At 65.2% G+C, this 55,709-nt stretch carries 53 protein-coding genes (2 of these 53 only partly in view); 26 read left to right on the top strand and 27 right to left on the bottom strand.

The genetic code is table 11. The features are described 5' to 3' along the window. The 3 genes from B0G57_RS08290 to B0G57_RS08280 form a co-directional block, all read left to right on the top strand. Positions 1 to 72: the final stretch of a DUF3311 domain-containing protein gene (locus B0G57_RS08290; RefSeq protein WP_018443002.1), read on the top strand. The gene continues 177 nt to the left of window position 1, outside the view; only the last 72 of its 249 coding nucleotides appear in the window; its start codon lies off the left edge, out of view; the stop codon is at positions 70 to 72. Further along, on the top strand, positions 69 to 1,619 hold the full coding sequence (mctP, locus tag B0G57_RS08285) for a monocarboxylate uptake permease MctP (protein WP_018443001.1): 1,551 nt from the start codon (positions 69 to 71) through the stop codon (positions 1,617 to 1,619). Before B0G57_RS08290 ends, mctP begins: the two co-directional genes overlap by 4 nt. Positions 1,620 to 1,724: 105 nt before the next feature. After that, the gene (locus B0G57_RS08280; RefSeq protein WP_018443000.1) at positions 1,725 to 2,834 is read left to right on the top strand and encodes an FUSC family protein; all 1,110 of its coding nucleotides are present in this window, start codon (positions 1,725 to 1,727) and stop codon (positions 2,832 to 2,834) included. A gap of 60 nt (positions 2,835 to 2,894) precedes the next feature. On the opposite strand, the gene tal is transcribed toward B0G57_RS08280, so the two are convergent. The 3 genes from tal to B0G57_RS08265 all read right to left on the bottom strand — a co-directional run bounded on the left by tal (position 2,895) and on the right by B0G57_RS08265 (position 6,224). Beyond that, the gene (tal, locus tag B0G57_RS08275; RefSeq protein WP_018442999.1) at positions 2,895 to 3,848 is read right to left on the bottom strand and encodes a transaldolase; all 954 of its coding nucleotides are present in this window, start codon (positions 3,846 to 3,848) and stop codon (positions 2,895 to 2,897) included. A gap of 240 nt (positions 3,849 to 4,088) precedes the next feature. Then, positions 4,089 to 5,264 (bottom strand): vWA domain-containing protein, encoded by a 1,176-nt coding sequence (locus tag B0G57_RS08270; RefSeq protein WP_018442998.1) that lies wholly within the window; start codon positions 5,262 to 5,264, stop codon positions 4,089 to 4,091. A gap of 117 nt (positions 5,265 to 5,381) precedes the next feature. Continuing rightward, positions 5,382 to 6,224 carry an AAA family ATPase gene (locus B0G57_RS08265; protein WP_018442997.1) on the bottom strand — a complete coding sequence of 281 codons (843 nt, stop codon included), beginning with the start codon at positions 6,222 to 6,224 and terminating at the stop codon, positions 5,382 to 5,384. A gap of 290 nt (positions 6,225 to 6,514) precedes the next feature. On the opposite strand from B0G57_RS08265, the gene B0G57_RS08260 reads away from it, so the two are divergent. Together B0G57_RS08260 and B0G57_RS08255 are read left to right on the top strand one after the other, a co-directional pair. Continuing rightward, a complete protein-coding gene (locus B0G57_RS08260) occupies positions 6,515 to 6,883 on the top strand; it encodes a c-type cytochrome (protein WP_026230101.1) in 369 nt (122 codons plus the stop codon). 51 nt (positions 6,884 to 6,934) lie between these two features. Then, positions 6,935 to 7,318, top strand: a complete 384-nt coding sequence (locus B0G57_RS08255; RefSeq protein ID WP_018442995.1) for a c-type cytochrome — start codon at positions 6,935 to 6,937, stop codon at positions 7,316 to 7,318. A gap of 120 nt (positions 7,319 to 7,438) precedes the next feature. Here the strand turns inward: B0G57_RS08255 and B0G57_RS08250 are convergent, their stop codons facing one another. Then, positions 7,439 to 7,873: a DUF1841 family protein gene (locus tag B0G57_RS08250; RefSeq protein ID WP_018442994.1), complete on the bottom strand. Its 435-nt coding sequence runs from the start codon at positions 7,871 to 7,873 to the stop codon at positions 7,439 to 7,441. 281 nt (positions 7,874 to 8,154) lie between these two features. Here B0G57_RS08250 and B0G57_RS08245 point away from each other — a divergent pair, with 281 nt between their 5' ends. Continuing rightward, entirely contained in the window at positions 8,155 to 9,087 is a 933-nt protein-coding gene (locus B0G57_RS08245; RefSeq protein ID WP_018442993.1) for a DMT family transporter, read from the top strand. A gap of 29 nt (positions 9,088 to 9,116) precedes the next feature. On the opposite strand, the gene nth is transcribed toward B0G57_RS08245, so the two are convergent. Then, positions 9,117 to 9,761 (bottom strand): endonuclease III, encoded by a 645-nt coding sequence (nth, locus tag B0G57_RS08240; protein WP_018442992.1) that lies wholly within the window; start codon positions 9,759 to 9,761, stop codon positions 9,117 to 9,119. 6 nt (positions 9,762 to 9,767) lie between these two features. Continuing rightward, the gene (gene rsxB, locus B0G57_RS08235; protein ID WP_262984468.1) at positions 9,768 to 10,676 is read right to left on the bottom strand and encodes an electron transport complex subunit RsxB; all 909 of its coding nucleotides are present in this window, start codon (positions 10,674 to 10,676) and stop codon (positions 9,768 to 9,770) included. Between the two features lie 417 nt (positions 10,677 to 11,093). On the opposite strand from rsxB, the gene B0G57_RS08230 reads away from it, so the two are divergent. After that, on the top strand, positions 11,094 to 11,726 hold the full coding sequence (locus tag B0G57_RS08230; protein WP_026230099.1) for a TetR/AcrR family transcriptional regulator: 633 nt from the start codon (positions 11,094 to 11,096) through the stop codon (positions 11,724 to 11,726). Positions 11,727 to 11,811: 85 nt separating this feature from the next. On the opposite strand, the gene B0G57_RS08225 is transcribed toward B0G57_RS08230, so the two are convergent. Beyond that, on the bottom strand, positions 11,812 to 13,089 hold the full coding sequence (locus tag B0G57_RS08225) for a polyhydroxyalkanoate depolymerase (RefSeq protein ID WP_018442989.1): 1,278 nt from the start codon (positions 13,087 to 13,089) through the stop codon (positions 11,812 to 11,814). Positions 13,090 to 13,430: 341 nt separating this feature from the next. Then, a complete protein-coding gene (locus tag B0G57_RS08220) occupies positions 13,431 to 15,236 on the bottom strand; it encodes a glycoside hydrolase family 15 protein (RefSeq protein WP_026230098.1) in 1,806 nt (601 codons plus the stop codon). A 222-nt stretch (positions 15,237 to 15,458) separates the two neighbouring features. Here B0G57_RS08220 and B0G57_RS31640 point away from each other — a divergent pair, with 222 nt between their 5' ends. Continuing rightward, positions 15,459 to 15,704: a hypothetical protein gene (locus B0G57_RS31640; RefSeq protein ID WP_018442987.1), complete on the top strand. Its 246-nt coding sequence runs from the start codon at positions 15,459 to 15,461 to the stop codon at positions 15,702 to 15,704. 14 nt (positions 15,705 to 15,718) lie between these two features. Here B0G57_RS31640 and B0G57_RS08210 read toward each other — a convergent pair whose 3' ends face one another. After that, positions 15,719 to 15,877: a DUF3096 domain-containing protein gene (locus B0G57_RS08210; protein ID WP_018442986.1), complete on the bottom strand. Its 159-nt coding sequence runs from the start codon at positions 15,875 to 15,877 to the stop codon at positions 15,719 to 15,721. Between the two features lie 122 nt (positions 15,878 to 15,999). On the opposite strand from B0G57_RS08210, the gene B0G57_RS08205 reads away from it, so the two are divergent. Beyond that, on the top strand, positions 16,000 to 17,190 hold the full coding sequence (locus tag B0G57_RS08205; protein ID WP_189595336.1) for a lactonase family protein: 1,191 nt from the start codon (positions 16,000 to 16,002) through the stop codon (positions 17,188 to 17,190). Between the two features lie 292 nt (positions 17,191 to 17,482). Here the strand turns inward: B0G57_RS08205 and B0G57_RS08200 are convergent, their stop codons facing one another. Both B0G57_RS08200 and B0G57_RS08195 read right to left on the bottom strand, forming a co-directional pair. Further along, positions 17,483 to 20,716, bottom strand: coding sequence for an FtsK/SpoIIIE family DNA translocase (locus B0G57_RS08200; protein WP_018442984.1), 3,234 nt, complete (start codon positions 20,714 to 20,716; stop codon positions 17,483 to 17,485). Positions 20,717 to 20,818: 102 nt separating this feature from the next. Continuing rightward, the gene (locus B0G57_RS08195) at positions 20,819 to 21,415 is read right to left on the bottom strand and encodes an META domain-containing protein (RefSeq protein ID WP_018442983.1); all 597 of its coding nucleotides are present in this window, start codon (positions 21,413 to 21,415) and stop codon (positions 20,819 to 20,821) included. Positions 21,416 to 21,605: 190 nt separating this feature from the next. On the opposite strand from B0G57_RS08195, the gene purT reads away from it, so the two are divergent. Further along, entirely contained in the window at positions 21,606 to 22,841 is a 1,236-nt protein-coding gene (gene purT / locus B0G57_RS08190) for a formate-dependent phosphoribosylglycinamide formyltransferase (protein ID WP_018442981.1), read from the top strand. 317 nt (positions 22,842 to 23,158) lie between these two features. Next, on the top strand, positions 23,159 to 24,607 hold the full coding sequence (locus B0G57_RS08185) for a DEAD/DEAH box helicase (protein WP_026230097.1): 1,449 nt from the start codon (positions 23,159 to 23,161) through the stop codon (positions 24,605 to 24,607). 24 nt (positions 24,608 to 24,631) lie between these two features. Here B0G57_RS08185 and B0G57_RS08180 read toward each other — a convergent pair whose 3' ends face one another. Then, positions 24,632 to 25,153: an Lrp/AsnC family transcriptional regulator gene (locus tag B0G57_RS08180; protein WP_020566460.1), complete on the bottom strand. Its 522-nt coding sequence runs from the start codon at positions 25,151 to 25,153 to the stop codon at positions 24,632 to 24,634. 190 nt (positions 25,154 to 25,343) lie between these two features. Here B0G57_RS08180 and B0G57_RS08175 point away from each other — a divergent pair, with 190 nt between their 5' ends. Continuing rightward, a complete protein-coding gene (locus B0G57_RS08175) occupies positions 25,344 to 26,360 on the top strand; it encodes a 1-aminocyclopropane-1-carboxylate deaminase (RefSeq protein ID WP_026230096.1) in 1,017 nt (338 codons plus the stop codon). Here the strand turns inward: B0G57_RS08175 and gluQRS are convergent. Beyond that, the gene (gene gluQRS / locus B0G57_RS08170) at positions 26,341 to 27,237 is read right to left on the bottom strand and encodes a tRNA glutamyl-Q(34) synthetase GluQRS (RefSeq protein WP_018442977.1); all 897 of its coding nucleotides are present in this window, start codon (positions 27,235 to 27,237) and stop codon (positions 26,341 to 26,343) included. The genes B0G57_RS08175 and gluQRS overlap by 20 nt on opposite strands. A gap of 100 nt (positions 27,238 to 27,337) precedes the next feature. Further along, positions 27,338 to 28,201, bottom strand: coding sequence for a sulfurtransferase (locus tag B0G57_RS08165; protein ID WP_026230095.1), 864 nt, complete (start codon positions 28,199 to 28,201; stop codon positions 27,338 to 27,340). Between the two features lie 89 nt (positions 28,202 to 28,290). Here B0G57_RS08165 and dnaE point away from each other — a divergent pair, with 89 nt between their 5' ends. From dnaE to B0G57_RS08140, 5 genes are all read left to right on the top strand, one after another. Next, a complete protein-coding gene (gene dnaE / locus B0G57_RS08160) occupies positions 28,291 to 31,836 on the top strand; it encodes a DNA polymerase III subunit alpha (RefSeq protein WP_102607133.1) in 3,546 nt (1,181 codons plus the stop codon). 32 nt (positions 31,837 to 31,868) lie between these two features. Then, a complete protein-coding gene (locus B0G57_RS08155) occupies positions 31,869 to 33,002 on the top strand; it encodes a glycosyltransferase family 9 protein (RefSeq protein WP_018442974.1) in 1,134 nt (377 codons plus the stop codon). 205 nt (positions 33,003 to 33,207) lie between these two features. Next, on the top strand, positions 33,208 to 34,521 hold the full coding sequence (locus tag B0G57_RS08150; RefSeq protein ID WP_018442973.1) for an O-antigen ligase family protein: 1,314 nt from the start codon (positions 33,208 to 33,210) through the stop codon (positions 34,519 to 34,521). Beyond that, complete coding sequence (locus B0G57_RS08145; protein ID WP_018442972.1) at positions 34,506 to 35,429, top strand: glycosyltransferase family 2 protein; 924 nt, start codon at positions 34,506 to 34,508, stop codon at positions 35,427 to 35,429. Before B0G57_RS08150 ends, B0G57_RS08145 begins: the two co-directional genes overlap by 16 nt. 2 nt (positions 35,430 to 35,431) lie before the next feature. After that, positions 35,432 to 36,655 (top strand): glycosyltransferase family 9 protein, encoded by a 1,224-nt coding sequence (locus B0G57_RS08140; protein ID WP_018442971.1) that lies wholly within the window; start codon positions 35,432 to 35,434, stop codon positions 36,653 to 36,655. 77 nt (positions 36,656 to 36,732) lie between these two features. On the opposite strand, the gene B0G57_RS08135 is transcribed toward B0G57_RS08140, so the two are convergent. Beyond that, a complete protein-coding gene (locus tag B0G57_RS08135) occupies positions 36,733 to 37,566 on the bottom strand; it encodes a glycosyltransferase family 2 protein (RefSeq protein ID WP_018442970.1) in 834 nt (277 codons plus the stop codon). Further along, on the bottom strand, positions 37,556 to 38,365 hold the full coding sequence (locus B0G57_RS08130) for a glycosyltransferase family 2 protein (protein WP_020566459.1): 810 nt from the start codon (positions 38,363 to 38,365) through the stop codon (positions 37,556 to 37,558). Before B0G57_RS08130 ends, B0G57_RS08135 begins: the two co-directional genes overlap by 11 nt. Positions 38,366 to 38,672: 307 nt before the next feature. On the opposite strand from B0G57_RS08130, the gene msbA reads away from it, so the two are divergent. Continuing rightward, a complete protein-coding gene (msbA, locus tag B0G57_RS08125; protein ID WP_026230094.1) occupies positions 38,673 to 40,454 on the top strand; it encodes a lipid A export permease/ATP-binding protein MsbA in 1,782 nt (593 codons plus the stop codon). Positions 40,455 to 40,497: 43 nt separating this feature from the next. Here msbA and B0G57_RS08120 read toward each other — a convergent pair whose 3' ends face one another. Both B0G57_RS08120 and B0G57_RS31315 read right to left on the bottom strand, forming a co-directional pair. Further along, positions 40,498 to 40,836, bottom strand: a complete 339-nt coding sequence (locus B0G57_RS08120; RefSeq protein WP_020566458.1) for a hypothetical protein — start codon at positions 40,834 to 40,836, stop codon at positions 40,498 to 40,500. Positions 40,837 to 40,868: 32 nt separating this feature from the next. Further along, positions 40,869 to 41,027, bottom strand: a complete 159-nt coding sequence (locus tag B0G57_RS31315) for a hypothetical protein (protein WP_018442965.1) — start codon at positions 41,025 to 41,027, stop codon at positions 40,869 to 40,871. A gap of 191 nt (positions 41,028 to 41,218) precedes the next feature. On the opposite strand from B0G57_RS31315, the gene B0G57_RS31635 reads away from it, so the two are divergent. Then, complete coding sequence (locus B0G57_RS31635; protein ID WP_018442964.1) at positions 41,219 to 41,527, top strand: hypothetical protein; 309 nt, start codon at positions 41,219 to 41,221, stop codon at positions 41,525 to 41,527. 247 nt (positions 41,528 to 41,774) lie between these two features. Further along, complete coding sequence (locus tag B0G57_RS08110) at positions 41,775 to 42,299, top strand: DUF2335 domain-containing protein (RefSeq protein WP_083925773.1); 525 nt, start codon at positions 41,775 to 41,777, stop codon at positions 42,297 to 42,299. A 110-nt stretch (positions 42,300 to 42,409) separates the two neighbouring features. Here B0G57_RS08110 and rng read toward each other — a convergent pair whose 3' ends face one another. The 9 genes from rng to upp form a co-directional block, all read right to left on the bottom strand. Continuing rightward, on the bottom strand, positions 42,410 to 43,873 hold the full coding sequence (gene rng, locus B0G57_RS08105) for a ribonuclease G (RefSeq protein ID WP_018442961.1): 1,464 nt from the start codon (positions 43,871 to 43,873) through the stop codon (positions 42,410 to 42,412). A 44-nt stretch (positions 43,874 to 43,917) separates the two neighbouring features. Further along, the gene (locus tag B0G57_RS08100; RefSeq protein ID WP_018442960.1) at positions 43,918 to 44,553 is read right to left on the bottom strand and encodes a Maf family protein; all 636 of its coding nucleotides are present in this window, start codon (positions 44,551 to 44,553) and stop codon (positions 43,918 to 43,920) included. Between the two features lie 54 nt (positions 44,554 to 44,607). Continuing rightward, positions 44,608 to 45,078, bottom strand: coding sequence for a 23S rRNA (pseudouridine(1915)-N(3))-methyltransferase RlmH (gene rlmH / locus B0G57_RS08095; protein ID WP_018442959.1), 471 nt, complete (start codon positions 45,076 to 45,078; stop codon positions 44,608 to 44,610). Positions 45,079 to 45,116: 38 nt separating this feature from the next. Continuing rightward, positions 45,117 to 45,611 carry a ribosome silencing factor gene (gene rsfS, locus B0G57_RS08090; RefSeq protein ID WP_018442958.1) on the bottom strand — a complete coding sequence of 165 codons (495 nt, stop codon included), beginning with the start codon at positions 45,609 to 45,611 and terminating at the stop codon, positions 45,117 to 45,119. A gap of 2 nt (positions 45,612 to 45,613) precedes the next feature. Further along, positions 45,614 to 46,297, bottom strand: coding sequence for a nicotinate-nucleotide adenylyltransferase (locus tag B0G57_RS08085; protein ID WP_018442957.1), 684 nt, complete (start codon positions 46,295 to 46,297; stop codon positions 45,614 to 45,616). 118 nt (positions 46,298 to 46,415) lie between these two features. Beyond that, complete coding sequence (hemF, locus tag B0G57_RS08080; RefSeq protein WP_018442956.1) at positions 46,416 to 47,342, bottom strand: oxygen-dependent coproporphyrinogen oxidase; 927 nt, start codon at positions 47,340 to 47,342, stop codon at positions 46,416 to 46,418. 36 nt (positions 47,343 to 47,378) lie between these two features. After that, complete coding sequence (gene purD / locus B0G57_RS08075) at positions 47,379 to 48,653, bottom strand: phosphoribosylamine--glycine ligase (RefSeq protein WP_018442955.1); 1,275 nt, start codon at positions 48,651 to 48,653, stop codon at positions 47,379 to 47,381. A gap of 179 nt (positions 48,654 to 48,832) precedes the next feature. Continuing rightward, positions 48,833 to 49,561 (bottom strand): YebC/PmpR family DNA-binding transcriptional regulator, encoded by a 729-nt coding sequence (locus B0G57_RS08070; RefSeq protein WP_026230091.1) that lies wholly within the window; start codon positions 49,559 to 49,561, stop codon positions 48,833 to 48,835. A 320-nt stretch (positions 49,562 to 49,881) separates the two neighbouring features. Next, positions 49,882 to 50,532, bottom strand: a complete 651-nt coding sequence (gene upp / locus B0G57_RS08065; protein WP_018442952.1) for a uracil phosphoribosyltransferase — start codon at positions 50,530 to 50,532, stop codon at positions 49,882 to 49,884. Between the two features lie 153 nt (positions 50,533 to 50,685). Here upp and B0G57_RS08060 point away from each other — a divergent pair, with 153 nt between their 5' ends. The 6 genes from B0G57_RS08060 to B0G57_RS08035 all read left to right on the top strand — a co-directional run. After that, on the top strand, positions 50,686 to 51,465 hold the full coding sequence (locus tag B0G57_RS08060) for an SDR family oxidoreductase (protein WP_018442951.1): 780 nt from the start codon (positions 50,686 to 50,688) through the stop codon (positions 51,463 to 51,465). A gap of 21 nt (positions 51,466 to 51,486) precedes the next feature. After that, on the top strand, positions 51,487 to 51,876 hold the full coding sequence (locus tag B0G57_RS08055) for a methylglyoxal synthase (RefSeq protein ID WP_018442950.1): 390 nt from the start codon (positions 51,487 to 51,489) through the stop codon (positions 51,874 to 51,876). A 59-nt stretch (positions 51,877 to 51,935) separates the two neighbouring features. Continuing rightward, a complete protein-coding gene (locus tag B0G57_RS08050) occupies positions 51,936 to 52,910 on the top strand; it encodes a quinone oxidoreductase family protein (protein ID WP_026230090.1) in 975 nt (324 codons plus the stop codon). Positions 52,911 to 52,924: 14 nt separating this feature from the next. Further along, entirely contained in the window at positions 52,925 to 53,623 is a 699-nt protein-coding gene (gene kdpE / locus B0G57_RS08045; protein WP_018442948.1) for a two-component system response regulator KdpE, read from the top strand. Between the two features lie 234 nt (positions 53,624 to 53,857). Then, positions 53,858 to 54,490 carry a DUF4126 domain-containing protein gene (locus B0G57_RS08040; RefSeq protein WP_018442947.1) on the top strand — a complete coding sequence of 211 codons (633 nt, stop codon included), beginning with the start codon at positions 53,858 to 53,860 and terminating at the stop codon, positions 54,488 to 54,490. Between the two features lie 50 nt (positions 54,491 to 54,540). Then, a protein-coding gene (locus tag B0G57_RS08035) for an ABC transporter permease (RefSeq protein ID WP_018442946.1) crosses the window boundary here: on the top strand, positions 54,541 to 55,709 show its start. Its footprint extends 1,408 nt past the window's final position; the window shows 1,169 of its 2,577 coding nt (coding positions 1-1,169); its start codon is at positions 54,541 to 54,543; its stop codon lies beyond the right edge, outside the window.

Genomic DNA, 55,709 nt, shown 5'->3' with positions numbered 1-55,709 from the left:
GGCGTGGTGTACTTCAGGACCAAGCCGCGTTCCAGCGGGCCGGCCTCCCAACGCAAAGGAGGCGCGCAATGAATGCAACCGCTACTGGCGTCTTCGTCTTCTTTTTCCTTGCCATCACGGTTCTCGGCTTCGTCGCCGCGCACTGGCGGCGGGGCGACCTCGCCCATCTCGAGGAGTGGGGGCTCGGCGGCCGGCGCTTCGGCACGATCGTTACCTGGTTCCTCGTTGGCGGCGATCTTTATACGGCCTATACGTTCGTTGCCGTGCCGGCGCTCGTCTTCGGCGCCGGCGCGATGGGCTTTTTCGCCGTCCCCTATACGATTCTGATCTATCCGTTCGGCTTCCTCGTGCTGCCGAAGCTCTGGAGCGTGGCGAAGCGCCATGGCTACGTGACGGCCGCCGACTTCGTCAGTGCGCGCCACGGCAGCCGCATGCTTGCGTTGGCCATCGCGGTCACGGGCATCATCGCGACGATGCCCTACATCGCACTGCAGCTCGTCGGCATCGAGGTTGTCATCGGCGCGCTCGGATTCGATACGTCGGGCTTTGCCGGCGACCTTCCGCTCATCATCGCGTTTGCGATTCTCGCCGCCTACACCTATACGTCGGGGCTGCGTGCGCCGGCCATGATCGCCATCGTGAAGGATCTGCTCATCTACATCACGATCATTGCGGCAATCATCGTCGTACCGGTGCAACTGGGCGGCTTCAGCCATATCTTCGCCTCCGTGCCGCCGGCCAAGGTCCTGCTGAAGGCGCCCGACGCGGCGAACATGAACGGGTTCTCCGCTTACGCCACGCTGGCGGTGGGTTCGGCCTTCGCGCTCTTCCTCTATCCCCACTCGGTCACGGCGGTCCTGTCGTCGTCCTCCGGCAACGCCTTGCGCCGCAACATGGCGATGCTGCCCGCGTACTCGCTCGTGCTGGGCCTGCTCGCGCTGTTGGGCTTCATGGCGCTGGCCTCTGGTGTGCAAAACATGCCGGAATTCCAGCCGTACTTCAAGGCGTTCGGCCCGAACTTCGCCGTGCCCGCGCTGTTCCTTCACTTCTTCCCGTCGTGGTTCGTCGGCCTCGCATTCGCGGCGATCGGCATCGGCGCGCTCGTGCCGGCCGCGATCATGTCGATCGCCGCGGCCAATCTTTACACGCGCAACATCCATCGCGAGTTCGTCAATCGCAACATGTCGCATGAGCAGGAGACGCATGTCGCGAAGCTCGTCTCGCTCGTCGTGAAAGTGGGGGCGCTCGTCTTCATCATCGGCCTGCCGCTCAAGTTCGCGATTCAGCTCCAGCTGCTCGGCGGCATCTGGATCATTCAGACGCTGCCCGCGATCGTGCTGGGACTCTATACGCGCAAGCTCGACTACCGGGGGCTCCTCGCCGGTTGGGCCGTCGGCATCGTCTCGGGCACATGGATGGCGGCCACGCTCAAGCTGACGAGCTCGATCTACACGATCCATCTCGGCAGTGTCGCGATTCCGGGCTACGCGGCGCTCTGGTCGCTGATCCTGAACCTCATCGTGGCGGTGATCGTGAGCGTCGTCGTGCGGGTTGCCGGCATGGCGGCCAGCGAGGATCGCACGCGGCCCGAAGACTATCTCGACGTACTCGAGAGCTGAAACATCGCGTCCCCGCGCGCCGCCGTAGCAGCAAGGTGGCGGCGTGCGCCGCGGACTGCCCGCATCGCTCGACGACGGACCGGCTTTCGTCGACAATGAGCGGCCATGGCCGCTCTTCTCAGTCCCCAAATCCTCGTCGCCCGTGCGGCGCGTGCCATCAATTCGCCGTATTACCGCTATCGGTACGCGAAAGTGCTGCACGCGGTGCGCGTCGGCTTGGCGATGCTCGTGTCGATCTTGTTGACGACAGGCATCGACGTGCCGAACGGCATCTGGGCGTCCGTGACGGTCCTCGTCGTCATCGGCGGGCTCCAGCATCAAGGCAATATCCGCAAGCGGGCCGCCGAACGTGCACTGGGGACGGCGCTCGGGGCGGCCGTCGGTCTCGCCATGCTGATCCAGCTGGACCTCGTCGGATCCGCGACGCTCACCTATGTGCTGATGTCGATAGCCGCCGGCATTTGCGGGTATTTCGCGATCGGGCGGCCCGGCTATATCGCGTTGTTGACGGCGATTACCATGCTCATCGTCGCGGGACATGGCGACAATTCGATCGCCACGGGCCTATGGCGCGTGCTGAATGTACTTGTCGGCATCGCGGTTGCGCTCGTTTTTTCGTTTGCCCTGCCGCTTTATGCGACCTACTCGTGGCGCTACCTCCTCGCGCGCAACCTCCGCGAATGCGCCCGGATCTATTCCCGCATCGCAACCGGCGCGGCGATCGACTCGGGCGAGCAGCTGACTGCGTTCGCGGCGCTCGGCGAGCGGCTCGTCAAGCTGCGCTCGCTGATGCCCTCGGTAGCGAAAGAGATCAATACGCCGATCAAGCAGCTCGAGGCCGTGCAGCGGCTCCACCGATCGATGCTGAGCGCGCTCGAGATGCTTTCGACAGCAGCGCTTGCCGAGCCGGAGCGCGCAGCGTCGGCGATCGGCTCAGGCAAGCGCGACCCGCAGGTCTACGCGGTGCGCGCCACGCTGCTCGCGATGGCTCGTGCGCTGCGCTTCGGCTCCGAGTCGCAAGCGAGGTTGCAAACGACGGGCAGTTGGCCTCCCGGTGCCACGGCCATCGTTCTTGGCGACACGGAAGACCTCAAAGGCCAGGAGTGGATTGCCCAGCGTTTCGCCGAGCAGGTCGATCGCCTGCGCGCCTTGCTCGCGGAAAGCGAAACGCAGTGGAACATCGAGCGACGCTCCGCGCTGGGGCGGCTGCATTGACAGCCGCGCACGGCACTCAAGTTTTCTTTGCTGGTGGCGGGCGCTCACCAGCGCGCCGCATCAACGCAGTGCTTCGATGAGTTTTTCGAGCTTGACCGCATCGGCCGCGAATGTGCGAATGCCCTCGGCGAGCTTTTCAGTTGCCATCGCATCGTCGTTCAGCTGATAGCGGAATGCAGGCTCGTCGATGGCGATCCGTTCGACGGTCTCGTTCGCGAGCGCCTCGGCCGAGAGCTTGCGTTCGACCGGCTGGTCGCTCTCATAGAGTTTTTGCAGAAGATCGGGGCTGATCGTCAACAGATCGCAGCCGGCGAGCTCGACGATCTGATTCGTTGTGCGAAAGCTTGCGCCCATCACTTCGGTCTCATAGCCGAACTTCTTGTAATAGGCGTAGATGCGCCGCACCGACTGCACACCAGGATCGTTCGCACCGCCCATTTTCGCTTCGTCCCACTCGCTGCCGGCCTGCTTCTTGTACCAATCGTAGATGCGGCCGACGAACGGGGAGATCAGCTTCGCGCCCGCTTCCGCGCAAGCGGCTGCCTGCACCGGCGAGAACAGCAGGGTCATGTTGCAGTTGACGCCTTCTTTTTGCAGGACTTCAGCGGCGCGCACGCCTTCCCACGTCGATGCGAGCTTGATCAGCACGCGCTCACGATCGATCCCGGCCGCCTCGTAAAGCTTGATGAGCTCATGGGCCTTGTCGATGGAGCCTTTTGCATCGAACGACAGGCGCGCGTCCACTTCCGTCGAGACGCGTCCCGGAATGATCTTCAGAATCTCGCAGCCGAACGCGACGAGCAGCTCGTCGATGATCGCGCGGGCCGGCTTGGCGGCATGGTCGCGCACGGTTTCCTCGAGCAGCGGCTTGTAGGCATCCTTTTGCACCGCCTTCAGAATCAGCGAGGGGTTCGTCGTGGCGTCGCGCGGCTTGTACTGGGCAAGCTGCTGGAAGTCGCCTGTGTCCGCGACGACGATCGTGAATTGCTTCAGTTGGTCAAGAGCATTAGTCATGGCAGATATAGGGCGCTGGCGCCCTGACGAAAAAACGTAACGGGTTGACGGGACGCTCGAATTCGGAGCGATAGCCTTGGAGCAACAGCCGTACGGCGATTCGGGCCGCGTACGGCAGCCAACATCCCCTATTTTATTCCCCGGCGGGCGCGAGGCGCTTTGCGTTCTGCCACGAGCCGCCGTGCGCGCACTCGAATTCGTCGACGAGAGCCAGCTTTGGTCCTTTTTCTGTGGCCCTTTTTATTTGCTTAGCGTGCGCATCGCTGCTTCCAGTCCGGCGAGGGTGAGCGGATACATGCGATCGCCGAGCAGCTGGCGAATGATCGCGATAGATTGCCGATACTCCCAGAGCCCCTGCGGCTCGGGATTGAGCCATACGTGATGCGGGAACTGGTCGGCGAGGCGGCGCAGCCAAACGGCGCCCGCTTCGGGGTTGTTGTACTCGACGGATCCCCCCGGCTGCAGCACTTCGTACGGGCTCATCGTCGCGTCGCCGACATAGATCAGCTTGTAATCAGACGTAAACCGGTGCAGGACGTCCGACGTGGCGATCCGTTCGACATGGCGGCGGCGGTTGTTCTTCCACAGGTGATCGTAGACGCAGTTATGGAAGTAGTAGAACTCGAGATGCTTGAATTCGACCTTTGCCGCGGAGAACAGCTCCTCGGTTCGCTTGATGTGGTCGTCCATCGACCCGCCCACATCGAGCAGCATAAGCACCTTCACCGTGTTGTGGCGTTCAGGCACCATCTTGAGGTCGAGCCAGCCTGCGTTGGCCGCTGTGCTGCGAATCGTATCGGGCAGGTCCAGTTCTTCGGCCGCTCCTTCGCGCGCGAAGCGGCGCAGGCGTCTCAGCGCGACCTTGATGTTGCGGGTGCCGATCTCGACCTGATCGTCGTAATCGCGATAACCGCGCGCTTCCCATACTTTGACCGCGGTGCGGTTGCCGGCCGATTCGCCGCCGATGCGCACGCCTTCAGGGTTGTAGCCGCCATGACCGAATGGCGACGTGCCGCCGGTGCCGATCCATTTGTTGCCCCCCTCGTGGCGCGCCTTCTGTTCATCGAAGAGCTGCTTCAGGCGCTCCATCAGCTTGTCGAGGCCGCCCATCGCCTCGACTTGCGCTTTCTCATCGGCCGTGAACTCGCGTTCGAGGCGCTTCTTGAGCCACTCGGGCGGTATGTCGAAGGCGGTCTCCGTCAGCGCCGCGACGCCATGAAAGTAAGCGGCGAACGCCTGATCGAACTTGTCGAAGTAACGTTCGTCCTTCACGAGCGTCAGGCGAGCGAGGTAGTAGAACTCGTCGAGCGACGGCGCGATCACGCGCTCGCGAAGCGCCTCGATCAGCGTCAGGTACTCTTTCACGGAAACAGGCAGCCGTGCTTCTCGAAGCGTATAGAAAAAGTCGATCAGCATGCCGCCCGTCCTCCTCCTTTGTCCCCCGCACTCGCCGTGCCAATTGCGCTGCTGGTGTTTGCTAGTCCGTGCCCGTGACCTCGAGCGCTCTTCGTCGAGCGCCTCCGTAACCGCGTGCTACCGGTTATGACGATTCATGAAGACAAGGCGCTCGAAGAGACTCATGTCCTGCTCGTTTTTCAGCAACGCGCCCGCGAGCGGCGGAACGATCTGCTTGTGATCCGGCGAGCGCAGCGCTTCGGGCGGGATCTCTTCGGCAAGCAGAAGCTTGAGCCAGTCGAGCAATTCCGACGTCGAGGGCTTCTTTTTCAGGCCCGATACGTTGCGCAACTCGAAGAAGCTCTCGAGCGCCGCGCGCAGCAGGTCCGCCCGGATGCCGGGGTAGTGCACATCGACGATTTGCTGCATCGTCGCGGGATCGGGAAACTTGATGTAGTGGAAGAAGCACCGGCGCAGGAACGCGTCGGGCAGTTCCTTTTCGTTATTCGACGTGATGACGACGAGCGGACGATGTTTCGCGCGCACGATCTCGCGCGTTTCATAGACGTGAAACTCCATGCGGTCGAGCTCGCGCAGCAGATCGTTCGGAAACTCGATGTCGGCCTTGTCGACTTCGTCGATGAGTAGGACGGCCGGCGAGTCCGATTCGAACGCCTGCCAGAGCACGCCTTTCACGATGTAGTTGGCGATGTTCTTCACGCGCTCGTCGCCGAGCTGTGAATCGCGCAGTCGCGAAACGGCGTCGTATTCGTAAAGGCCTTGTTGCGCTTTTGTCGTCGACTTGATGTGCCACTGAAAGAGCGGCATGCCGAGCGAGGCGGCCACCTCCTCGGCGAGCATCGTTTTGCCGGTGCCGGGCTCGCCCTTGATCAGCAGTGGACGCTTGAGCGTCATGGCGGCATTGATGGCGAGCTTGAGATCGTCGGTGGCGACGTAGTGCGACGAGCCTTCGAAACGCATGGGTACGCTCTCTCGGGAAATTCCGGTCAGTATAGGGCAGAAGCCGGTTCGATCTGCGGCATGATGTCGCAGGCCGTCCGCCGGCCGGCCTTGCGGGGGGGCGTCGGCCGGGCGCGCGGGGCCGCGCGGGCCTTGTGGACGTGCGGCTGAGCGTCGCGGTACAATTGCCGCGCTTTTTTGGCCTCTATTGGGGCAATTTCGACAATGAATGGCGGCGTGGCGATGATCCGCGCCGTGGCCCGCCGCGGTCAAGCGGGCGCTCGTTTCCCCTCAGCCAGGTTGAACAGAATATGACTTCTATCGTCGGCAAACATGTCGTGACCGCGACGCTCGCGGTGCTTGCGGGGTTTGCGCTGAGTGCCCACGCTGCCGATGTCGTCGGCAACGCGAAGGCAGGGCGCGACAAGGTCGCGATGTGCATTGGGTGTCACGGCATTTCCGACTACCGCACGGCCTACCCCGAGGTGTACGACGTGCCGAAGCTCGGCGGGCAGAACGAGAAGTACCTCGAGAACGCGTTGCAGGGCTACAAGAAGGGCGACCGCCACTTCCAGACGATGCACGCGATCGCGTCGTCGCTGACGGACCAGGACATCGCCGACATCGCGGCTTACTACGCGGCACAGACGCCTTCGTCGCCGAACAATCCCGAAAAGTGACCCCTGTGCGGGACGCTTTCAGCCTTCCAACTTCGCGGGATAGGAGAATTCATGAACAAGCCTGACCAGGCCCTTCGGACGGTTATCAAGGCTGCGGGGGCAGCCATCGCCATCGGCGCTCTCGTGGCTTCGAATCTGGCCCTCGCCGCCGACGCGTCGAACGGCAAGACGCTCGTCGAGAGCCACAACTGCGCGGCCTGCCACGGCGCGGGCCTCAATAAGCCCGTGAGCCCCGAATACCCGAAGCTCGCCGGGCAGCATGCCTCGTACGTCTATTGGGCGCTGCGTCAGTACCAGATGGGCAACGGCAACCCGAATTTCGGCCGCAATAATCCGATCATGCAGGCGCAGGTGCAGTCGCTCTCGCAAAGCGACATGAAGGACATCGCGGCGTATGTGGATTCGCTGTCAGGGGATCTGGTGCAGAAAAAGTAAGCGGCACGCGCGCTGCGGCGCGCGCGACGCACCTGATCTGATAAACGCCCCGCTCGCGCGGGGCGTTTGCTTTGCACGGGCGCTCTTTTGGCTATGAATCGGCCTGACTGCCGCTCTCTATCAATCCCGCGACGCCCGTCGCTCGATGCGGGCCAGATAGGCGTCGGTGTCCGGCGGCATGTTGCTGCGCTGAGCTTCCCAGATCATCTCGCCGAGGCATTCCATGATGGCGTGCTGCGCCTCGTGTGTGGACCCTAGACGGGCGACGAGCCGCTCGTGCGCCGCCCGGATGCCGGGCGGCTGATCGATCGAAAGCTGCTCGCTGATCGCGAGATGCATCGACAAGTGCAGGAACGGATTCGTCCTTCCCGCTTCCGGCGCGTACTCCGCCGCTGATGCCACTGCCTCGTCGGACAATTCGGCATGGTACTCGGGATGCTCGACGATCCAGTCCGCCGCTATGGCCTCGAGCGGCGTGAGAATCTCGCCCGCGCGTTGCTTGCGCCAGGTCTCGGTAAAAAAGCGTCTGACTTCTTCTCGGCTCGGATTGAACATCTCTGAGGGGGTTTCGCTTCAATTGTGCGCGGCTGCGCGGCGCTCGGCAACGGCGATCGCTTCGCCAGGTCCTCGTGCGCGCCGCGGGCGTTTTCGGTGAATCCTGTATTTTACGCCCCTGCAGAGTCGCACCGGGTAGACCCCTTCGGATGTCCTGGATCATCCATGCCGCTCCCCTCGAACGGCTAGAATCGCTCGATCGCTTTATCCCTCTATCGCATGCGACCCCGATCCGCTCGCGTCGTCGTCGGCCGCGGAGCCGTATCGTCCGATTCCAACCAATGACCGCTCTCTCCGCTTCCTCCCGCACCGAGACACTCTTCGGCGCGTTGCTCGTCGCCGTCTCGGCCAGCGCGTTCGGCGCGATGCCGATCTTCGGTCGGTACGCCTATGCCGGCGGCACCGACGTGCTCGGGCTCCTCACGCTTCGGTTCGGCATCGGCGGCATCATCCTCGGGCTCGTCGCGAAGCAGCGCGGTGTAGTCTGGCCGCGCGGCCGTGCGCTCGCTTTCATTGCCGCGATGGGTGCATTCGGGTACTTCGGCCAATCGCTTTGCTATTTCATCGCGCTGCAGCACGCACAGGCCAGCCTCGTCGCGCTGCTGCTCTACCTCTACCCGGCGTTCGTCACGCTGCTCGCGGCAATGTGGCTCGATGAGCGCCTCACACGCGTGAAGTGTGCGGCGCTCGTCCTTTGTCTCGCGGGCTCCGCGCTCATGGTCGGCGGCGGGCACGGTGAGCCGCTCGGCATCGCGCTCGGGTTCGCGGCGGCCATCGTCTATTCGCTCTACATCGTCATCGGCGCGCGCGTCACGCGCGGCGTCGATCCGCTTGCCACGACGGCCGTCGTCTGCCTCGCGGCCGCGGCGATGTTCAGCATGCTCTCGATCGCGCGCGCGGCCGCCGGCATGCCGCCGCACTGGCCCGGCACGTCCGCCGCATGGGCCGCCGTCATCGGCATCGCGCTCCTCTCGACCGTGGCGGCGATGCTCGCCTTCTTCGGTGGCCTTGCCCGCTTGGGCGCGGCGCGCACATCGATGCTGTCGACGCTCGAGCCCGTCGTCACGGTGACGCTCGCTTCGCTGCTGCTCGGTGAAACGCTGGGGTGGCTGCAGTGGATGGGGGGCGCTTCGGTTCTCGGGGCCGTGCTCTGGCTGGTCCGCTCGGGAGGCGGGGCGCGCGACGAGGCGGTTTCGCTCGAGGCGAATCAGTAGCGCAAGCCGCAGCTTGCGCGGCCCGACGCTCAAAGCTCGGGCGGCGGCGTCTTCGGCTTGTATTCGCAAAGCGGCTCGATCACGCAGTGCCAGCATTCGGGCCGCCGTGCCTTGCAGACATAGCGCCCGTGCAGGATCAGCCAGTGGTGGGCGTCGTGCCGGAACTCGGGCGGCGTGAATTTCTCGAGTGCGGCCTCCACGGCACGCACGTCCTTGCCCGGAGCAAGGCCGGTTCGATTCGCGACGCGAAAAATATGCGTGTCGACGGCGATCGTCGGCTGGCCGAACGCCGTATTGAGCACGACGTTCGCCGTCTTGCGGCCGACGCCGGGCAGATCCTCGAGCGCTTGGCGCTCGGCGGGCACTTCGCCGCCGTGCTGCTCGAGCAGAATCCGGCACGTCGCGATGACGTTCTTCGCCTTCGTGCGGTAAAGGCCGATCGTCTTGATGTACTCGGCGACCCCTTCCTCGCCGAGCGCCAACATCTTTTGCGGCGTGTTTGCGACAGCGTACATCTTGCGCGTCGCCTTATTGACTGAAACGTCGGTTGCCTGTGCCGAGAGCATCACCGCGATCAGCAACTCGAACGGGGTCGTGTATTCGAGCTCGGTTGTCGGATGCGGATTGAGGCTTTGCAGCGCCTCGTAGATGGCACGGCGTTTAGTGGCGTTCATTCGCGGCTAACGGGGTTTGTCGTTCGTTGTCGGACCACGGGTGTCGGATCGCGTATTGTTCTCAGCTGCGTCGTCGCCGTCCGTAGCCGCAGGCTCGCCGCCAAGGCCGAGCCGGCGCCGACGGGCCTCGGCGGCATCGATCTGAGCCTGCACGGCCGGCGAAACACCCGTGACGTTCTTCGGCGCCACACCTCGAGCGGCGAGCTCGGCCTTCTTCTGGCGTGCGCGCTTGAGCGCGGCTTCGATGATGGCCCGCTTTTTCGCCTCGGCATCGTCGACGGTGGCCGGCGGGTCCGCTTCCGGCGCCGCGGGAGCGGGTACCGAGGCTGCCCGGCGCGCCGCCGCGCGCTCTTCGGCCGCTTCGCGTTCGCGAGCGAGACGAGCAAGTCGCCGGTCATGCCGGACGCGCGCGGCCGCCGCCTGAGCGTCGCTCCACGCCTGCCATCCCGTTGCCTCGCCCGTTACCGGAATCATCGCGATGCAATCGACGGGGCAGGGGGCGACGCAGAGGTCGCAGCCCGTGCAAAGCTCGGCGACGGCGGTGTGCATGAGCTTCGGCGCGCCGACGATGGCATCGACCGGGCACGCCTGCATGCAGAGCGTGCAGCCGATGCAAAGCGATTCGTCGATGAAGGCGAGCGGGCGCGGACGCTCCGCCCCGTTGGCGGGATTGAGCGCAATCACGGGCTTGCCGAGCAGCGCGGCGAGCCGCGCAATGCCCTCCGCGCCGCCGGGCGGGCACTGATTGTATCCGGCGGCACCGTTCGCGACGGCTTCGGCGTAGGGACGGCAACCGTCGTAGCCGCACTTCGTGCACTGGGTCTGAGGTAGCAGATCTTCGATGCGATCCGCGAGGGTCTTTCTATCGGTCACGTTCGGAAACGTCATGACGCAGCCCGTGGCGCTTGCCGCCAGCCAAGCAGCGGCGAAGCTCCGGGCGGTCGGCCCCGCTTGGCGGCGAGCCGCCTTGGCGCACTTGTCCGTCCAAGCGGGCGGAAGGTGGGCGACATGCGGGCAAAGTGCGCATTATCGCCGATTTCCCGGGTTGCCATCGGCAAGCCATGTGCCATAATCGAAGCGCTTTTCGCATGACCGCTTAAAAGGCACGGGGGTATCTCCGACGAGTAATGGTAAATGGCGCGTCCAGCGCACGCACCGGCGTACAGGTCCAAGGAGGGGCCGGCGGCGTGACGCGGACGACACGGCTATCGAGAAAACGCCGGGCCGCCCCAGTATTCCGTCCCGCACGGAAGTCCCCTTTGGGGGAAGACCCTTCGGGGGACTTGGCGTTCAGCGCCAGGTCTGGGGGCCCTCAATATGCAAAAGGCCACCATGAATCAGCTGAAAATCAAAAGAGATCCCGAAGGCACCCGGCGGCGCATTCTGCTCGCGGCGGCCGAAGAATTCGCGAATGGTGGCTTGTTCGGGGCCCGCGTCGATCAGATCGCGCGTCGCGCCGAAACGAACGAGCGGATGCTCTACTACTATTTCGGCAGCAAGGAGCAGCTCTTCACGGCGGTGCTGGAGCATGCGTTCGGCGCACTCACGGAGGCGGAACGGGCGCTCGATCTGTCGGGGCTCGCGCCTGTGGAGGCGATCACGCGGCTCGCCCATTTCGTCTGGGACTACTATCGCGACCATCCCGATCTGCTGCGGCTCGTGAACAACGAGAACTTGCACGAAGCGCGCTACATGCAGAAATCGACGCATATCCGCGAGATGATTTCACCGATCGTCGCCACGCTTTCGTCGATTCTCGAGCGTGGCCAACGGGCCGGCCTCTTCCGCACGAACGTGGATCCGTTGCGTTTTTATGTGGCGCTTTCGGGGCTCGGCTATTACATCGTCTCGAACCGCTTCACGTTGCAAGCCACGCTTGGGCGCGACTTCAGCACGCCCGCCGAGCGCGCGGAAATGATCCGCATGAACACGGAGCTGCTGCTCGCCTATCTGATGCGGCGCTGACCCACACCACGCTGGCCCGCGCGGCTTGCATGCTCGCGCCGACCGCCCCAGCAACGGCCGACGCGAGAATGCGTGTTGACACGTCTCAAGCCTCGACAGGCTCGGCAGCGACCGTCGTTTCCTGGTTGTTCTCGAGGATGAAGTCGCGCAGTTGCGGGTAAATGATCGTGCGCCAGCGGCGTCCTGAGAAAATCCCGTAATGGCCGCATTTCTCGGCCGTGAAATGGCGCTTCTTGTCTTCCGGAAGGCCCGTACAGAGCCGATGCGCGGCGCGCGTCTGGCCGGTGCCCGAGATATCGTCGAGCTCGCCCTCGATCGTAAAGAGCGCCGTCTTTTTGATGTCGGCCGGGCGCACGAGCTCGCCTTCGATCTCCCAGGTGCCCTCGGCGAGCCTGAACTCCTGGAACACGATGCGAATGGTGTCGAGGTAGTACTCGGCGGCCATGTCGAGCACCGCGTTGTATTCGTCATAGAAGCGGCGATGCGCTTCGGCGTCTTCCTCGTCGCCGCGCAGCAGACTCTGGTAGAAGTCCCAGTGCGACGCCGCGTGCCGTTCCGGGTTCATCGCGACGAAGCCGGCGTGCTGCAGGAAGCCCGGATAGACGTGACGGCCGATGCCAGGATAGTTCGGCGGAACGGTGTAGATCACGTTGTTCTCGAACCACGAGTACGAGCGTTGCATGGCGAGGTTGTTGACCGACGTGGGACTGCAGCGCGCATCGACCGGGCCGCCCATCATCGTCATCGTGCGCGGCGTGTCTTCGCCGCGGCTCGCCATCAGCGAGATCGCCGCGAGCACGGGCACCGTCGGCTGACAAACGCCGAGCACGTGCAGATCCTTCGCGCCGATGTGGCGGATGAATTCCTGAATGTAGGCGACGTAATCGTCGAGATGGAAGGGGCCGTTTTCGACGGGCACCATCCGCGCATCGATCCAGTCCGTGATGTAGACCTTGTGGTCCTGCAGCAGCGTGCGCACCGTATCGCGCAAAAGCGTCGCGTGATGGCCTGAGAGCGGTGCGACGACGAGCACGACGGGCTCGTCCTTCAGTTGGGCGACGGCCTCGCTGTCATCCGCATAGCGCTTGAACCGCAACAACCGGCAGAACGGTTTTTCGATGATCGTTTGCTCGACGATCGGAATGTTACGGCCGTCTTTGACGATTTGATGAAGGTCGAATTCGGGTTTTTCGTAATCCTTGCCGAGACGGTAGAGCAACTCGTACGCAGCCGAGTAGCGCGACGCGCCGGGCACGTAAGCGAATGGACTCGCGGGATTGGCGAACGACCTCGAGGCGGCTTGCGCCCACGCCGTGAGGGGATTCAAGAGCGCGCGCTGAAACTCGTAAAGCTGGTAAAGCATGATGGAGGGCTCCCACATCTGGGGCGAAGCACTTGAGGCGCCGGCGTCGCGGCATGCTATGCCGAAATCGATTCGCGCGGGTGAAACTGACTTATTCGATGATAAAGGACAAACATGACCGGTTGCAACGCAGCAACTTGCACTGTGCAGGAAATGTTTCCCGCATTTATAGCAGCCAGAAACGTGCCGGCGGGTGTCAATAATCCGTCAGTATGAGCGCAAGCGAAACGAAAGAATGCAGCCATGCCCGGAATGGCGCAACGGCTGCACGATTACAGTGCAAAGCGGCCGCACCCGCCGGCTATAGCAGGTTCTGGCGCGGCATGCGTAGCGGCTTCCGATCACTCTTTCGGGTGCCCCGTCACATGCGTCATTTCCTGTTCATGGCGCATTAGATTGAGCCCGGTATGAATGAGTGCGACATGCGAAAAGGCTTGCGGGAAATTTCCCGTGAAGCGTTTGTCGCGCGGGTCATATTCCTCGGACAGCAGCCCGACGTCGTTGGCGAGGCCGGCCAGCCGCTCGTACATCGCGTGCGCTTCGTCGAGCCGACCCTGCAGCGCGAGATTGTCGACCATCCAGAAGCTGCAGGCCAGGAATGTGCCTTCGCCGGGAGGCAGGCCGTCGTCGACGTCGGCCGTGTGGTAACGCAGCACGAATCCGTCACGCATCAACTCCCGCTCGATCGCGTGCACGGTCGAGGCGACGCGCGGATCGTCCGGCGGTAAAAATCCCATGAGGGGCACGAGCAGCAGGCTCGCGTCGAGGTCGTCGCTGCCGTATGACTGCGTGAATGCGCCTACTTTTTCGTTCCATCCCGAGCGGCAGACGTCGGCGTGTATTTGCGCGCGCAATTCGCGCCAGCGTTCGACGGGTCCGTGCAGCTTGAACGATTCGGCGGAGCGGATCGCGCGGTCGAATGCCACCCAGGCCATCACCTTCGAGAACGTGAACTGGCGGCGTCCGCTGCGTACCTCCCAGAGACCTTCGTCCGGATCGCGCCAGATTTTCTCGAGGTGGTCGAGCATCGCGCATTGCACCGCCCAGACGGTTTCTTCGGTATGGAGGCCGCCGACGCGCGCGAGATGCAGCGCGTTCATGACTTCGCCGTAGACGTCGATCTGAAGCTGGCCGACGGCGTTGTTGCCGATGCGCACCGGCTTCGACCCCTCATAGCCCGGCAACCAGTCGATCTCCATCTCGTGGAGCCGCCGCTCGCCGGCGAGCCCGTACATGATCTGCACCTGTGCGGGAGAGCCGGCCAGTACACGCCCGAGCCATCCGCGCCACGCCCGCGCTTCGTCGTAATACCCGCAGCGCATCAGCGCGAGCAGGGTGATCGTCGCATCGCGCAGCCAGCAATAGCGATAGTCCCAGTTTCGCTTGCCGCCGATAAGCTCGGGCAGCGACGTCGTGGGCGCCGCGACGATGCCGCCCGTCGGGGTGTAGGCGAGCGCTCTGAGGGTGATCAGAGAGCGCAGGATCGGTGCCGCATAGCGGCCCGTGACTTTGCAGCGCGCGGACCATTCGCGCCAATGCGTCTCCGTGCGTGCGAGCGCCGAGAACGGATCGTCGGCGGGTGGCACGTGCTGATGCGAAGACGAGTAGGCGAGCGTGAACGGCACCTGCTCACCCTCCGAGACGACGAAGTCCGCTTCCGTGTGCATGTTGGCGCCGCGCAGCTCGACGTCCGTGCGCAGCACGACAGTATCCGGCCCGACGGTCGCCTTGATCCCCTTGCCGTGCGAAAGCCGCGTGACCCATGGCACTGAGAAGCCGTAGTCGAAGCGCAGCGTCAGCGCCATGTGCATCGGCACGGTGCCGCGCCGTCCGACGACCATGCGCACGAGCTCGGACCAGCCGTTGCCGGGCGGCATGAAATCGATGACCGTCACCGCGCCTTCCGGCAGCTCGTAATCGGTCTCGAGCACCAGCGTGCCGTCGCGGTAGCGACGCGTGATTTTCGACGCGGCGGCCGCCGGCGCGAGGCGCCAGCAGCCGTGCTCCTCTGTGCCGAGCAGTGCGGCGAAGCAGGCCCCTGAATCAAAGCGGGGCCAGCACAGCCAATCGACGGACCCCTCGCGGGAAATCAGCGCGGCCGTGTGGCCGTCCCCGACGAGGGCATAGTCTTCTATTCGAGCAGGCATGTTAACGATTTCAGAACGATTCGACGTTGTCATGATTCGATGTCACTGGCTACAATCGTGCCTCGGGGATCCGGGCCGCGCGCCGCACGAAGTCGAGCACCCAATGCGCTACGACTACAAGAACGGAAAACATTCCGCTGCGCCAACCAACCAGTCTCGCACGCGACGCATCTTTGGCCCTCAACGCTTATGTGACGTTCATTCATCGAGAGGATTGACGCCATGCAGCACCCGTCCAAAGTCGATTGCATCACCATTCTTTCCGCCGCAAGCAAGCTCGACGACAACGCCTTGCTTGCCCTCGATTCCAGACTGCTCGGCCTGACGCGCAACGGTATGGATACTGCTGCCGCGTTTCTCATCGAGCGCGCGTGCTTCAAGCAGCACCGCGACGGTGGTGGACATTATGAGGTCGGCGGACTGTCGCTGCAGGGCAAGCTCCGCCTCGAGCAGCTGAGGCACGGTTGAGCGCATGGCCATCGTCAGAGCCTGAGGTGCTCCGCGCCGGGGCCCACGAGACCCAGAATGCCGATGATGATGAGGTACAGCGCAACGATGTAATTGAGCAGGCGCGGCACGGCCAGAATCAAGATGCCGGCGATCAGTGCGGCAAGCGGTCCGAGGCTGATGGAAATGTTCATGGCGGTTCCTCGCTCGTGGCGAATCGAGAGGGCTTTTCGTGCGTACGACCATTTTGCCGCGGCACAGCGATTTGCGTGCCACCTCGCTGCCACCGGCGCCCAGCCGCAAAAACTGCGCGGCGATGGCTGCTTGGTTGGCCGCTTTAATCTTGCTGAGCGCTTCATTGACATCGGGCACAGCCATGGCTCAAACAACTGGAACGGCCGGCGGCGACTACGATCTGCTGATCGGCACGTACACCGCGCCGGGCAAGAGCGAGGGCATCTATGTCTATCGCTTCGACACTCGCTCGGGCCGCGCAAGCCCGTTGTCTGTGCTGCGAACCGTCAATCCGTCGTATCTCGTGCCGAGCCGCGACAACCGCTATGTCTATGCCGTCAACGAATTGCCCGGCGACAACGGCCCCGCTAGCGTTCGCGGCGGCATTACCGCCATGGCTTTCGATGCCGCAAGCGGTCGTCTGACGCTCCTCGATCACGTGTCGTCCGAGGGGAACGATCCCTGCTATCTAAGCATCTCGCCCGATGGCAAATACCTCTTCGCGGCAAACTACTCGGTCGCGGCCGATCCCGGCGGCAGCTTCGCGGTCTTTCCGCTCGAAGCCGACGGACGTGTCGGCACGGCGGCACTCGTCGTTCATCACGAGGGGAGCGGGCCTGTCAAAGGCAGGCAGGACAGCGCGCACGTCCATTCGACGGTCTTCTCGCCCGATGGCCGCTATCTGTTCGCTCAGGATCTCGGCCTCGACAAGCTGTTCGTCTATCGCTATACGCCGAATGCGGGGCAGGGCGCGATCGTGAGCCCGACCGAGCAGCGCTATGTGCAGATGCCCTATGGGTCCGGACCGCGCCATCTCGTTTTCGACGCGAAAGGGCAATACGCCTATCTGACGAGCGAGCTTGCCGGCACGGTGACGGCTTTGCAGTACTCGAACGGCACGTTGCGCTCGCTGCAGGTGCTGAAGCTTGCGGAGCCCGGCTTCACGGGGAAAGTCGGAGCCGGCGCGATCCATTTGTCGCCCGACGGCCGGTTTCTCTATGCGACCAATCGCGGCGACGCCAACGAGATCGTCATTTTCGCGGTCGATCCCGACGACGGTCTTTTGCGGCTCGTCGGGCGCCAATCGACGCTCGGCCGCACGCCGCGCGAGTTCTCGATCGATCCGACCGGACGGTGGCTCATCGTGGGTAATCAGGATAGCGATACGGCTTACGTTTTCAGCCGCGATCCCGAGACGGGGCGTCTCGGCCCGAATCCGATCCGGCTCGATATCGGTTCGCCTGTCGACTTCAAGTTTGTGCCCGCGTCGTGACGCCGGGGCGGCTCGGGGCGGTAAAGATGCGGGCGCGGATACAAAGAGAGCCCACGCGTCAGAGCAAGCACGTGGGCTCGAATCTACCGCCTCACGGGGGGCGGGGCGGCAGGGGATGACAGCGGTTCGGACAATGTATCCCCAACGAAGCAATGGCTATGCCGGGGCGTGCTGGCGCCGCTCCTCCAGTGCTTGCTCGCCCGAGTAAGGCGCCGATTCGCCGGTGCGGCGCACGAAAGGACTCGCTACTTCTTGCAATCGCCGAGCACGTTTTACCTTGACTATGCTATGGCTATTGATCGGGGCCGGGCGGGGCGAGGACTTCACGGCTGCCGTTGACGCTCATCGACGAAACGAGTCCCGCCGCTTCCATTTGCTCGACGAGTCGCGCGGCGCGGTTATAACCGATACGCAGCTGCCGCTGGACGGCCGAGATCGAGGCGCGGCGCGTGCGCACGACGAACGCCACCGCCTCGTCGTAAAGCGGATCGGCCTCGGCATCGGGTGCGTCGCCGAAGAGATCCTGTGCCGCGCCTTCGGCGGCGGGGCCATCCAGAATCCCTTCCTCATACTGCGGCTCGCCGAATTGCTTCAAGTGCTCGACGATCCGATGCACTTCCTCGTCGGCGACGAACGCACCGTGCACGCGCTGCGGGTAGCCGGTGCCGGGGGGCAGGAACAGCATGTCGCCCTGCCCGAGCAGCGATTCGGCGCCCATCTGATCGAGAATCGTGCGCGAGTCGATCTTCGATGAAACCTGGAACGCGACGCGTGTCGGAATGTTGGCCTTGATGAGCCCCGTGATCACATCGACGGACGGGCGCTGCGTCGCGAGGATCAGATGGATGCCGGCGGCGCGCGCTTTTTGCGCGAGCCGCGCGATGAGCTCTTCGATCTTCTTGCCGGCGACCATCATCAGGTCCGCCAGCTCGTCGATGACGACGACGATGAGCGGTAGCGTCGAAAGCGGCTCCGGTGCATCGGGCGTCAGTGAAAACGGGTTCGTCAGCTTCTTTTCCGCGGCCTCGGCGTCGCGGATTTTCTGGTTGAATCCGGCAAGATTGCGCACGCCGACAGCCGACATCAGGCGATAGCGCTTCTCCATCTCGCCCACGCACCAGTTCAGCGCGTTCGCGGCAAGCTTCATGTCGGTGACGACGGGCGCGAGCAGATGCGGGATGCCCTCGTAGACGGAGAGCTCGAGCATCTTTGGATCGATCATGATGAGGCGCACGTCCTCGGGCGTCGCTTTGAAGAGCAGGGACAGGATCATCGCGTTGATGGCCACGGACTTGCCCGAGCCGGTCGTGCCCGCCACGAGCATGTGCGGCGCTTTGGCGAGATCGGTCACCACAGGCTGCCCGGTGATGTCCTTGCCCATCGCGATCGTGAGGTTCGATGGGGAATGGCGGTAGGCGTCCGCCGCGAGGATCTCCGAAAGCCGGATCGTCTGACGTTTGGCGTTCGGCAACTCGAGCCCCATGCACGTCTTGCCCGGAATCGTTTCGACGACGCGGATCGACGTGAGGCCGAGGCCGCGCGAAAGGTCCTTCATGAGGCCGACGATCTGGCTGCCTCGAACGCCGAGCGCGGGCTCGACCTCGAAGCGGGTGATGACGGGGCCGGCCGACGCGCCGACCACCGTCACGGGCACCTTGAATTCCTGCAGGCGCTGCTCGATCAGCTGGCCCGTTTGCGTCAGTTGCTCGGCCGGGATCGGTTCGGCATCGGACGACGCCTGCACGAGCAGGTCGATCGACGGCAGCTCGACGGCAGCGGCCGCCGGCGCATGAAACGCGAACTCCGCCGCGGCATGGCCGCGGATCGGCGCGGGGGGCGATTCGGGGGATGCGGCCACGCCCGGCGCATCCGCGTCGTTTGCGCCGGCTGGGGGCTGTGGCGGGACAAATGCGGTCGGCTCGGCAGGCGGCGGATCGTCCCACGGGTCCACGGCCTGGAAAGTGGACAGTTGGCGCCCGATCGGTTGCTCCACTGGCGGTTCGACAGGCGGGGGCAGGGCGGCCGGCTCGGACGGTTGCGGCTCCACGGGCGACGGAATGGGCTCTGAGAATCGCGTTTGCTCAGGCCAATCGGGTGGCTCGGGGGAGGGTTCTTGCGCAGGCCAAGCGGCTGAATCGGAGGATGGCACGCGCGTCGGTCGGTCCGTTGGCTCGGAGGGCGGCACTTCCGTCGGCGAATCGGTTGGCTCGGGGGATTGTTCTCCCGCGGACGAAGCGGCCCGTTCTGAGGATTGCACCGGCATCGACCAGCTGGCTGGCTCGGCGGAGCGCACTTCCGTAGCCGGCGCGGTTGGCTCGGGCAGTCGCACTCCCACAGGCGAGGCGGCTGGCGCCGGGGGTTCCGGCTCCGCGGGCGACGACGGCGAGTGTCGGTGCGGCGAGAGGGAGAAAACCGTTTCCAGCTCACCGCTCACGGTCGGCTGCTCGTCAGCCGTGCTGTTGCTGCTCCCCATCGATGGCGCCGACGCACCGCGGCGCGCAAGGCCGATCCCCGCAAGCGCGGTCCACTGAGCTGTGTTTGCTTCGATAGCACGCAATGTTTCTTCGACGCTTTGCGCCGGAAGAGCGCTGCCTGGTCGATCCGGTTCCGGCTGGGGGCGCTCGCTCTCCGCGGCCGGCGAAACGGTTGCCCGGCGCGTCGTTGCGTACGGTCGCGGGGGCGGTGCCGCAGGGGTTCCCGCGAACGACCGGGCGGTCTGGGGGTGCTGCGTGGGGCGGTGGTGCGGCGCGCCAGTCGCACGCGTCGTTTCAGGCGCTGCGGCGGGCGGAGCGGGCCGTGCGGCGCTCGAGCGCGCGGCGGACTGCTGCGGCGACGCCGGCCGGCGAGGTTCCGTTTGGTGGCGCGTACCGATGATCGAATTGTCCGCGCGTTGACCGCCCTGAGTTTTCATCGTTGCGACGCCCGAGGCCCCGCGCGATACCGACGGCGGTTGCCAGACGGTGGGGCGAGCGTAGCGTCCCCCCGATTTCGGCGCCATCGTATTCACCGTATTGACGGCCGATATGCTGCCCGTCGCGACGCGCGCCGTTCCGGTGGTGCTCGGGTGCGCGTCCCCTGCGCGCGCGGCGACTCGCTCGTGCCGGGTGCTCGATCGCGTCGCGACGTTTGCGGCCTGATCGCGCGACGAGGCGAAATCGAGTCCGAGCCCGAGCGCGCGGTCGGCGGCGCCGAGTGCATGACGCCAGCTGAATCCGATCAGCCACGGCAGGCCGGCGATCAAGAGCGGGAGCGCGCCGACCGAAGCGACGAGGCGGCCGGCCGCGCCGAACGCGTGGTCCGCGGCGGCGACGAATGCGTGGCCAAGCACACTGCCGGAGGCAGGCGCGAGCGCGGCCTCGAGCGTGCTGCTCGCCGCAAGCGCGCAAGCGAATCCGAACCAAAGGCGGATCGTCCCAGGACCGCCGAGGCCGCTGCCGCCAGGCAGGAGCGCCTTCGCGAGGCGCCACGCGAGAGGAACGAACCAGACGGCGGAGACGCCGAACCAGCCGGAAACAACCGTATGCATGCTAGTGGGAAAGAAAGGCAGAGGGCGGCGCTTCGCGCAACGCGGCGAGTTTAACCTTTCGGGACGTCGTGCGGCTTCGATGTTGCGCGCATCGCATGGCGCCTACCGGCTCGCGGCGTCAAAACGCAGGATGGCGCCGTCTTGCGTGACCAGTTCGAGCCGAAGCGGCGCACGCCATTGCACGCCTGTTTTCGCGATATGGGCGAGCGCGTCGAGGTAGGCGTGTTCGAGCTCGCCGCGCGATCCGGAGCAGGCCATCCGCGTCGTGGCGAGCGGCCCCAACGTGAGCGCGCCGCTTTTGAGGGCATAGGGCCCGCTGAAGCGGTTGCAGCCTGCGAAGCCACTTGCACGCCGCTGGCCGGTCGCCGTCGACAACACGAGGGTCGGGGCGGCTTCCCGGTCGGCGCCCGTCGCGTCCTTCGCGCCCTCGGCGCCCTCGGCGCCGGCGATCTCGCGCGTCGCACCGCCGGCCGTCTGCCAGCTCGCGAGCGTCCACGAGGTGTCGTCGAGCAGCTGCGTGGCCGCGGGATTGAACGGGTCGCTCGGCGGCGCTGCCGACTCGGGATGCGTCGGCAGCGCGCAGGCCGCGAGCATCGCGCACACCGCGACGAGCGGCGCGGCAGCCAGCGCGCCGGCGCGGCGCCGCGCCGGACGGACGCGCGAAGCTGCGCGCCGCCGCGCGATCGACGGATTCGACATGGGTTCGTTCCTCTTCTTCTATCGCTCGAAAGGCGTAAGGGTAGCGTACTCGGCCCGCGAGGCGTAAGCGAGCGCGGGCAGCAGGTTGCGCGCGGCGCAAATGGCATCCCAGGCAACGCGATGAAACGCGCGGCGCCGCATGCTAGCATCGCGGCTTCATCGAGCTTCTCTTCTCGAACGGATATTCGTCATGCAGATCGGTCAACGAATCGGTACGCCGCTTTCCGCCTCCGCCACGCGCGTCATGCTGCTTGGCGCGGGCGAGCTCGGCAAGGAAGTCATCATCGCGCTGCAGCGGCTTGGCGTTGAAACGATTGCCGTCGATCGTTATCCGAATGCGCCGGGCCATCAGGTCGCGCATCGTTCGCACGTGATCGACATGACGGACGCGGCCGCCCTGGCCGAACTCGTGCGCGCAGAGAAGCCGCACCTCATCGTGCCCGAGATCGAAGCGATCGCGACGGATGCGCTCGCCGAAATCGAATCGGCGGGGCTCGCCGAAGTCATCCCGACCGCGCGCGCGACACAACTGACGATGAATCGCGAGGGCATCCGGCGCCTCGCGGCGGAAACGCTCGGTTTGCCGACGTCGCCCTACGCGTTCGCGGATTCGCTCGACGAGCTGAAGGCGGCCATCGATCGGATCGGCTACCCGTGCGTCGTCAAGCCCGTGATGTCGTCGTCGGGCAAGGGCCAATCGGTGTTGAAGAGCTCGGCCGATATCGATGCGGCGTGGCAGTACGCCACGGCCGGGGCGCGCGTCAATGTGGGCCGCATCATCGTCGAAGGCTTCGTCCAGTTCGATTACGAGATCACGCAGCTGACGGTGCGCGCCGTGGAGCCGACGACCGGTAGCATCGATACGTACTTTTGCGAGCCGATCGGCCACTTGCAGGTGGCCGGCGATTACGTCGAGTCGTGGCAGCCGCAGCCGATGTCGGCCATCGCGTTCGCGCGCTCGCGCGAGATCGCGCGCAAGGTCACGGAGGCGTTGGGCGGCCGCGGCGTGTTCGGCGTCGAGCTGTTCGTGCGCGGCGACGAGGTCTGGTTCTCGGAAGTGAGCCCGCGTCCGCACGACACGGGGCTCGTGACGCTTCGCTCGCAGCGCCTGTCGCAGTTCGAGCTGCACGCGCGTGCCATTCTCGGCTTGCCCGTCGATCCGTCGCTCGCCGCGCCAGGTGCTTCCGCCGTGATCTACGGCGGGCTGGAGGAGTCCGGCATCGCGTTCGAGGGCGTGCGCGAGGCGCTCGCCGTGCCCGGCGCTGACTTGCGGCTCTTCGGCAAGCCCGAGAGCTTCAAGAAGCGCCGCATGGGCGTGGCGGTCGCGACGGGGGCCGACATCGACGAAGCGAGGCGGCGAGCGAAGGCGGCCGCGGCGGCGGTGCGGCCGGTGTCGGCTGCCCGCAGCGCCGACGCGTCCCGGTAGCGCGTCGTCGCGCCAGCACGGGTGGGCCAGGAACTGTCACAGTCCGTGCAACAGCGCGGTGCTACAATACCGGCCTTTCCGGTGGCGCGTTTCGTCGACTTCCGCCACTGGCCCGAGCCGGCCGCTCGCACTCGGCGTCACATGACGCTTTGCGGTGCGGCGATGCGCGCGTGCGCAAGCGCACGGCGTCAGGGGCGGTCCTCGCTGGCGACAACCGCGAGCTTGCCCTGCCGCGCAAGGCTGGCCGCCTCCGTCGGCTCACGGCCGCGCGCGAACGACGCGGCGCCGTCGACGGCGCATTTTTAGCGAACGCCACTATGTCCGATCCCGCTGCGAAGCCCCAGTCAGCCCCTACGACCATCGCCAATTTCGACCAATTCGGCCTCGGCCCTGACATCCTGAAGGCCATTGCCGAGCAAGGCTATACGACGCCGACGCCAATCCAGGCGCAGGCGATCCCGGTCGTGCTTTCGGGCCGCGACGTCATGGGCGCCGCGCAGACCGGCACCGGCAAGACGGCCAGCTTTTCGCTGCCGATCATTCAGCGGCTCTTGCCGCTCGCGAGCACGAGCGCTTCGCCCGCGCGCCATCCCGTGCGCGCGCTGATCCTCACGCCGACGCGCGAGCTGGCCGACCAGGTGGCCGCGAACGTCGAGGCGTACGCGAAGCACACGGCGCTGCGCAGCGCCGTGGTTTTCGGCGGCGTCGACATGGGACCGCAAGAAGCGGAGCTGCGGCGTGGCGTCGAAATTCTGATCGCGACGCCTGGACGCCTGCTCGATCATGTCCAGCAGAAGACGACGAATCTCGGTCAGGTTCAGATGCTCGTGCTCGACGAGGCGGATCGCATGCTCGACATGGGCTTCCTTCCGGACTTGCAGCGCATCCTCAACCTGCTGCCGAAGGAGCGCCAAACGCTGCTCTTTTCGGCGACTTTCTCGCCCGAGATCAAGAAGCTCGCCGCGACTTATCTGCGCAACCCGCAGACGATCGAGGTGGCGCGCAGCAACTCGACGGCGGCCAACGTCACGCAAATCGTCTTTGAGGTTGCCGAGGGCGACAAGCAGGGCGCCGTCGTCCAGTTGATTCGCGAGCGCGGCCTGAAGCAGGTCATCGTCTTTTGCAACAGCAAGATTGGCGCAGGGCGCCTTGCGCGCCAACTCGAGCGTGACGGAGTCGTGGCGTCGGCGATTCATGGCGATAAGTCGCAACTCGAGCGGATGCAGGCGCTCGACGCGTTCAAGCGCGGCGAAATCGAGGCGCTCGTCGCCACCGACGTCGCCGCACGCGGCCTCGACATCGTCGAGTTGCCGGCCGTCATCAACTTCGACTTGCCGTTCAACGCCGAAGACTATGTGCACCGGATCGGCCGCACGGGCCGTGCCGGCGCATCGGGCGACGCGCTTTCGCTTTGCAGCCCGAACGAGCGCAAACAACTGGCCGATATCGAAAAGCTGATCAAGCGCCCGCTCGAGATCCGGCCGCTGCAGGTGGACTCGCCCGTCCGGCATCACCGCGACGAGCATGGCCGCCGCGAGCGCGACGAGCGTTCCGGGCGCCGCCGCGGTGCGCCCGCCTATGAGCGCCCGGCGCACCGGCACGCGCCCGTCGACGACTTCTTCTACAAGCCGTACGAGCCGTCGCCGTCGGCGAGCAAGGGCGAGGAGCCGAAGAAGCCCGAGCCGGTGAGCAAGTCGGCACAGAAACAGCCGCTCGCCGCGCTGCTCGGCGGCTTCGGCATGCCCCGCCGCAATACGTCGTCTTGAGTCGAGCGGCACCCCTCGGCCGCGTCAGAGCGGAAATTCCGTCGTCGACAAGATCTCTTTCAGCACCATGAAGCTCCGTATCTGCCGCACGCCGGGCAGATAGAGCAATTGCTCGGCGTGCAGCCGATTGAAGCTGTCGCTGTCGCGCGTGCGCACGAGCATGAAGTAGTCGAACTCGCCCGTCACCACATGGCACTCCATGCAGCCGGAGATGTTGCGGGCGGCCTTCTCGAATTCGGCGAAAGTTTCCGGTGTCGACCGATCGAGCACGATGCCGATCACCACGAGCATGCCCGCCCCGATCGCCTTGGGCTCCAGCAGCGCGACCACTCCGCGTATCAGACCTGACTCCTTCAATCGCTCCACGCGCCGCAGGCACGCGGGCGGGCTCAATTTCACCTTCGCGGCCAGGGCGACGTTGGAGATGGAGGCGTCGTGCTGCAAATGCTTGAGGATCGCGCGATCGATGCGATCCAGTTGAACGGGCGACATCGGCGCCGACTCTTGGGCCGTGGCGGGACGATGACGTAATTTTGTTGCGCACATGGATGGTCAGGGTAAATTTCGTTACGCAACGAGGCTGCATTCGTCAGCAAACGTACGCCACGACCGATTATTTCGCAACCTCATTTCTTCAAAGGTTCCCTATCATTTTCTCGTCGCACGACACGGGATCCGCTTCGATCGAGCGGCCGCCGTCGCGCCGCTTTCTCACATCGACGATTGGAGCCTCGCCATGAATCTGCAACGGTTTTCCCGCTATCCCCTGACGTTCGGCCCGACGCCGATTCAGCCGCTCAAGCGCCTCTCGGCGCACCTCGGCGGCAAGGTCAATCTCTGGGCTAAGCGCGAGGACTGCAACAGCGGCCTCGCGTTCGGCGGCAACAAGACGCGCAAGCTCGAATACCTCGTGCCCGATGCGCTCGAGCAAGGTTGCGACACGCTCGTCTCGATCGGGGGGATCCAATCGAACCAGACCCGTCAGGTGGCGGCCGTCGCGGCGCATCTGGGCATGAAATGTGTGCTCGTCCAGGAAAATTGGGTCAACTATTCCGATGCCGTCTACGACCGTGTCGGCAACATCGAGCTGTCGCGCATCATGGGCGCCGACGTGCGTCTCGTGCCGGACGGGTTCGATATCGGCATTCGCAAGAGCTGGGAGGACGCACTCGCGAGCGTGCGCGAGGCTGGCGGCAAACCGTATGCGATTCCGGCCGGTTGCTCCGAACACCGGCTCGGCGGTCTCGGCTTCGTCGGATTCGCCGAGGAAGTGCGACAGCAGGAGGCCGAGCTTGGCGTCAAGTTCGATTACATCGTCGTCTGCTCGGTGACGGGCAGCACGCAGGCGGGGATGATCGTCGGCTTTGCGGCGGACGGCCGCGCGGACCGGGTCATCGGTATCGACGCATCGGCAAAGCCCGACGCCACGCGCGCGCAGATTCTGCGCATCGCGAAGCATACGGGCGAGCTCGTCGATCTGGGGCGCCCGATCGTCGATCAAGACGTCGTGCTCGACACGCGCTACGGCGGCCCCGAATATGGGCTGCCGAACGACGGAACGCTCGAGGCGATCCGGCTCACCGCGCGGCTCGAGGGCATGCTGACCGATCCCGTCTACGAAGGGAAGTCGATGCACGGCATGATCGACAAGGTCCGTCTCGGCGAATTCCCGGCCGGTTCGAACGTGCTCTACGCTCATCTCGGCGGCGCGCCGGCGCTTTCCGCTTACAGCTTCATCTTCCGCAACGGCTGAAACGCGCCGACCAGGCGGCGGTGGCCTCGGCGTAGAACGTCTCCAGTGTCACGCTCGATGCGACGGCCGTCGCGGCCAGCCCGAGATGGCGCGCGGCCGCTTGCAGCGCGGGCAGCGGCCGGCTCGCGTCGAGCTCGGCCGCGCCCGTCTGCTTGCTGAGCTTCTCGCCATGCGCGTCCACGACGACGGGCACGTGCAAATAAGCGGGCGTCGGCAGGCCGAGGCATCGCTGCAGGTAGATTTGACGCGCTGTCGAATCGATGAGATCGGCGCCGCGTACAGCATCCGTGATGCCTTGGTCGGCATCGTCGACGACCACCGCGAGCTGATAGGCCCAGTGGCCGTCGGCGCGCTTGAGGACGAAGTCGCCGACCTCGGTGGCAAGGTTTTGCGTGCGCGGGCCCTGCCATCTGTCGCTGAACGTGACGATCGCATCGGCGCCGTCGGGCACGCGCACGCGCCAGGCGCGCGCGGGCTTGCCGCTGAGGCCTTGGCGGCACGTGCCGGGGTAGGCGAGCGTCGTATGGCGCGCGTGCGCATTGGCGAGCGAGTCGGCGATTTCCTTGCGCGTGCAGCCGCACGGATAGACGACACCGGCCGCCTCGAGGCGCTCGAACGCGTCTTGGTATAGCGCGGTGCGCCCGCTTTGCCAGACGGGGGGCTCGTCGGGGTGCATGCCGAAGCGCTCGAGCGTGGTGAGGATCCGTTCGTCGGCGCCGGGCACCGTGCGCGGTCCGTCGATATCTTCGATCCGAACGAGCCAAGTACCGCCATGTGCGCGTGCATCCAGGTAGCTTGCCAACGCGCCGACGAGCGAGCCAAAGTGCAAAGGGCCCGTCGGCGAAGGGGCGAAGCGGCCGCGGTAGGGGGCGCTCATGGACCGGGTTCCGCGGGGGCGGCAAACGCGTGCACTGATGGCCGCCTGTCAGCGCATGAAAGCTCTGCCTGGCGAGCGTTGGCGGGCGTCGCGGCCATCTTTACGCGGCCTGCGCGCGCTCCCGGTCCGGGTGACACGCGGGACATGTCTTGCCTGGCATATAGAGCGGCGAGCGCTGCGCGTCGGGCGTGACCACAGCGCGGCAGCCGAAGCACTGCAGCGTCTCGGTGGGCTCGAGTCGCGGGTTGAGCGCCGTGCGGTAGTCGAAGACGAAGCATTCGCCCTGATAGTGAGCGCCGCCGACTTCTTCGAAGTACTTCAGGATGCCGCCCTCGAGCTGATACACATGGTCGAGGCCGACCTCCTTCATGTGGATCGCGGCCTTTTCGCAGCGGATCCCGCCCGTGCAGAACGACACGATGGTTTTACCGGCGAGCTCGGCGCGGTGCGCCTCGATCGCCTGCGGAAACTCGCTGAATTTCGTAATCCGATAGTCGACGGCGTCCCGGAACGTGCCGACATCGACTTCGAACGCATTGCGCGTATCGAGCATGACGACGGGGCGCCCCGCATCGTCGCGGCCGCTGTCGAGCCAGCGCTTCAGCGTGGGGGCGTCGACGGACGGCGCGCGGCCGAGCTCAGGCCGGATCGCCGGCTTTTTCATCGTGATGATTTCGCGCTTCAGCTTGACGAGCATTCGCCGAAACGGCTGCGTCGGCGACAGGCTTTCCTTGAACTGCAGCGCCGCGAATTTGCCTTCGAAGAGCGGATCGTGGCGGAGGTAGTCGATGAATGCGTCGGCGGCCTCGCGGCTGCCGGCGACGAAGAGGTTGATGCCTTCGGGCGCGAGCAGGATCGTGCCGCGCAACGCGAGCGCGGCGCAGCGCTCGGCGACGAGAGGGCGCCATGCGCGGATCGCATCGAGCGCGACGAACCGGTAGGCGGCGAGATTGACGATGCTCATGTTGATGGTGCGGGCGAAACCCGTATTATCCCGCAAATGGCCCGGGCGGCCCGGCAGCTGCTGCTGGCCCGGGATGTACAATACCGCCCATGCCAGATCCCCGCTTCGTCCATCTTCGCATCCACTCCGAATTCTCGATCGCCGACGGCATGGTGCGCCTCGACGATGTCGTCAAGGCCGCGGCCGACGACGGCCAGGGCGCGCTCGCGTTGACCGACCTCGCGAATGCGTTCGGCCTCGTGCGCTTTTACAAAGAGGCCCGCGGCAAGGGCGTAAAGCCGATTGCCGGATGCGACATCTGGGTGGCGAACCCTGACGATCGCGACAAGCCGTCGCGTCTTTTGCTGCTCGTCAAGGACCGTCGCGGCTACCTCAATCTCTGTGAGCTGCTGACGAAGGCCTGGCTCACGAATCAATACCGCGGCCGCTCCGAGATCGACGCGCAATGGCTCGACGGGCCGCTCGCGGAGGGACTCATCGCGCTCTCGGGGGCGCAGCAAGGCGATATCGGCCTCGCGCTCGCGGCGGGCAACAAGGAAAGCGCCAAGCGTCACGCGATACGCTGGGCCGAGCGTTTTCCGAACGCGTTTTACATCGAGCTGCAACGCTGCGGGCAGCCGGGCGGCGAAGCGTACGTGCAGGAGGCCGTCGCGCTCGCGGCGGCGCTCGAGCTGCCCGTCGTCGCCACGCATCCGGTGCAGTTCATGACGGTCGACGACTTCACCGCGCACGAGGCGCGCGTCTGCATTTCCGAGGGGGACATCCTCGCGAATCCGCGTCGGCAGAAGCGCTTTTCGACCGAGCAGCGTTTCGCCACGCAAGACGAGATGGCTGCGCTTTTTGCCGACATACCGTCCGCCGTCGCGAACACGGTCGAAATCGCGAAACGCTGCAACCTGACGCTCGAGCTCGGCAAGCCGAAGCTGCCGCTTTTTCCGACGCCCGACGGCCTGTCGCTCGACGATTACCTCGTGCAGCTTTCGAAGGAAGGTCTCGAGCAGCGTCTGGTCGAGCTCTATCCGGACAAGGCCGAGCGCGATGCCGAGCGTGAAAAGTACTACAACCGTCTCGAGTTCGAGTGCGGCACGATCATCAAGATGGGCTTTCCCGGCTACTTCCTGATCGTGGCCGACTTCATCAACTGGGCGAAGAACAACGGCGTGCCCGTGGGGCCGGGCCGCGGCTCGGGCGCCGGCTCGCTCGTCGCGTACGCGCTCGGCATCACGGATCTCGATCCGCTGCGCTACAACCTGCTGTTCGAGCGCTTCCTGAACCCGGAGCGCGTGTCGATGCCCGACTTCGACATCGACTTCTGCCAGGAAGGGCGCGACCGCGTGATCCAGTACGTGAAGGGCAAGTACGGCGCGGACGCCGTCTCGCAGATCGCGACGTTCGGCACGATGGCGGCCAAGGCGGCTGTGCGCGATATCGGGCGTGTGCTCGATCTCGGCTACAACTTTACCGACGGCGTCGCGAAGCTGATCCCGTTCAAGCCCGGCAAGCACGTGACGATCGCCGACGCGATGGAGGAGGAGCCGCTTCTCAAGGAGCGCTACGAGAACGAAGACGAAGTGCGGCAGTTGCTCGATCTCGCGCAGCGAGTCGAGGGCTTGACGCGCAACGTCGGCATGCACGCGGGCGGCGTGTTGATCGCGCCTGGCAAGCTGACCGACTTCTGCCCGCTCTACACGCAAGGCGATGATGGCGGCGTCGTGAGCCAGTACGACAAGGACGACGTCGAAGCGGTCGGCCTCGTGAAGTTCGACTTTCTCGGGCTGACGACGCTCACGATTCTCGATTGGGCCGAGCGCTACATTCGCCGCCTCGATCCTTCGAAGGCCGACTGGTCGCTCGCGCAGGTGCCGCTCGACGATCCCGCCGCGTTCTCGATCCTGAAGAAGGCCAACACGGTCGCCGTCTTCCAGCTGGAAAGCCGCGGCATGCAGGGGATGTTGAAAGACGCGCAGCCCGACCGCTTCGAGGACATCATCGCGCTCGTCGCGCTTTACCGTCCGGGACCGATGGACCTGATCCCGAGCTTCTGCGCGCGTAAGCACGGGCGCGAGAGCGTCGAGTACCCGGATCCGCGCGTCGAGCCTGTCCTGAAAGAGACCTACGGCATCATGGTCTATCAGGAGCAGGTGATGCAGATGGCCCAGATCATCGGCGGCTACTCGCTCGGCGGCGCGGATCTCTTGCGCCGGGCGATGGGCAAGAAGAAGCCCGAGGAGATGGCCAAGCACCGCGAGCTCTTCCGCGAAGGCGCGGCGAAGAACGGCCTCACGGCCGAGAAGGCCGACGAAATCTTCGACTTGATGGAGAAGTTCGCGGGCTACGGCTTCAACAAGTCGCATGCGGCGGCCTACGCGCTGCTCGCTTACTACACGGCGTGGCTGAAAGCGCACCACCCGGCCGAGTTCATGGCTGCCAACATGAGCTTGGCGATGGACGACACGGACAAGGTCAAGATCCTTTACGAGGACTGCAAGACCAACGGCATGGCCGTGCTGCCGCCCGACATCAACCGGTCCGCGTATCGCTTCGAGCCTGTGGCCGAGGCGGACGGCAAGCGTTCGCGCACGATCCGCTACGGCCTCGGCGCCGTGAAGGGCAGCGGGCAGAACGCGATCGAAGAAATCCTGCGCGCGCGCGAGGCGGGCCCGTTCACGGACCTCTTCGATTTTTGCGCACGCATCGACCGGCGCGTCGTCAATCGCCGCACCGTCGATGCGCTCATTCGCGCGGGGGCCTTCGACGAGCTCCATCCGAATCGCGCGCAGCTGATCGCCTCGGTGCCGCTCGCGATGGAGGCGGCGGATCAGGCGAGCGCCAACGCGATGCAGGCGGGTCTCTTCGACATGGGAGACGCGGCGGCGGACGTGCACGAACTCGTCGACGAGCCGGCGTGGCCCGAAAAGCGCAAGCTGCAAGAGGAAAAGACCGCGCTCGGCTTCTATCTTTCGGGCCATCTTTTCGACGCTTACAAGGACGAGGTGCGACGCTTCGTCCGCCTCAAGGTTGCCGATCTGAAAGAGGGGCGCGACAAGCTCGTGGCTGGCATCATCGTTTCGTTGCGCACGCAGATGACGCAGCGTGGAAAGATGCTGATCGCGCTCATCGACGATGCGACGAGCCAATGCGAGGTCACCGTATTCAACGAGCAGTACGAAGCCAATCGAACGCTCTTCAAGGAAGACGAGCTCATCGTCGTGCAAGGACAGGCGCGCAACGACGCATTCACGGGGGGCATTCGCTTCACGGCCGATTCGGTGATGGACCTCGAGCGCGCGCGTAACCGCTATGCGCAAGGCGTGAAGATCAGCATGAACGGCAATGCCGATGCCGCGGCGCTCAAGCGTGTCCTCGAGCTCTACTGCGCGCCCGCTCAGGAGCCCGAGGCGGCGAGCGCTGCGCCCGTGAACGGAGCGGCGCGCAATGGGCGCGGTGCCGAGAATGGGCGTCAGCGTGCGCACGCGCCGATTCGGAACGGACTCGCGGTACAGATCGTCTACAGCAACGAGCGGGCGCAAGGCGAGTTGCGCCTCGGGGACGCATGGCGTGTGCGGCCGAGCGACGAACTGCTCGCCGAGCTGCGCAACACCTTCGCGGGCAGCGCCGCGGAAATCGTTTATTGAAGGACCGTCCAGTCCCTACAAGACCACAAGAAATGATGACCGGCTATATCGACAACTGCGTCGAAAAACTGACGAAAATTCCGTACCCGCTCGTTCCGCATGACCCAGATAGCTTCCTGAGGACGCAATCTCGTCTGAAGCTCGTGAAGAAGTACCTCCATCGCGACCTGGCACTGCGACTGGGCGGCCAGTCGAAGCGCGAAATCCGGCGAATCGAGAAAGGAATGCGCGTGCTTTGGCTGTACACGGGTAAGGCCAACTTCGGCGACGCGATCATGGAAATGTCCGGCCGCGCATTGCTGCCGGGCGCGGATTTCAGCGTCGACCTTCTCACGCTTCCGAAGCTGCATCCGTTGTTTTGCGAGGACGACATCTTCGAGAACGTCTACTCGCACGTCGATGCGCTGGAAGACCGGCGATACGACGCGGTCGTATTGAACGAGTTCAACTATCCGTCGATCGAACTCAAAAAGCGGCACTTCAGGAAGACGCCGTTTGCGTGCCTGTTTCAGTACTTCCATGGGCCGTCGCGCAACCAGACATTGTTCAGTTTCGCGGCCGTCAACGATGTATTCGGTATCGGGCTCCGCGACGAGGCGCTCGTCCAGATCGCCAAGCCTTATCTTCAATGCAACGACGCGACGCGGCGTGCCGTCAGCGGCAAGCGGCCCGAACGTACGGCCATGGCGCTTTCCGTCGGCGGGATCGATCAGAATCGGTCCTATCTCCACTGGCCATCCTTGCTTGCCATGCTCGACGCGATGGACGACGATCGCGTTCCGCGGCAGGTCGTGCTGCTGGGATCGGACAACGGCCTGCAGATGGCCGACGAAATCATGCGGAAGACGTTTCGTCGCCTCGAGGTCGTGTCGCACGTCGCACGCCTGTCGTTGCTCGAGGCGCGCGAGATCATCGCAGGCTGCCGCTTGTTCGTCGGCTGCGACGGCGGTCTGATGCATGTCGCGCATTCCACCGAGACGCCAAGCGTCACGATCTTTTCGCATCGTGAGCCGATGCGTTTCTTCCTTACCCGGCGCTGCCACTCAGTCGGCCTTCAAAGCCCGGGTGGTGCGAGCGAAGTGCCGCCGGATGCCATCGCGGATGCCGTCCTGCGGCAGTTGGGAGTGACGGCGAGCCTGTCCGCCGATGCAGTCCAGGCGCGGTGATCCGTCTGACCAGACAGATCACCGCACAGTAGCCGCCATGTATACTAGCGGGTCTTCACTGACAGGCGGGGCACGGACCTGACGCGATGCGCACGGTCTGCTCCAGTTTGCAGTCGCGCGTCGCTTCGCGTGAGCTTTGCCGCCTGGTGCATCTCCCAATCAGATTTTGCGTGCGTCCGCGCGGCGCGCGCCGAAGTCCTTCGACATGAACCGTTCGACCATCAGCCCTGCATGGATTTCGCGCCCGAGCAACGCTGCCGCAGCCTTATTTCTGCTTTCTTATCCGACGGTGACGCTCGTTGTTCATGGCGGCGCGAGCGCACTTCAGCTCGCGGCGACCTTCGTCTCGCTCATTGCGCTCGCGCTGCCGGACAACTCGGAAACGCCGGGTGTCGATCGGGTAACGATTGCCACATGCGTGGCGCTGGCTAGTCCGCTGGCCGCGACGTTGATCAGCGAGCTCTGGTACGGCAATCTCGTTTTCAGCCTGCTCGACGCGCCTTCGCGCTTCGTGGCCGCCGTGCCGATCCTGCTTGCGATGCGGCGCGTGCCGGCCAAGATACTACGTTGGAGCGATCTTTCGTTCGCGATAGGTGCTATCGCAGGATGCCTGGTGCTGCTCATTACACAGCGCGCGGAAGACGATCGGCTGGCCGGCCCGTTTCTCGACGCCATCCATTTCGGTGACATCGCGCTGGTGTTGGGCGCGCTCTCGGCTTTGTCGCTGAACTGGTGGAGAAAGGACGCCGTTCCCGTGCGGTTGGTCAAGATCGTCGGGTTGCTCGCCGGGCTCTATGCGTCCGCGCTGACGGGAACGCGAGGCGGCTGGCTTGCCATACCGGCCATCGCGCTGATCGTTTATCTGCGCAAGAAGAAGTCCGCCGGAAGGCGCGTGCTGATTCCGCTCGCCGTCTTCGCGGCCATCGTCGTGGTTGGCGCGAGTTCCGCCGCCGTGCGCGATCGCGTCTTGCTCGTCTGGTCGGACCTCGTTCAATACACCCATGGTTACAAGGATACGTCGACGGGTGTGCGGCTCCAACTCTACGAGGCCGCGTTGATGCTGATGCGAGAGCATCTCGTGTTCGGCGTCGGTCCGAATGGTTTTGCCGACAGTATGCATGCGCTCGCGAGCGCAGGCAGGCTGACACCGCTCGCGGCCGCTTTCGGCCGCGGGGAGACGCACAACCAGATGCTCTTCTACGCGGCCAACTACGGTCTTATCGGCGGACTCGCCGGTATCGCGCTCCATCTCGTTCCGTGCCTGATGTTCGGGAAGTACTTGAGAGCGTCTACCAGTCAAGTGCGCGGCGCAGCGCTCATGGGTCTCACGTTCGTCGTCTCGTTCTGGATATTCGGGCTCAGCGTCGAGACCTTCGATTTGAAGATGGTGGCGTCGTTTTATGCTGCCGTCATCGGCATCCTCGGGGGCATCGCGACCTCGCCGGCGCTCGCGCCAGCAGCGGAGCGCGGCGCCAATCCGTCCATCAGCGGCTCGCAATCCTCATGTTCAGCATCCTGATCCCTACGTGGAACAATCTGCCGTACCTGAAGCTCTGCATCGAGAGCATCAGGCGACACTCCGCCTTCGATCACGAAATCATCGTGCACGTCAACGAAGGGACGGACGGAACGCTCGAGTGGGTTCGCGCCCAAGGGCTCCGGCATACATGGAGCCGCGGCAACGTCGGCGTATGCATCGCCCTGAACGACGCCGCACGGCTCGCCACGCGCGATTGGATGCTGTTCATGAACGACGACATGTATTGTCTGCCCGGATGGGATCTTGCTCTCGAGGCGGCGGCACGTCCGTTCGGCGACACCCCCGTCTATCTCGCCGCGCGACTCGTCGAGCCCCTCGATACGGGAAACGAGCTCGTCGGCGTCGCCAACTTTGGGACGGGTCCTGACAATTTCGACGAGGCGGGATTGTTGAGCTACGCCAAGGGCCTCGGTTTCGCGGATCGCAACGGCGTGGCGTCGCAGCCGATGCTGACTCAGCGGCGCCTCTGGCATATGGTGGGCGGCTACAGTATCGAGTTCGGCCCCGGCATGAGCAGCGACGACGATTTCCTCATGAAGATCTGGCTCGCCGGCTGCCGCGTTTTTCGCATCGTCGGGTCGAGCCATGTCTATCATTTCGCTTGCGCGACCACGCGCCGGGTCCGCCGCAATAAAGGCGGGCGCACGTTCATCCTCAAGTGGGGCATCTCGCAACAGGACTTCATGCGCGACTATGTCAGAAGGACGGCGTCCGTCGATGCCGCGTCGCTGCCGAACGTTCCGCGGCCGAGCCTCAAGCGGCGGCTGAAGCGGGCGGTCTATGCGTTCGGCCGCTACCCCACCGGCGATCTCCAGGCCTGGGAGCCTGACTTGCCGCGGCAGATCGTCATGGACAGCGCGGCCGATCAACCTGTCGGTACCGAATAGCCATGGCCATGCGTGACGACAGCGCCGGTGCGGGGAGGCGCATGGAGACGAACGTCGAACTGGCCGCTGGCAAGACGCGGGCTGCCGGAAGGCGATCCGGCGAGAATGCGCGCGGCTTTCTTCCGAGGCCGCCGCGCAGCATCCTCGTCGTGTGTACACGCCGGATCGGCGACGTTCTGCTGACGACACCATTCGTACGGTCGCTGAAGGCTCAATGGCCCGACACGCCGATCGACATGCTCGTCTTCCGCGGCACGGAGGGCGTCGTCGAGCACAACCCCGACATACGCCGGGTCATCACCGTCGCGCAGCGCGCGCGCTTTCGCGAGCGGCTTGCCGATGCCATGCGGATGTGGCGCCGTTACGATCTCGCCTGTGCGGCGATCAGCTCCGACCGTCCGCGTTTCTATGCGTTCTTTGCCGGCAAGAAGCGCATCGGTCTCGTCGATCCCGATCGGTTGACGCTGCTCAACCGTTTCATGCTCCATAGGATCGCGCTCAACGAGCATCGATCGGTTCACACGGTGAGAAGCAGCCTGGCCCTGGCGGCGGCGATCGGTATTCCGCTTCATGCCGAAGTCGTACCGCCCGGCATCGGCGATGATCCGGCAAGCGCCGCGCGCTTCGACGCACGCTTCGATGAACCGCCGGCCATCGTGCCCGGCGAGCCGTTCGTCGTGCTTCATCTGCTGCCGATGTTCGAGTACAAGCGCTGGTCTTTCGAAGGCTGGATCGACGTCATTCGCTGGCTGCGTGCGCGCGGATTCGCAATCGTGCTTTCGGGCGGTCCGGCGCAGGCCGAGCGGGATTACGCCGAGCGCGTCGCGGCTGCGACAGGCGAGCCCGTTCTGAACCTGGTCGGTCGGCTGTCCTTTGGTGAAAGCGCCGAGCTTTACCGCCGCGCGCGGCTCTATATCGGGCCGGACACCGGTGCGACGCACGTTGCGGCGGCGACGGGCACGCCAACGCTGGCCATCTTCGGGCCTTCCGACCCCGTGCGCTGGGGCCCTTGGCCCCGGGGTTGGCCTGCCGACCGCGATCCGTGGCCGCTGCGCGGCTCCGACCGCAAGGGCAACGTCTACCTGCTGCAGGGGGAAGGTGCGTGCGTTCCCTGCCGAGAGGAAGGGTGCGATCGCCATATCGGCAGCGCGAGCGCTTGCCTCACGGGCCTTCCAGCGAGTCGCGTCATCGCGGCCGCGGCGCGGATGCTCGGGCTCGAGACGTAGCGGGCCTGGCTTGCCGTTATGCGGCGAACACAACGCGAGGGGCGGGGAGGCGTTGGCGAGTTCGTGCCGTCAACGCGTCAATTCGAATGCGTGGACTCCTGGAGGCCGCGTTCGGCACGAGTGGTGCGATCGGCGAGCCGCGCGAGGACGCGCGCGTAGTTCGGCCCCTCGCGGTCGCGAGGCGCTTCCGCATGCCACAAGTGCAGCACTTCCGTCGACCAGAAGCCATTTTTTCGAACGACGCCCGCGTTGTGCAGCCTGGCGACGAGATCGGCGTCTTCGTGGCCCCATCCGACGAAGGTTTCGTCGAACCCGTTGACCGCTTCGAGGTCGCTGAGCCACGCGGCGAGGTTACAGGTTTTGATGCCGCGCCAGACGAAACCGTCGACGCGCCGCAACGGAAGATCCGGCAGGTGGATGGCTAGCGGCAGAACCTTGTTGACTTGGGCGGCGGCACGCTGGCGCAGCCAGAAAGTCAGCGCTTGCCGCTGCAGCGGCAGGCGTTGCGCGAGCACTTCGTTCGTGAGGCGAGGCGCCAACAAAATGCGGCTGCCCGTGACGACGGTGCGCTCGCGCGCCAATGCGCGATGGCGCGCCACGAAGTCGCGCTGCGGCACGCAATCGCCGTCGAGAAAAATTACATAGTCGCCGCGCGCGCTCCGCAGTGCCTTGTTGCGGCTCGCCGCTGCCCGAAAGCCCTCGTCGGGCTGCCAGACATGGTTGATCGAAATGGGCGACGTGCGTGCGATGTTCTCGATGAGCGTTCGCGTCGCGGCTCCGGAGCCGTCGTCAGCGATCACGATCTCGAAGTGGCGATCGGTCTGATCGAGGCAGGCGCCGATGACAAGCTCGAGCGCGTCCGGCCGATTGTAGGTGGTGACGATTACAGTGATGAGTTTGTCATGAGACATGGCGGTCGTCGTCCGACGCGTGCTGCCGTTCGAGCGCCAGCATCAGCTTGAGGTATCGGTAGTAAGCGCCCTCTGCATTCGAGACGGCGAGTATAAACCCCATCCTTCCGTCGAGGAATCCGCCCTTTATGAGGTAGGTTTTGACGAACGCCCACAAGCCATGCGTGAGCGCCTGGCGCACTCCGCCGCGTTTGCCGTTGACAGCCAGTCGCTGCCGCGCGCCGGCGCTCGAGTAAGCATCGATTTTGCGCAGCACGGTTTCGAAGTCGTCGAAGGAGTAATGGAGCAGCTTGCCGCTCAGTCGGCCGGGCGGACCTTCGAAAACGAGCCGCTCGTGGACGAGATCGTCCGAGAAGCGGGCCGCGCCGCGCCGAAAGAGCCGCGGCACCCAGTCAGGAGACCAGCCGCTGTGCCGCATCCAATGGCCGCAGAAGTTGGAGAGGCGGTCGAGTTCGAAGACTTCGGCCTGCTCGGCGGCGATGGCCTCGCGGATGGAAGCGGCAAGTTCCGGTGTCACGACCTCGTCCGTGTCCATCGAGAGGATCCAGTCAGTGGCGAGCGCGGCTACGGCGCGGTTCTTCTGCGGACCGAAGCCTGGCCATTCGCGCTCCACGACGACGCGAGCGCCATGCGCTTCGGCAATCCGTGCCGTGGCGTCGCTGCTGCCGCCGTCCACGACGACGATCTCGTCCGCGAACGAGACGGCTTCGAGGCATTGCGCCAGCCGCGCCTCGCTGTTGAGCGCGATGATGGCGACGCCGAGAGTAGGGCGCGGGCGGTCGGACGACGGGACGGTCACGGTTCGGTTCTGCGGTGACGGGTGAGCGGAGTCGGAGTATACCGGTCGGGCCGGCGCGCGGTCGAATACGCCGAGCGGGGCGCGCGTCTGCCGGGAGTTTTCTGCCTTTGGACGGCACCGGCCCGCGCGAGCCGCGCTTCGCATGGCAGCCGGCTATAATGCATCGATTTTTCCGGGTGAGGGCGAAACCAGCCCCTCCGTTTCGGGCGCGCTATGGCGCGCCCCGGCAAGCGCAGCGAGGCGAGGTCAATTCAGCCGAACGCGAACGCCTCGCTTCGCCGCCTCGAGCCGCTGCAAAGGGAATCCGTTGGACACCAGAAATACCTTGCGCAAGACGATCGGCGCGACGGGCACGTCGGCCGCGTCCGTGATGAAGCGGCTCTGGCCGTACGTGAAGCCCAATTTGTGGGTCATCGTGCTGGCCATCGTTTCGATGGGCGCGAGCGCGGCGACCGACGCCGGCATCCCCGCGCTCCTGAAGCCGCTGCTCGATCATGGCTTCGGCGCGAAGGCCAACGTGAGCGCGCAGTGGCTCGTGCCGCTCGCGGTGATCGGCCTTGCCCTGGTGCGTGGCGTCGCGCAGTACGCGTCGGGCTATCTGCTCTCGTACGTCTCGAACCGGATCCTGCTCGATCTGCGGCTCCGGATGTTCGAGCGGATGATCCATACGAGCGCCTCGTTCTTTCAGCGTGAAACGGCGAGCACCGTCATCAACGCGATCGTGTTCGAGGTCAATCAGATACTTTCCGTGCTGACGAGCGTCATGATCACGCTCGTGCGCGATTCGCTGACGGTGCTGTTCCTGCTCGGCTATCTGTTTTATCTGAACTGGCGGCTGACGCTCATCGTCGCCGTGATCCTCCCCGGCATCGGCTGGATCGTGAGCAAGATCAACCGCCGGCTGCGCCGCCTCGGCCGCGAGCAACAGACGCTCACGAACGAGCTGTCGTACATCGTCGAGGAAACCGTCGGCGGCTATAAGGTCGTCAAGGTGCACAACGGCGAGTCCTACGAGATGAACCGGTTCGCGGCGATGAGCAAGCGCCTGAGAGGGTATGCGATGCGGATGACCGTGTCCGGCGGGCTCGCTCAGCCGATCACGCAGTTTCTCGCATCGATCGCGCTTGCCATCGTCATCACGATCGCCGTCGTGCAGTCTGCCCATGACCAGACGACCGTCGGCGGCTTCGTCGCATTCGTGACGTCGATGCTGCTCGTGATCTCGCCGCTCAAGCATCTGATGGACGTCAACCAGCCGCTGCAGCGCGGAATGACGGCGGCCGAGCTGATCTTCGGGCTCATCGACGAGCCCTTGGAGCCTACCGGCGGCACGCGCAAGCTGCCTGCCGCGCGCGGCGACATCGAGTTTCGCAATGTGTCCTTTGCCTATGCGGCGAGCGAGCGTCCGATACTGGACCGGGTCTCCTTCAAGGCGGCGCCGGGCGAAATGATCGCGCTTGCCGGCCCCTCGGGCAGCGGCAAGACAACGCTCGTGAACTTGCTGCCGCGCTTTTTTGATCCGAAAGGCGGGACGATTTTGGTCGATGGCGTGCCGATCGACGAGTACGACATTCACGAGCTGCGCGGTCAGATCGCGATGGTGAGTCAGGACGTCGTGCTCTTCAATGACACCATCGCCGCCAACGTCGCGTACGGAGAGACGGCGGACCGTGCACGCGTCGAGGCGGCATTGCACGCGGCAAACCTTTCGGACATGATCGCGACCTTGCCGGAAGGCATCGATACGCCGATCGGCGGCAATGGGATGCGGCTCTCGGGCGGGCAGCGCCAGCGTCTCGCGATTGCGCGCGCCATCTACAAAAACGCGCCGATTCTGATTCTCGACGAAGCGACGTCGGCGCTCGATTCGGAATCGGAGCGCCATGTGCAGGCGGCGCTCGAGACGCTCATGCAAGGGCGCACGACGCTCGTCATCGCGCACCGCCTCTCGACCATCGAGCGCGCCGACCGCATTCTCGTCATGGAGAGCGGGCACATCGTCGAGCAGGGCAACCACGACGAACTGCTGCGGCAAGGCGGGCTCTATGCCCATCTGCACCGGATTCAGTATCAGCAGCAGGCTGCGTGAGCGCGCTCGCGCACGCTCGAGTGGCGCCGCCGCCGGCCTGACGTCAGAAACCGCTCGTCACGAGCGATAAGACGGTCAAGTCGGGATGCGTGCCGTCGACGATCGTGCGTCCGACGTGGAGTCCTTCGTCCCAGGCTGCTTCCGCGCTCGGAAACGTCTCTTCGCCGTCGGCATGAAACGGCACGGTATGCCCGGGCAGTTTCGGATCCGCTCCGGGATGGCAGACATACCCGACGTAGGTGAAGCGGTCGCTCGGCGCGAGCTCGCGGTGCTGTCCCCGTTCGTCCTCGTGGCCCTTCACGAGCGCCACGACATGGATTTCGAATCCTTCATACGCGGTCGTTCGCCAACGGGCGTCTTCCTGAGACAAGACTTCCGGCATGGTCGCCTCCCAAACGCTTCCATTCGTTCCGATCAATGCCGATGCCGCAGCCGGTCCCAGACGCGATGGCTCTCGAGCCGGCCTAGCCACTTGTCGCGGCGGTGTTGACGCCGGTAGTGCGATGTCACCAGGATCGCCGCGACGGCGAGCACGATCACGCCCGTCACGATGCTTTCCATCGATTCGGCCATGAGACCTCCTTACGGAACACCTGCATAACGCCAATTCTAGGAGATTTGGGCGCCGGTGCCGCGCGGCGGCCCGGTGCTTGCGCCGAGCGGCGCGCCGATGTTTACCGCTGTTACTGGCGGTGACAACTTAGTTTCGAACGCGGGCCCGCGCTTGCTTCTCTAATTCTTGACGATCGAGGGGAGATGAAGCGATGTTCAGATCATTGATTGCTCTGGCCCTTATCGGCGTGCTCGCGGGCTGCGTGGTCGATCCCGCGGCGTCGCCGTATTACGGTTACGGGTACGGAAACGACTACCCCTATGGCTATGGCTATGGCTATGGCTATGCGCCGGGATATTACGATTACGGCGGACCGTCGGTCGCCCTTGGATTCGGTTACTGGGGCGGGGGCGGCGACCATCACCACTGGGATCACGATCGCGGCTGGCACGGCGATGGTGGATGGCATGGCGGGCACGGCGGCGGCTGGGGCGGCGGTCACGGATGGGGGCATAGGTGACTGTCGTACCCATTAAGGGCGACGATTGCCATCTTCGTTTTGAGATAGGTATGCTGGGCCCTGTTTCGACACGAGGAAAAAGCCCTGGAGAACTGCATGAGACTACGTCGCGAGGTGCGGCGCGTGGCGGACGCGCTAGTTTCGAGTTTCAAAATCTTTCCGCGAACGGACTACCGAAAGTACTACCCTCGCAAATCGGCTAGCGAGCGGATGAGCGAGGCGTGGGAGCGGACTGCGCGCGACCTCGATGGCGCAATCACCGGCTTTGGTTGGCGTGAGCGAGCGCGATAACCCGCCGGGCAGCGAGATTGGAGTCGTTGAGCCAGCCGAAGCTGACCTGGTCGGTCTGAAGGTCGAGAAGCCGGAACTGCAGGAACTTGTCGAACATTCCGTTCTGTTGGCGCTGCAGTCGGAATCATATCGAGGACCGGTGCCGAAGCCGGAGCACCTCCGCCAATACGAGGAAATTCTGCCGGGCGCCGCGCGCATTATTGTCGAGGAATTCCAGGCCAACGGCCGCCACTCGCGTGAAGTGGAAATGGCTGGTTTGAGAAGCACCACGTCCATTGACACGCGTGCGCAGTGGATTGCCGGTGGGCTGGTCCTGGTTGGATTCGGGCTCGTTTATGAGCTTTCGATGACAGGGCATGACAGCGTGGCCATCGCTGTAGCCGTCGGCCTGCTGGGCACGGTGATAACGGGGTTTCTGACCGGGTCCGCGCATCGTAGCAAGCCCAAGGACGATAAGACGGACGATGGCGAGCCTCATTGAGCGCGACTCATTGAGCGTGAAAATACCCGGCTCACGAAGAAAGGCTCCGCGAACTTATCGGCGGTTGCGCATCCGTGGGGCCGCGATGTTGTTGTCAATGCGCCGGCACGTCACATCAGCACGATGTCGTACTGTTCCTGGCTCAAGTTCGACTCGACCTGCAACGAGACAGGCTTACCGATGAAATCGATCAGCATCGCGAGATGCTGCGACTCTTCATCGAGAAAGAGATCGATGACTTCCTGCGAAGCCACCACGCGAAACTCGCGCGGATTGAACTGCCGCGACTCGCGCAGGATTTCGCGAAGCACGTCATAGCACACGGTGCGCGCCGTCTTCACCTGTCCCTTGCCCTGACAGACCGGGCAGGGCTCGCAAAGCACATGCGCGAGCGATTCGCGCGTGCGCTTGCGCGTCATCTCAACCAAACCCAGCTGTGAGAATCCATTGACCGTCGAGCGCGTCCGGTCCCGTGCAAGCGCCTTTTTCAGCTCCGAGAGCACGGCATCGCGATGCTCGGCGTTCTCCATGTCGATGAAGTCGATGATGATGATCCCGCCGAGGTTACGCAGCCGCAGCTGGCGCGCAATCGTATGCGCCGCTTCGAGATTCGTCTTGAAGATCGTATCGTCGAAATTGCGCGCGCCGACGTACCCGCCCGTATTGACGTCGATCGTCGTCATCGCCTCGGTCTGGTCGATCATCAAGTAACCGCCCGACTTCAGATCGACACGGCGCGACAGCGCGCGCTGAATCTCCTGCTCGATGTTGTAGAGATCGAAGAGCGGCCGCTCGCCCGTGTAGTGATGCAGTTTCGAGCTGACAGCCGGCGTGAATTCCGCCGCGAACTCGACGAGCATCTGGTACGTCTCCCGGGAATCGACCTGAATCCGTGTCGTCTCGTCGGTCACGAAATCGCGCAGCACGCGTTGTGCGAGGTTGAGGTCCTGATAAAGCAGGCTGGTAGGCGGCAGGCGCTGCGCCTGCCCGACGACGGTTGCCCAGGTCTTGCGCAAGTAAGCCACATCAGCCGCAAGCTCTTCGCTCGTCGCATCCTCAGCAATCGTGCGCACGATGTAGCCGCCTTTTTCATCGGACGGCAGTACCGCCGTGAGCCGAGCACGAATCGCCTCGCGCTCGGCTTCGTCCTCGATCTTCTGCGAGATGCCGATATGCGGTTCTTGCGGCAAATAGACGAGCGTGCGCCCGGCGATGCTGACCTGCGTCGAGAGCCGCGCGCCCTTCGTGCCGATCGGATCCTTGATGACCTGCACGGTCAGCGTCTGCCCTTCGAACACCGTCTTCTCGATCGGCTGCGGCGGCGGTGCATGCTCGCCCGCGATGCGCGGATGCCAGATGTCGGCCACATGCAGAAACGCGGCACGCTCGAGGCCGATGTCGATGAAGGCCGATTGCATGCCCGGCAACACGCGCACTACCTTGCCGAGATACACGTTGCCAACGCGGCCGCGCGAGGCAGTCCGCTCGATGTGGAGTTCCTGCACGGCGCCTTGCTGGATCAGCGCAACGCGCGTTTCCTGCGGGGTCACATTGATGAGGATTTCTTCGTTCATCGCTGTCTTTTTCGAACGCCTTCGAACGGAACGGAGCGAAAGGCCTAGAACTCGACCCGCGCAGCACGCAACAACGCGGCCGTCTCAAAAAGGGGCAGACCCATGATACCCGAATAGGACCCCTCGATACGCTCGATCAACTCGGCGGCCCGGCCCTGGATCCCATAAGCACCCGCCTTTCCGAGCGGCTCCCCAGTCATCGCATAGCGCCTGAGCGCTTCGCGCGAGGCTGCCGCGAAGCGGACGGTCGAGCGCGAGAGCGCCGGCGGCAGCAGACGGCCTTCGCCATCTACCACGGCAAGCGCGGTCAAGACGTCATGCTCGCGGCCGGCGAGCCGTTCGAGCATGGTGAGCGCATGGTCTATGTCGTCCGGCTTGCCGAGAATCGCGCCGTCGATCGTGACCGTGGTATCGGCAACGAGAATCGGCGCCGGCGCGTGGTCGCCCGCGAGGAGCCGGGCACGCGCTGCTTCGGCCTTGGCGACGGTGACTCGCCGGACGTACGCATCGGCCGACTCGCCGGGTCGCTCGGATTCGAGTGCTTCGGCGTCCTCGTCGGGACGCGGCAGCAACAGCTCGAAGCGCACGCCGAGCTGACCGAGCAGTTCCTGACGGCGCGGGCTTTGCGAGGCAAGGTAGACGAACGGGTGAGGGGAGGAAGAGGGCGTCGATAGAGGCATCGGTCTGTCGTTGTAGTCCGGCGGCCAATGCGGCCGACGAGACTCGACGGCGCATCAGACGCGATGATAAGGGTGATTCTGCGTGATGCTCCACGCGCGGTAAAGCTGTTCAGCCAGCAGCACGCGCACCATGCCGTGCGGCAGCGTGAGGCTCGAGAGGCGAAGCAGCAGTTCGGCACGGGCTTTCAGTTCCGCATCGAGCCCATCCGCTCCGCCGATGATGAACGCCACGTCGCGCGCGTCCTGCTGCCAGGCGGGGAGCGCCTCGGCGAGCTGCATCGTGGTCCAATCGCGGCCGCGCTCGTCGAGCGCGATAAGCCGTGCTCCCTTTGGCAGCGCTGCCTCGATCCGCTGCCGTTCCGCGGCCATGACGCTTGACGCGGTCCGTCCGCCCGTTCGCGGCTCGGGCTTGATCTCGCGCAACTCGATACGCAATTCGGGCGGCATCCGCTTCGCGTATTCGTCGAAGCCTGCCGCGATCCAATCAGGCATTTTGTGGCCGACGGCGAGAATATGCAGCTTCATGCTGAGAGTGGCGTGGCCACGGGGGGCTTTTTAGAGATTTAGCTGCTCTTGCCGCGCCGCTTCGCAGGCGTCTTGCGAGCCGGCTTCGATGCGCTCGTTACCGCCCCATCGTCGTGGCCGTCGTCATCCTCGTCCTCACCATCGCCGGCGAGCGGCTCGCTCGGGCGCGCGCCCCCGAACGGGCTCGTACTCGTCAGCTTGACCCTGACGGGCTTGTCACCCCAGATCTCTTCGAGGTTGTAGTACTGCCTGAGGGCCGGCTGAAGGATATGGACGACGGCGTCGCCGCAATCGACGAGCACCCATTCGCCGATATCTTCGCCCTCGGTGCTGACGATCTCGCCGCCCGCTTCCTTCACTTTTTCGCGCACGCTCGAAGCGAGCGCCTTTGTTTGCCGGTTGGAGTTGCCGCTGGCGACGATCACGCGATCGAAGAGCTCCGTCAGATGGCTCGTGTTGAAGACTCTGATGTCCGTCGCCTTGACGTCTTCAAGGCCGTCGACGATCGCGCGTTGCAGTTTGCGAATGTCCATGGTTACCGGTGGTAAACGTGATGTTGAAGAATATAGCGCCAGACGGCCTCAGGGATGGCCTCGTGGGCCGGCGGGGCGTCGGCGCCCGCGTGCGCACCCCCAGCGAGTCGCTCGCGCAACTCGGCACGGATATCGGTGGCCGAGACGTCGAGCGCGAGCGTCGCATCGATCAGCAGGTGGCCGCTCGGCGTCGCGCGCAGCACTTCGGCGCTCGCCTCGCGCGACGACAGCTCGCGCGCGAGCGCGGGCGGCGCCGAGTTCAAGTCGAAGCCGGGCCGAGTGGCGGCGCAGATATGCGCGAAGTCAAAAAGGCGCTGCCAATCGTGCCAAGTATCGAGCCGCAACAGTTGATCCGCGCCTATCAAGAGCGATAGAGACGCGTCCGCGCCCTCGCGCGCGCGCCAGCGCTCGAGCGTGTGCACCGTGTAGGTGGGGCCCGCATGCTCGATTTCGTCGGTGGCGACGGTGACGGTCGTCCCAGGCAGGGCAAACGAAGCGGCCGCGGCCCGCGTCATCGCGAGCCGGTGGCGCGCATCGCTGACGTCGGCTTTCTGCCATGGCTGCCCCGCCGGCAGCAGAACGAGCTCCGTCAGTTGCAGCAGTTCGGCGAAGCGCCGTGCGAGCGCCAGATGTCCGTTGTGGATCGGATCGAAGGTGCCGCCGAGCAGCCCCACGCGGCGCGACAAGGCGGGCGGCGCCTCGTTCCGCGCGCGGGAGGAGGTGCCGGCGGGTGCGCCCGCTTCGCTCGACCGACTGGAAGGCGCGCGGGGTTGGGAGCGGGTCGGCGAATTCAGGGCAGCATCCTCATTCAAGCCACTCGCGCGGTTTCAGGAAATCGGTGGCGAGTTGCGCTTCGGGCGTGCCCGGCTCGGGTTGCCAGTTGTAGCGCCAGTTGGCGACAGGCGGCATCGAGAGCAGGATTGACTCGGTTCGTCCGCCGCTTTGGAGTCCGAACAGCGTGCCGCGATCGTAGACGAGGTTGAATTCGACGTAGCGCCCGCGCCGATAGCCCTGGAACGCCCGCTCGCGCTCGCCGTACGGCGTTGCCCGCCGTTTTTCGAGGATCGGCAGATAGGCGTGCAGGAATGCATCGCCGACGCTTTTCATCATCTCGAACGAGCGCGCGAAGCCGAGCTCTTCGAAATCGTCGAAGAAAATGCCGCCGATGCCGCGCGTTTCGCCGCGGTGCTTGAGGAAAAAGTACTCGTCGCACCAGCGCTTGAAGCGCGGGTAGAGATCGGCGCCGAAGGGGCTGAGCGCGTCGCGGCAAACCCGATGAAAGTGACGCGCGTCTTCCTCGTAGCCATAGGTGGGCGTGAGGTCCATGCCGCCGCCGAACCAGAAGACGGGGGCTTCGCCTGGCTTCGTCGCGGTGAGGAAACGCACGTTCATGTGCACCGTCGGGCAATGCGGGTTGCGCGGGTGCATCACGAGCGAGACGCCCATCGCCTCGAAGCCGCGTCCGGCGAGCTGTGGGCGCACCGCGCTGGCCGTAGGCGGCAGCGCATCGCCCGCCACATCGGAGAATCCGATACCGCCGCGCTCGATCAGCTCGCCGTCTTCGAGAATCGCCGTGACCCCGCCGCCGCGCAACCGTTCGCCGTCCGGGCGCTGCCAGGCGTCGGCCGTGAACGGCGTGCCGTCGAGCGCGCCGATGGCTTCGGCGATGCGCGTTTGCAGGCCCTGCAGATACGCGCGGACAGGCGTGGCGTCGAAGGTGGATTCAGTCATCGTTCGATGGGCGCTGAGCGCTTTCCCTTGAGGAGCTCAATGCTTCCGATTGAGCGCGCGATAACCGATGTCGCGGCGATACTGCATGCCGTCGAACGAAATCTGGTTGATGGCTTCGTACGCGGCCGACTGCGCGCCGCGCACTGAGTCATGCAGTCCGACGACGCAGAGCACGCGCCCGCCCGAGGTGACGAGCTTGCCGTCGACGAGCGCAGTCCCCGCATGGAACGTCACCGCGTGCTCGGTTTCGGCCGGGATGTCGTTGATGCGGTCGCCCTTGCGGGGGGCATCGGGATAGCCGTGCGCGGCGAGCACGACGCCGAGCGCGGTGCGACGATCCCACGTGAGCTCGACCGTATCCAGCGTGCCGGCGATCGCCTGCTCGAGCACCTTCGAAAAATCGCCTTTTAGGCGCGCCATGATCGGCTGCGTTTCGGGATCGCCCATGCGGCAATTGAACTCGAGGGTCTTCGGATTGCCTTCGGCGTCGATCATGAGCCCTGCATAGAGAAAGCCCGTGTACCGAATGCCTTCCTTTTCCATGCCACGCACGGTCGGCAGAATGATTTCGCGCATCACGCGCGCATGCAGCTGGGGCGTCACGATGGGCGCGGGCGAATAGGCGCCCATGCCGCCCGTGTTCGGACCGGCGTCGCCGTCGAGGAGCCGCTTATGGTCCTGGCTCGACGCGAGCGCGAGCACATGCTTGCCGTCGACCATCACGATGAAGCTCGCTTCCTCGCCCTCGAGACATTCCTCGATCACGACGCGCGCGCCCGCATCGCCGAGCTTGTTGTCCGCGAGCATCATGTCGACCGCGGCGTGCGCATCTTCGAGCGTCGTGGCGACCACGACGCCCTTGCCCGCGGCGAGCCCATCGGCCTTGATGACGATCGGCGCGCCTTTCGCGTCCAGGTAGGCGTGCGCCGAAGCGGCGTCGGAGAACGTTTCGTATTCGGCTGTCGGGATCCCGTGGCGCTTCATGAACGCTTTGGCGAAATCCTTCGAGCTCTCGAGTTGCGCGGCTTCCTTCGTCGGGCCGAAGATTTTGAGGCCACGCTGGCGAAACAGATTCACGATGCCGGCCGCGAGCGGCGCTTCGGGGCCGACGACGGTCAACGCGATCTGCTCCTTCTCGGCGAAATCGGCAAGCGCCTCGAGATCGGTGATGGCGACGTTGCACAGTCGCTCATCGTGCGCCGTTCCGCCGTTGCCGGGCGCGACGTAGACGACCTGGACGCGCGGCGACTGGGCGAGCTTCCATGCGAGCGCATGTTCGCGACCGCCCGAACCGACGACGAGTAATTTCATAGCAACAATCCTATGGCCTAAACGGGGCGGCCGGCGCATGACGCCGGCCGCGGTCTCTCAGCCTTGCATGGGCAGGAGCAAGCGTCAAAACGCCCACTCTTGCCGACCAATTCGAAGGGGCCGCCCGGCGCGTCGCGTGGTGGTTTCGCACCATGCGCGCGCGAGCCGGCGCACGCGTGTCATTCCTCGATGATCGTCGCGTTCGTGTAGACCTCTTGCACGTCGTCGAGGTTTTCGAGCGCGTCGAGCAGCTTTTGCATCTTTACCGCTTCTTCGCCGGTGAACTCCACTTCCGTTTGCGGCTTCATCGTCACTTCGGCGAGCTCGGCCTTGAAGCCGGCCGCCTCGAGCGCCGCCTTGACCTTCGGAAAATCGGGCGGCGAGCAAAGCACTTCCACGCTGCCGTCGTCGTTCGTGACGACGTCGTTCGCGCCGGCTTCGAGCGCCGCTTCCATCAGCTTGTCCTCGGGCGTATCGGGCGCGAACAGGAACTGCCCGACGTGATCGAAGAGGAACGACACGGAGCCGTCCGTCCCCATGTTGCCGCCGAATTTCGAGAACGCATGACGGACTTCCGCAACGGTACGTGTCCTGTTGTCCGTCATCGTATCGACGATGATCGCCGCGCCGTTGATGCCATAGCCTTCGTAACGGATTTCCTCGTAGTTCGCGCCGTCCACGCCGCCCACGCCGCGCTGGATCGCACGGTTGATATTGTCTTTCGGCATGTTGGCGTCGGTCGCCTTATCGACGGCGAGCCGCAGGCGCGGATTCGAGTCGATGTCGCCGCCGCCGAGGCGCGCCGCGACCTGGATTTCCTTGATGAGACGCGTCCAGACCTTGCCGCGCTTCGCGTCTGCTGCTGCCTTCTTATGCTTGATGTTGGCCCATTTCGAGTGACCAGCCATACCCTTTCTCCGTTGCGCGCGCGTCTTGCGCGCTCGCATGATGCGTTCTTTAGTGCGGATCTGCGGATCGAATCGGCGAATCCTTGAATCGATCGGCCGCGATATCGAGTGGTCGAGCGGCGCGGGACGCGCCAACGGCGCGGAAAATGCGGGAGCCGCCGCTCGGAAGCAGAAGAGAATTTTAGCACGCGCCCCGGGCGCGCCCGGCTCCTGCCGCTATCGGGCGCGGCCGGGTGGCGGGCGGATGCGTTTGACGGCGAAAACGCGCTCGCGCGCTCGCGGGCAGCCGCTTTATGACGCCCTTCGCCGGCCCCGGCTCGCTAGTTCTTTGTCCCGAAGAGCCGATCGCCGGCATCGCCGAGCCCCGGCACGATATAGGCGTGTTCGTTCAGGTGCGAATCCAGCGAGGCGACGAAGAGCTTCACGTCCGGGTGCGCGCGCTGGAACACTTCCACGCCCTCGGGGGCGGCGACGAGCGCGAGGAAAAGGATCCGCTCGCCGGGCACGTTGCGGCGCTTGAGGACATCGATGGCATGCACGGCGGAATTGCCCGTCGCCACCATCGGATCGCAGAGGATGAAGGTACGGTCCTCGAGGTCGGGCAGCCGCACGAGGTACTCGACCGGCCGGTGCGCCTCGTCGCGATAGACCCCGATGTGCCCGACGCGCGCGGACGGAATCAGTTCGAGCAGGCCGTCCGACATGCCGACGCCGGCCCGCAGCACGGGCACGATCGCGAGCTTTTTGCCGGCGATGACGGGGGCGTCGATCTCGACGAGCGGCGTCGCGACGCGCTTGGTCGTGATCGGCAGATCGCGCGTGATTTCGTAGCCCATCAATAGCGTCAGCTCGCGCAGCAGCTCGCGAAAGGTTCGCGTCGAGGTGTCCTTGTCGCGCATATGCGTGAGCTTGTGCTGGATCAGCGGGTGATCGAGGATGAAAAGGTTCGGAAAACGGCTGTCTTGTTTCATGGGCGGGGCGCCGCGCGTAGCGGCGGCTCAAGGGGCTCGACGAGGTGAACGGCTCGGAACTCGGGCGAGAGGGCCGAGGCGATGGACGCCAGTTTACCTCTACAATCGCGAGCATTCCCCATTTCGATTGCTTGGCAAAGCGAGGAGTGCAACATGGACATGGGCATCGCAGGCAAGACCGCGCTCGTCTGCGCCGCGAGCAAGGGGCTCGGGCGCGGCTGCGCCGAGGCGCTTGCCGCCGAAGGCGTCGAGCTCGTCATTCTCGCCCGCACGGCTGAAACCCTCGAGGCCACGGCGGCCGACATACGCGCGAAGACGGGCGCGAAGGTGCGCACCGTGGCATGCGACATCACGACACCCGAAGGGCGTGAGGCAGCGCTCGCCGCATGTCCCGACCCCGACATCCTCGTCAACAATGCGGGCGGCCCGCCGCCGGGCGACTTCCGTCAGTTCACCCACGACGACTGGATCCGCGCGCTCGAGGCGAACATGCTGACGCCGATCGCACTGATTCAGGCGACGATCGACGGCATGATCGCGCGCGGCTTCGGCCGCATCGTCAACATCACGAGCTCCGCCGTGAAGGCGCCCATCGACGTGCTCGGCCTCTCGAACGGCGCGCGCTCCGGATTGACGGGTTTCGTCGCCGGCGTCGCGCGCAAGGTCGCCACGCACAACGTCACGATCAACAATCTGCTGCCGGGCCTCTTCGATACCGATCGGATCGGCGCGACCTTCAGCGCGCAGGCAAAAGCGAAAGGGATCAGCATCGACGAAGCGCGCCGCGAGCGCATGAAGACGATCCCCGCCGGCCGCTTCGGTCAACCGGCCGAATTCGGCAAGGCCTGCGCGTTCCTTTGCAGCACACATGCCGGCTACATCACCGGGCAGAATCTGCTGATCGACGGCGGCGCCTATCCGGGCACCTTCTAAGACAACAATCGGAGTTGATTCATGACCCCACGCGTCGCATTGATTGCGCACGATCACAAGAAGGACGACATCGTCGCCCTCGCGGGCGAGTACGTCGAGTTGCTGCGCGGCTGCCAGCTCGTCGCGACAGGGACGACCGGAGGACGCATCGCGGGTGCCCACGGTCTCACCGTCGAGCGCATGCTCTCGGGGCCGAACGGGGGAGACCTGCAAATCGGCGCGCGGCTCGCTGAAGGGGCGATCGATGTCGTCGTATTCTTGCGTGATCCGATGACGCCGCAGCCGCACGAGCCCGACATCAACGCGCTCGTGCGCGCCTGCGACGTTCATAACGTGCCGTGCGCGACGAATATCGCGACGGCGCGGATGATTCTCGACGCGCTCGCCCGGCAGATGCGCGGCGGAGCCTGAGCGAGATTGGGCGGTTCCAGCGGATGCCGGGCGTGAGGCAACACATCAAGGAGAGCACGATGGTCAAGGCAATTCGATTCGAGCGGGTCGGCGGCCCCGAGGTGCTGCAGTGGGTCGATGTCGAAGTTGGCGAGCCCGGCCCGGGGCAGGTCCGCGTGAAGCATCATGCGATCGGCCTGAACTTCATCGACGTCTATTTCCGGACGGGCCACTATCCCTTGCAGCTGCCGGCGGGGCTCGGCATGGAGGCGGCCGGTGTCGTCACGGCCGCGGGCCCGGGCGTGTCCGGGCTCAAGGTGGGCGACCGTGTCGCGTATGTCGCCCGTCCTCCGGGCGCCTATGCCGAAGAGCGCGTGCTGCCGGCCGATCCGCTCGTGAAGCTGCCCGATGCGGTTTCGTTCGACGATGCCGCCTCGGCGATGCTGAAAGGATTGACGGCTCAGTACTTGTTGCGCCGAACGTTTCGCGTCGAGCCGGGGCAGACGATCCTGATTCATGCGGCGGCCGGCGGAGTGGGGCTCATCGTCTGCCAATGGGCGAAAGCACTTGGCGCGACGGTGATCGGCACCGTGGGCTCCGACGAGAAGGCGGAGCTCGCGAAAGCGCACGGCTGCGATCATCCGATCGTCTATACGCGAGAGAATTTCACCGAGCGTGTGAAGGAGATCACGGGCGGTGCGGGCGTGCCGGTCGTCTACGACTCGATCGGCAAGGATACCTACAAGGGCTCCCTGGACTGCCTGGCGCCGCTCGGCTACTTCGTCAGCTTCGGCAGCGCCTCGGGGCCGCTGCCGCCGATCGATGCGTCGGAGTTCGCGAACCGCGGATCGCTGTTCTTCACGCGGCCGACGCTCTTCACCTATACGTCGAAGCGCGAATGGCTCGACGCGATGGCGGCCGAGCTTTTCGACGTCATTGCCTCGGGCAAGGTGAAGACGAGTATCAACCAGCGCTACGCGCTGAAAGACGTGGCGGACGCCCATCGCGATCTCGAATCGCGCAAGACGACGGGCTCGACGATTCTCGTGCCCTGATCGATCTGTGCCCGATGACCGAGCCGACCGTGACCGTCGTCCTGATCGAAGACGAAAAGCAAATTCGCCGGTTCGTCCGTACGTCGCTCGAAGGCGCGGGAATGGTCGTGCACGACGCCGACACGGGCAAGCAGGGGCTCGTCGAGGCGGCGACGCGCAAGCCCGATCTCGTCATCGTCGATCTGGGATTGCCCGATACGGATGGGCTCGACGTCATCCGCGAGCTGCGCGGATGGACCGAATTGCCGGTCATCGTGCTATCGGCGCGCACGCGTGAGGATGAGAAGGTGGCGGCGCTCGATGCGGGCGCCGACGACTATCTGACCAAGCCTTTCGGCGTGTCGGAGTTGCTTGCGCGCATTCGCGCGCATCTGAGGCGGCGCAATCACGGCGGCGCGGGCGAATCGCCGCTCGTGCGCTTCGGCGACGTCGAGGTCGATCTCGCCGGGCGGCGTGTCGCGCGCGGCGGCGTACCCATTCATCTCACGCCGATCGAATACCGGCTGCTCGCCACGCTCGTGCGCCATGCGGGACGCGTCCTCACGCACCGGCAACTGCTCGTCGACGTGTGGGGGCCGTCGCATGTTGAAAGCAGCCACTACCTGCGCATCTACATGGCGCATCTGCGGCAAAAGCTCGAGCGCGATCCGGCGCAGCCGGAGCATATCCTCACGGAGACGGGCGTCGGCTACCGACTGGTCGGCGCCGATTGACCTGGCTGACTGGTATGGGCCGATAGGGCCGCGCGCACCAGGCCCCGCGCGATAGGCCGACCGCGGGCGCGGCTTTCGAATCGAGCCGGTCGCGCTGCCGCGGAGCGACGCCGACGGCTCGCCGGCGGCGCCCGAGCGGCGTTTGCGGCAGCGCGTCTATAATCAAGACAAAGCCGCGCGGCGCGAACCAGGGGGTGTCGCGGCATGCGCGGCAAGGGCTGACACGGAGGGGCGATGCTCGACGCACTTTCGCTTGGCGCCGGCCTCTCGTGGGCGAGCGGTCTGCGGCTTTATCTGACGGTGCTGCTCGTCGGCGTCTTCGCGCGCCTCGACATCATCCACTTGCCGGGTTCGCTCTCGGCGCTCGCCTCGCCCTGGGTCATCGGCGCCGCGGCCATCCTCGCCGTCGTCGAGTTCTTTGCCGACCGCATTCCCGCATTCGATTCGCTCTGGGATGCGATTCACACGTTCATCCGCATACCGGCCGGCGCGTTGCTCGCGGCCGGGGCGCTCGGCCATGCCGATCCGACGTTGATGACGATCGCCGCGCTCGCGGGCGGCACGCTCGCGGGCTCGGCCCACCTGACCAAGGCCGGCACGCGCGCGCTGATCAATTTGTCTCCCGAGCCGTTGTCGAACTGGATCGCGTCGTCCACCGAAGATCTGCTCGTCTGCATCGGGCTCGCGCTCGCGGTTTTCGCGCCGCTCGTCTTCCTCGCGCTGATGATCGCATTCGTCGTCTTCGCGGGCTGGGCGCTCCCGCGGCTCTGGCGCGGCGTGCAAGGCGGCTTTCGCGCGATGGCGGCGCATATGGGTGCCCGATTCGGCGGCTCGCGCTTGACTTCGTTCGGGAGCAAGCGCGATTGAGGGGACGGACAGCAAGCGCGCCGGGCCGCCGCCCGGCGGTTTCGGATCTCATGCGGCAGGCGGCGCGCATGACGGCGCGCGACTGGCGCGCCGGCGAGCTTTCGATGCTGGCGATTGCGCTGGTCCTGGCCGTGGCGGCGCTCTCGAGCGTCGCCTTTCTCGCCGATCGCCTGCAGCAGGGCCTCGAGCGCGACGCGCGCCGCATGATCGCGGCCGATTTCGTCGTGCGCGCCGATCATCCCGTCGATCGGCCGTTCGTCGATGAAGCGCACTCGCTCGGGCTCAAGACCGCGACCACCACGATCTTTCCGAGCATGGTCGGCCTCGCGCCGGCCAATGGCGCACAAGCGTCGGCCGGCGGTGACGCACACGCCAACGAGTCCGACCCGCCGCCCCCCGCGGTGAGGCTCGCGGCGGTGAAGGCGGTTTCGCCGGGGTACCCGCTGCGCGGCGCACTGCGGATCGCATCGGCGCCCGATGCGCCCGATCGTCCCGCGAACGGCATTCCGGCGCCCGGCACCGTCTGGGTCGATGCGCAACTGCTCGGTGCGCTTCATGCGCACGTCGGCGATCGCGTCGTGCTGGGCCAGCGCGCCTTTACGATCGCCGCTGTCATCACGCGCGAGCTCGATCGCGGCTTCTCCTTCGTCAACTTCTCGCCCCGCGTGATGCTCAATGTCGCCGACGTCGCATCGACGGGGCTGCTCGGCTACGGCAGCCGCGTCACCTATCGGCTGCTGGTGGCCGGCCCCGATGCGACGGTCGCTCGTTTCGCGGGTTTCGCCCATGAGCGCGTCGACGGCGGCCGACTGCGCGGCGTCGCTCTCGAATCGCTCGAAGACGGTCAGCCGCAGGTGCGCGAGACGCTCGATCGCGCGGGCCATTTCCTGCGGCTCGTGTCGTTGCTGACAGCGCTGCTGGCCGCCGTTGCCATTGCGATGGCGGCTCATCGCTATACGCGGCGCCATCTCGACAGTTGCGCCGTCATGCGCTGCCTCGGGCTCGCGCAAGGCGCGTTGCGCACGCTGGTCGCGCTCGAGTTTTTTATCGTCGGCCTCGTCGCCGGAGTGGCGGGTGTCGCGCTCGGCTATGCAGGGCATTTCGCGCTGCTCGCGTGGCTTGGCGAGCTGATCGGCGTCGAGCTCCCCCCGCCGAGCGCCGTGCCGGCGCTCGAGGGGATCGCGGCGGGGCTCGTGTTGCTGTTCGGCTTCGCGCTGCC

Source organism: Trinickia symbiotica (genome assembly GCF_002934455.1).
GTDB lineage: Bacteria > Pseudomonadota > Gammaproteobacteria > Burkholderiales > Burkholderiaceae > Trinickia > Trinickia symbiotica.
The sequence above is the reverse complement of the archived record's forward strand: the minus strand, read 5'-3'. Positions and strand labels throughout refer to the sequence as shown.

What these genes read in the sequence shown, in the direction of transcription:
- B0G57_RS31315 (WP_018442965.1), bottom strand. Translation starts at nt 41,027, where the DNA reads ATGGCCGAATCGATGGAAAGCATCGTGACGGGCGTGATCGTGCTCGCC.
- tal (WP_018442999.1), bottom strand. Translation starts at nt 3,848, where the DNA reads ATGACTAATGCTCTTGACCAACTGAAGCAATTCACGATCGTCGTCGCG.
- B0G57_RS08185 (WP_026230097.1), top strand. Translation starts at nt 23,159, where the DNA reads ATGTCCGATCCCGCTGCGAAGCCCCAGTCAGCCCCTACGACCATCGCC.
- rlmH (WP_018442959.1), bottom strand. Translation starts at nt 45,078, where the DNA reads ATGAAGCTGCATATTCTCGCCGTCGGCCACAAAATGCCTGATTGGATC.
- B0G57_RS08245 (WP_018442993.1), top strand. Translation starts at nt 8,155, where the DNA reads ATGACCGCTCTCTCCGCTTCCTCCCGCACCGAGACACTCTTCGGCGCG.
- B0G57_RS08135 (WP_018442970.1), bottom strand. Translation starts at nt 37,566, where the DNA reads ATGTCTCATGACAAACTCATCACTGTAATCGTCACCACCTACAATCGG.
- B0G57_RS08140 (WP_018442971.1), top strand. Translation starts at nt 35,432, where the DNA reads ATGGCCATGCGTGACGACAGCGCCGGTGCGGGGAGGCGCATGGAGACG.
- B0G57_RS08050 (WP_026230090.1), top strand. Translation starts at nt 51,936, where the DNA reads ATGGTCAAGGCAATTCGATTCGAGCGGGTCGGCGGCCCCGAGGTGCTG.
- B0G57_RS08040 (WP_018442947.1), top strand. Translation starts at nt 53,858, where the DNA reads ATGCTCGACGCACTTTCGCTTGGCGCCGGCCTCTCGTGGGCGAGCGGT.
- purT (WP_018442981.1), top strand. Translation starts at nt 21,606, where the DNA reads ATGCAGATCGGTCAACGAATCGGTACGCCGCTTTCCGCCTCCGCCACG.
- B0G57_RS08225 (WP_018442989.1), bottom strand. Translation starts at nt 13,089, where the DNA reads ATGCTTTACCAGCTTTACGAGTTTCAGCGCGCGCTCTTGAATCCCCTC.
- nth (WP_018442992.1), bottom strand. Translation starts at nt 9,761, where the DNA reads ATGAACGCCACTAAACGCCGTGCCATCTACGAGGCGCTGCAAAGCCTC.
- B0G57_RS08110 (WP_083925773.1), top strand. Translation starts at nt 41,775, where the DNA reads ATGGCGCAATCACCGGCTTTGGTTGGCGTGAGCGAGCGCGATAACCCG.
- rng (WP_018442961.1), bottom strand. Translation starts at nt 43,873, where the DNA reads ATGAACGAAGAAATCCTCATCAATGTGACCCCGCAGGAAACGCGCGTT.
- B0G57_RS08150 (WP_018442973.1), top strand. Translation starts at nt 33,208, where the DNA reads ATGAACCGTTCGACCATCAGCCCTGCATGGATTTCGCGCCCGAGCAAC.
- B0G57_RS08120 (WP_020566458.1), bottom strand. Translation starts at nt 40,836, where the DNA reads ATGCCGGAAGTCTTGTCTCAGGAAGACGCCCGTTGGCGAACGACCGCG.
- mctP (WP_018443001.1), top strand. Translation starts at nt 69, where the DNA reads ATGAATGCAACCGCTACTGGCGTCTTCGTCTTCTTTTTCCTTGCCATC.
- B0G57_RS08070 (WP_026230091.1), bottom strand. Translation starts at nt 49,561, where the DNA reads ATGGCTGGTCACTCGAAATGGGCCAACATCAAGCATAAGAAGGCAGCA.
- B0G57_RS08175 (WP_026230096.1), top strand. Translation starts at nt 25,344, where the DNA reads ATGAATCTGCAACGGTTTTCCCGCTATCCCCTGACGTTCGGCCCGACG.
- B0G57_RS08205 (WP_189595336.1), top strand. Translation starts at nt 16,000, where the DNA reads ATGGCTGCTTGGTTGGCCGCTTTAATCTTGCTGAGCGCTTCATTGACA.
- B0G57_RS08165 (WP_026230095.1), bottom strand. Translation starts at nt 28,201, where the DNA reads ATGAGCATCGTCAATCTCGCCGCCTACCGGTTCGTCGCGCTCGATGCG.
- gluQRS (WP_018442977.1), bottom strand. Translation starts at nt 27,237, where the DNA reads ATGAGCGCCCCCTACCGCGGCCGCTTCGCCCCTTCGCCGACGGGCCCT.
- kdpE (WP_018442948.1), top strand. Translation starts at nt 52,925, where the DNA reads ATGACCGAGCCGACCGTGACCGTCGTCCTGATCGAAGACGAAAAGCAA.
- B0G57_RS08220 (WP_026230098.1), bottom strand. Translation starts at nt 15,236, where the DNA reads ATGCCTGCTCGAATAGAAGACTATGCCCTCGTCGGGGACGGCCACACG.
- upp (WP_018442952.1), bottom strand. Translation starts at nt 50,532, where the DNA reads ATGAAACAAGACAGCCGTTTTCCGAACCTTTTCATCCTCGATCACCCG.
- B0G57_RS08060 (WP_018442951.1), top strand. Translation starts at nt 50,686, where the DNA reads ATGGACATGGGCATCGCAGGCAAGACCGCGCTCGTCTGCGCCGCGAGC.
- B0G57_RS08200 (WP_018442984.1), bottom strand. Translation starts at nt 20,716, where the DNA reads ATGCATACGGTTGTTTCCGGCTGGTTCGGCGTCTCCGCCGTCTGGTTC.
- B0G57_RS08280 (WP_018443000.1), top strand. Translation starts at nt 1,725, where the DNA reads ATGGCCGCTCTTCTCAGTCCCCAAATCCTCGTCGCCCGTGCGGCGCGT.
- B0G57_RS08250 (WP_018442994.1), bottom strand. Translation starts at nt 7,873, where the DNA reads ATGTTCAATCCGAGCCGAGAAGAAGTCAGACGCTTTTTTACCGAGACC.
- B0G57_RS08155 (WP_018442974.1), top strand. Translation starts at nt 31,869, where the DNA reads ATGATGACCGGCTATATCGACAACTGCGTCGAAAAACTGACGAAAATT.
- rsfS (WP_018442958.1), bottom strand. Translation starts at nt 45,611, where the DNA reads ATGGACATTCGCAAACTGCAACGCGCGATCGTCGACGGCCTTGAAGAC.
- B0G57_RS08180 (WP_020566460.1), bottom strand. Translation starts at nt 25,153, where the DNA reads ATGTGCGCAACAAAATTACGTCATCGTCCCGCCACGGCCCAAGAGTCG.
- B0G57_RS08055 (WP_018442950.1), top strand. Translation starts at nt 51,487, where the DNA reads ATGACCCCACGCGTCGCATTGATTGCGCACGATCACAAGAAGGACGAC.
- purD (WP_018442955.1), bottom strand. Translation starts at nt 48,653, where the DNA reads ATGAAATTACTCGTCGTCGGTTCGGGCGGTCGCGAACATGCGCTCGCA.
- dnaE (WP_102607133.1), top strand. Translation starts at nt 28,291, where the DNA reads ATGCCAGATCCCCGCTTCGTCCATCTTCGCATCCACTCCGAATTCTCG.
- B0G57_RS08270 (WP_018442998.1), bottom strand. Translation starts at nt 5,264, where the DNA reads ATGCTGATCGACTTTTTCTATACGCTTCGAGAAGCACGGCTGCCTGTT.
- B0G57_RS08230 (WP_026230099.1), top strand. Translation starts at nt 11,094, where the DNA reads ATGAATCAGCTGAAAATCAAAAGAGATCCCGAAGGCACCCGGCGGCGC.
- B0G57_RS08260 (WP_026230101.1), top strand. Translation starts at nt 6,515, where the DNA reads ATGACTTCTATCGTCGGCAAACATGTCGTGACCGCGACGCTCGCGGTG.
- B0G57_RS08195 (WP_018442983.1), bottom strand. Translation starts at nt 21,415, where the DNA reads ATGTCGAATCCGTCGATCGCGCGGCGGCGCGCAGCTTCGCGCGTCCGT.
- B0G57_RS08210 (WP_018442986.1), bottom strand. Translation starts at nt 15,877, where the DNA reads ATGAACATTTCCATCAGCCTCGGACCGCTTGCCGCACTGATCGCCGGC.
- B0G57_RS08265 (WP_018442997.1), bottom strand. Translation starts at nt 6,224, where the DNA reads ATGCGTTTCGAAGGCTCGTCGCACTACGTCGCCACCGACGATCTCAAG.
- hemF (WP_018442956.1), bottom strand. Translation starts at nt 47,342, where the DNA reads ATGACTGAATCCACCTTCGACGCCACGCCTGTCCGCGCGTATCTGCAG.
- B0G57_RS31640 (WP_018442987.1), top strand. Translation starts at nt 15,459, where the DNA reads ATGCAGCACCCGTCCAAAGTCGATTGCATCACCATTCTTTCCGCCGCA.
- B0G57_RS08100 (WP_018442960.1), bottom strand. Translation starts at nt 44,553, where the DNA reads ATGCCTCTATCGACGCCCTCTTCCTCCCCTCACCCGTTCGTCTACCTT.
- B0G57_RS31635 (WP_018442964.1), top strand. Translation starts at nt 41,219, where the DNA reads ATGTTCAGATCATTGATTGCTCTGGCCCTTATCGGCGTGCTCGCGGGC.
- B0G57_RS08145 (WP_018442972.1), top strand. Translation starts at nt 34,506, where the DNA reads ATGTTCAGCATCCTGATCCCTACGTGGAACAATCTGCCGTACCTGAAG.
- B0G57_RS08255 (WP_018442995.1), top strand. Translation starts at nt 6,935, where the DNA reads ATGAACAAGCCTGACCAGGCCCTTCGGACGGTTATCAAGGCTGCGGGG.